This is a genomic window from Erythrobacter sp. MTPC3, assembly GCF_042854385.1.
Lineage (GTDB): Bacteria > Pseudomonadota > Alphaproteobacteria > Sphingomonadales > Sphingomonadaceae > Erythrobacter.
Genome location: NZ_BTGP01000003.1, coordinates 1 through 57,671 on the forward strand (window position 1 = coordinate 1; position 57,671 = coordinate 57,671).

Here is a 57,671-nt window from a genome sequence, read left to right on the forward strand (position 1 = left end):
ACGCAACGTCGTCGAGCGCATGTTCTGCCGCTTCAAGGACTGGCGCCGCGTCGCCACCCGCTTCGACCGCAACATCAAGACCTTCATGGCTACCATCGCCATCGCAGCCTTCGTCACGTGGTGGCTCTAATGAGTCCGGACCCTAAAAGAAAGGAAAAACTGATGCGTTTGTTACCCAAGGTCTTGATGTCGTTTTCGGCCCTCGCGCTGCTGCCCTCGGCCGCGGCGGCACAGGAAGCAAGACCGTTTGCCACGATCTTCAAGAACCCTCAGTGCGGTTGCTGTGAAAGCTACGGCGACTATCTCGAAGCCAGCGGATATGAGGTGAAGATGGTCGCGACCCACGACCTCGCCCTAATCAAGGAACGCCAGGGTGTGCCCGCCGGGCTCGAGGGATGCCATACGATGCTCATCGGCGGCTACTTCGTCGATGGACATGTGCCGGCCGACAGCGTTGACCGCCTGCTGGAGGAACGTCCGCGGATTTCAGGCATCACGCTTCCCGGCATGCCTGCAGGTTCGCCGGGCATGGGCGGTGCCAAGACAGGCACGTGGACGATTACGGGCATAAGAGCGGATGGTGCCACGAGCGTCTTTGCGCGATACTGAGCACCGTCCGAAGCCTAGCAAACGCGCTCGAAGCCAAACTTGTGACCAACGTCCTTGGGACGAGCCGGATTGGCATCGTCAGCGAGGTCCTTGAGGATGGGACAGTCGGGACGTTCGTCATTCGTACAATTCTCGAAAAGATGTTCGAGCGCGTCTATCATAGAATGGATTTCGGCAGCCTTCGACCGCAGGGCCGAAAGATGGCCATCCGCCACTCGGCGAACGTCCTTGCTCGCTCGGGTGTCGTTTTTCCATAAATCGAGCAGTTCGGAAATATCGTCGACCGAAAAGCCCAGATTGCGAGCGCGCCGCACAAACCGGAGCGTATGAATATCTGCCGGAGTGTAGAGGCGGTAACCGGCATCGGTCCGGTCCGCCGCCTCGATCAAACCGATCTTTTCATAATGTCGGATCATCTTGGCAGAAACCCCGCTCGTTGCAGCCGCCTCGCCAATCGTGTGTGAATGTTTCATGCGGGCGCTTTAACCTTCCAATGATTGGAATGCAAGGTGGCTGGCTGAAAGCCGAGAAAATCCCCACAAAGTGTCTTGACCTTCCAATGATGGGAAGCCCTACTTTATGTGCATTGGTTGATTCGATGAAGGATAAGACATGACTATTCCGTCGTCCCGAGCCTTGGTGCCGGTCACCGCCACTTCCGCGCGCTCCAATACCGATGCGGAAGGCCTCTGTTCTGCCGGTAAAGGCCGACAGCGCAAGTGGATGCTCGCCCTTGGTGTCGTTTTGGCATTGGCCGCGCTGGCGCTTGGCTCGATGTGGTTGGGCTTCGCAGCCATTCTTCCGTTTCTTTATGTACTGCCCTGCCTGGCAATGGTCGCCATGTGCATGCGCAAGAGCGGAACGTCGACCGAAACCTGAAAACCCGTGCCGAATTCGCTCGTGCGCCGAAGCATGAAGGACGGAGCGAAGCCAAAGGCATCAATAATTTGAAAGGAAAGATCATATGAACACTTTTAAGATGACCGCACTCGGCGCGCTCGCGACGGTTGGCCTCGCAACGACGGCCGTCGCGCAGCCCAAGGTCGATCACCGTCCCGACAGAGCCCAAAACACGCAGGAGCAGCAGCGCGCAGAAATGCGGGGCGGAATGCAAGGCGATATGAGCGAGAGGGAGATGTCCGGCATGATGGCCATGATGAACGATCCGGAGATGCGCGCCGAGATGATGGAAATGATGCGTAACTGCAATGAAATGATGAAAAAGAAGCGCGAGCAGATGGCGCAAGGCGAAGCAGGCTGAAGCCTGAGTTCCAATATGTCTGACGCTTCAACCAGTCCCCCACCTGCCCCGCATGAACCTGCGGGGCAGGACCCTTCTGTTATAAGGCCAATGCAAACGCTATGACGATAGTCCGCCAGGATAGAACGATGGGGCGCCGCGCGGTGGCGGCAAACCTGCGCTTGCCGGTGACGGCTCGTTTCCGTATTGTGGGATGATGCGGATGCTGCGCGCTCTCGGCCTTATCTTGGTTGGCGTTGGACTCTTTGTTCAAACGGCAGCTCATGCGTCGGCGCTTCCCCAGGAGCCGAGCATGGTCGAGCGCAATTGCAACGACATGGTCATGGACACCACCGACGACGAGGCTGAAAGATCGCCGTGCGCCGACCTGCGGCTCGATTGCCTGGTTGCCCTTGGCTGCATTCCGCCGCTTGTCATGACTCAAGACCTCGCGGTTGTGAGGGTGCCGCTGGCGGTCGCTAGCCAGTTTACCGATCTCGCTTTCTTCGAGTTGACTGGCACCGGCGCAGGGCCGGAACCGCCCCCTCCGCAAGCCTAGAAACCTGGAATTGATGCAGATATAGCTCTGCAGGCTATGGCTGGACATTTTGCGCGCGCGAAGGATGTGCGCGAACTGTCTCGAACGCGCGCTCGCCGCGCCCTTTAGCGGAATCCTACTGTCATGAAACGAATATGCTGGACCGCGCTTCCGGTCCTGCTGGCTATCGCGCCGGCGAGTCACGCCCAATCGGTGGGCTATGAAGAAACTCTAGAGGCTGCGGTCAGCGGCCAGCCCCAGGTTCGCACCAGCGAACTACGGCTCGACGCCCGGCGAGAGATCGCCGAGGCGGCTGACGAACTGCCCGATCCGCAATTGCGCGGCGGCATTCGTAACCTCCCGGTGACGGGGCCGGACATTCTCGATCCCACGATGATGACCATGGTCGAGATCGGGATCGAGCAGGACTTTCCCAACCTTGCCGAACGGCGTGCCCGTGCGGGCATCGCTTCTGCAGATATCGATTTTGCTTCGGCCCAACTGGCTCATGCGCGGCACATGGCACGACTGGGCGCTGGACGCGCGTGGATCTCGCTTGCCTATGCCCAGCGCGCGGATCTGGTCGTTGGCGAAGCACTAGACGAGATCGAACGCCTCGTACCCCTTGCGCGCAGTTCGGTTGCGGCGGGTACTGCACGGCCTGGCGAAAGTCTGGAGATCCGCCGAGCCGTCCTTGAAGTGGAAGACGCGCGGACGCGGATCGCGGCAGAGCGCGAAGCCGCGCAGGCTCGTCTCGCCCGATTTATTGGCGCTGAGAATGCGGTCGCTTCGGGCGAAATTCCACCGGTCGATATCCAAGCCGAGCGGCTGCGGGCTACGCTGGAATACAACCCGGAGATTATTCTGGCGGCAGCTCAAGTCCGTCAGGCTGACGCGGCAATCGACCTCGCGCGGTCGGACTTGCGCCCGGATTTCAGCGTCGGGGTCAGTTACGGCGTCAGGGAGCGCCAATATGGTGATTTGTTTTCGGTTATGGGGACGGTCACCTTGCCGCTGTTCAGCAAGAAAAGGCAGGAGCCACGCATTGCTGCGGCGCGGTCGGAAGCGGCTGCGGCACGTGAGGCGCAGCTCGACGAGCTGCGCGCGCTCGAGGCGCAATTCGAGGCTGATCTGGCCGCGTGGCGCAGCGCCTTCCGACAATGGCAGCGCGCGACGGAGGAGTTGCTTCCATTGGCCGAAAGCCGAGCCGAACTCGAACGAGCCAGCTTTGCGGCGGGCAGAGCGGAACTGCTCGACGTGATCGAAGCCATCAAGGCGCTGGCGCTGCTTCGCATCGATATTCTCGAACGCGAGGAAGCGACTGTCGAAGCTGCCGCCAACCTACGACTGGCATACAGGGAACACCATCTATGAGAGCCGCAATGGGAGCTGCGTGGGACAGATTGTCACCACGCCAGAAGTCTTGGACGATGGCAGCCACGGTTGCCCTCATCAGTGTTACCGCCGGATATGGCCTCTCGCAGCTTGGCCAAGATGGCGCAGGAACGGCCGAGAGCAGCGGAACGTCGGGCGCAGAATGCGAGGATGTCCTCTACTGGTACGACCCGATGGTCCCCGGACAGCACTTCGACGAACCGGGCAAATCGCCGTTCATGGACATGGAACTGGTGCCCAAATGTGCAGGCGAGGAGGCGACCGCTGGCGTTCAGATCGACGCGGGCTTGGTCCAGAATTTTGGCATTCGCACCGCCGAAGCAGAGTACGGTCTTCTCGAGCCCGAGATAACCGTCACTGGCGTGCTCGCTTATAATGAACGCGACGCCGCGATCGTCCAGCCCCGCGCCGGGGGCTATGTTCAAAGGACTTACGGTCGTGCGCCGGATGACGTGATTGGACGGGGCGCGCCGCTTGCGGATATCCTGGTTCCCGAATGGGGCGGAGCGCAGCAGGAATATCTGGCCGTCCTGAATAGCGGTGATGAAGAACTTGCGCAGGCGATGCGCGAGCGCATGCGCCTTCTGGGCATGTCTCCAGGCCTGATCTCGTCGGTGGGACGCAGCGGACGACCGCATTCGACGATCACTGTTACCGCGCCGATCGGCGGGGCGATCACATCGCTCGGCGTGCGTCCGGGAATGACGGTCATGGCCGGACAGACGCTCGCTGAGATCACCGGTTTCTCGCCGATCTGGCTGGAAGCCGCGGTGCCTGAAACGCAGGCTGCGAATGTACGGGTTGGCCAGCCTGTCAGCGCGAACCTGACCGCGTTTCCCGACGAACGGTTCGCGGGGCGCATTATCGCCATCCTGCCGAGTGCACAGGATGCGAGCCGGACGATCACCGTTCGTGCGCAGCTGCCCAACGCATCCGGACGCCTCAAACCGGGCATGTTCGCGCAGGTTTCGCTGACCCCGGACACACGCCGCACGCTGCTGGTACCGTCCGAAGCGGTTATCAGGACCGGACGTCGAACCATCGTAATGGTGAGGCAGGACGAGGGCAGTTTCATGCCCGCCGAGGTTCTGATCGGCCGCGAAGCGGGTGGAAGGACCGAAGTGCTGGCCGGACTTTCCGCCGGCGAACAGGTCGTGACATCGGGTCAGTTCCTGCTCGATTCCGAGGCAAGCCTGGCCGGGCTCGATGTCCGCCCGATTGAACAGGTCAGCCGCGAGCAGGCAGATGAAGACGAAGCAACGACTTTCAGTGCGATTGGAACAATCGAGAAAATCGCCGATGGCTCGGTAACGCTGCGCCACGGGCCCGTCCCGCGGCTCGACTGGCCAGCCATGACGATGACCTTCCGCACGAAGAGCGCGGCGCAGATGCGCGGGCTCGAGAAGGGAGACAGAGTCCGTTTCACCTTCATCCAGGAGGATGAGGGCCCCCGGATCGAGACCATCGGGAGGGCCGGACAATGATTGCTCGGATAATCGATGCCTCGATCGCCAACCGCTTGTTCATCGTTCTGGCGGCCATCGCGGTAACGCTAGGCGGTTTCTGGGCAGTGCGCACGACGCCGGTCGACGCGCTGCCCGATCTTTCCGACGTCCAAGTTGTGGTCCGGTCCAACTATCCGGGGCAAGCCCCCCGGATCGTCGAGGACCAGGTTACCTATCCGCTGGCAACGACCATGCTCTCGGTGCCGGGGGCGAAAACCGTCCGCGGTTACTCGATGTTTGGCGACAGCTATGTCTATATCATCTTCGAGGACGGAACCGACCTCTACTGGGCGCGCTCGCGCGTGCTCGAGTATCTCAACCAGGTGCAGAACCGCCTGCCCGATGGTGTGACGAGCACGCTGGGTCCAGATGCCACGGGGGTCGGCTGGATTTACGAGTACGCGCTGGTCGATCGCACCGGCGGTCATGACCTTGCCGGGCTACGCAGCCTGCAGGACTGGTTCCTGCGCTACGAGCTCAAGACGATCCCCGGCATTGCCGAAGTCGCGAGCGTCGGCGGTATGGTCAAGCAGTACCAGGTGGTGCTCGAACCTTACCGGATGGCCTCGCTCGGCGTGACCCACGCCGAGATCGTGAGCGCCATCCAGTCTGCCAACCAGGAAGCGGGCGGCTCGATCGTCGAGATGGGCGAAGCCGAATATATGGTTCGCGCCTCGGGCTATCTCGGCGACCTCAATGATTTTCGGCAAATCCCTTTACGTACCGCGAGCGGCGGCGTTCCGGTCACGCTTGGCGACGTAGCGACGATCCAGGTCGGCCCTGAACTGCGGCGTGGCATCGCCGAGCTCAATGGTGAAGGTGAGGTTGCCGGCGGCATCATCGTTCTGCGCCAGGGAGCGGATGCGCGAAGCGCGATCCAGGCCGTGGAGCAAAAACTCGACGAGTTGCAGGCGAGCCTGCCCGAAGGCGTCGAGATCGTCACGACCTACGACCGTTCACAGCTTATCGACGCCTCAGTGGAGAATCTGACCCACAAGCTGATCGAGGAATTCATCGTGGTTGCGCTCGTTTGCGGGCTGTTCCTCTGGCACGCGCGCTCCGCCCTGGTCGCCATCATCACCTTGCCGCTAGGTGTGCTGGCCGCTTTCATCGTGATGCGCTTTCAGGGAGTGAACGCCAATATCATGTCGCTGGGTGGCATCGCCATCGCGATCGGGGCGATGGTCGATGCCGCGGTGGTGATGATCGAGAACGCCCACAAGCATCTCGAACGATGGGAGCACGAAAACCCGGATACCGTGCTCGCGGTAAAGGAACGGTGGAGGATCATCGCCGATGCATCGAAGGAAGTGGGACCAGCGCTGTTCTTCAGCCTGCTGATCATTACGCTGTCATTCCTGCCGGTCTTCACCCTGCAGGCGCAGGAAGGTCGGTTGTTCGCGCCGCTCGCTTTTACCAAGACCTATGCCATGGCGGCCGCGGCCATTCTCTCGGTAACGCTGGTGCCGGTGATGATGGGTTGGCTGATCCGTGGGAAGATCCCTTCGGAAGATTCCAATTTTCTAAACCGCTGGCTGACGAAAATCTATCGTCCGGGGCTCGACTGGGTCATGCGGCGCCCCAAGGCAACGCTGGCGATCGCGGCGCTGATCTTTCTGACCACCGCGATCCCCTTCACCCGGCTTGGCGGCGAGTTCCTCCCGCCGCTCGATGAAGGCGATTTGCTTTATATGCCGAGTGCATTGCCCGGCCTTTCCCCCGGCGAGGCGTCGGCGCTGCTGCAGCGCACCGATCGCCTGATCAAGTCGGTCCCGGAAGTGGAAACGGTGTTCGGTAAAGCGGGGCGCGCCGATACGGCGACGGATCCGGCTCCCCTGACGATGTTCGAAACGACGATCCGCTTCAAGCCCCGCGAAGAATGGCGCGAGGGAATGACGCCCGATCTGCTGGTCGAGGAACTCGACCGGGTCGTCCAGGTGCCGGGCCTCGCCAATGTCTGGGTGCCGCCGATCCGCAACCGGATCGACATGCTCGCGACCGGAATCAAGAGCCCGATCGGGGTCAAGGTGTCAGGCGACGATCTCGATCAACTGGAACGCGTTGCACTCGATGTGGAGCGTATCGCCAAGACCGTGCCTGGCGTGAGTTCCGCGCTGGCCGAGCGGCTGTCGGGCGGTCGCTATGTCGATGTCGATATCGACCGGATGGCGGCCGCGCGATACGGACTCAACATTGCCGACATCCAGCAGATCGTCTCTGGTGCAATAGGCGGCGCCAATGTCGCACGGACCGTCGAGGGGCTGGCGCGCTATCCGATCAATGTGCGCTATCCCCGCGAAATCAGGGACAGCGTCGATGAACTCAGGGCCCTGCCGGTTCTGACGCCGTCCGGCCAACAGATTACGCTCGGCACTGTCGCCCGTATCGCCGTCAGCGACGGTCCGCCGATGCTCAAGAGCGAGCAGGGTCGTCTGACCAGCTACATCTATGTCGATGTCCGTGGCCGCGATCTTACCTCGGTGGTCGCCGATCTGCAGGAGGCCGTCGCCACGGGCGTCGATCTGCCTCCCGGCGTCAGCCTGTCCTATGCGGGCCAGTTCGAATATCTGACGCGCGCCTATGAGCGACTGAAGATCGTGGTTCCCGCGACGCTCGCGATCATCTTCCTGCTGCTCTATCTCATTTTCCGGCGCTGGGACGAAGCCTTGCTGATCATGGGCACGCTGCCCTTCGCGCTGACGGGCGGATACTGGTTGCTCTATCTGATGGGCTACAACCAGTCGGTGGCGACTGCGGTCGGCTTCATCGCGCTTGCCGGTGTCTCCGCCGAATTCGGCGTGGTGATGCTGATTTACCTGAAAGCCGCACTGGAGCGACGGCAAGCTGACCTGGGCGCCGAAGAAGTGGACGAGGCCATCCGGGAAGGCGCGCTCCTGCGCGTGCGGCCCAAGGCGATGACCGTCGCAGTCATCCTTGCGGGTCTCTTTCCGATCCTGATCGGCACCGGCGCGGGCTCGGAAGTCATGAGCCGCATCGCCGCGCCGATGGTCGGCGGCATGATCACCGCCCCGCTCCTGTCCATGTTCCTGCTTCCCGCCGCTTATCTGTTGTTGCGGCGTCCCCGTCCGGAAAAACCGGCGAACCCTCAAGGAGAAGAAGAATGCGTACCCCAACCTACATGATCCTGCTCGCGGCACCGCTGGCGCTTGCAGCCTGCGACGCTGCAGACGACAGCACCGGGACCATGATGTCAGACGACATGGCGAACTCGGACAGTATGCCCATGTCAGGCGAAATGCCGATGGCGGAGGAGACCGGCGGCGAGCAGAGCGCCAGCGCGGAGGGAACGGTTACAGCCATCGATTCCGAGGCGGGCACGGTGACCATCGAGCATGGTCCGGTCGAAAGTATCGGATGGCCCGCGATGACCATGACCTTCGAAGCCGACGCGCAAATCCTCGAACAGGTCAGTGTCGGTGAGGGAATAGCCTTTGAATTTCGTACTGGAACCGAAGGCAGCGTCGTTACCTCGGTAACGCCGCGATAGGACGGTGGGTGGGAGGCGCTCGGTTGCGCCGGTGCCTCCCACGCAAAAACAGGTGAATATGCCAGGTATCGACAGGCCCGACTTTAAGGATCGCCGCGACTTCATCAAGAGCGCCGGCCTCGCGGCGACGGGTTTCGCCGCGCTGCCGCTGCTGGGTTGCGGTACGCAAAGCAGGATGTCGCTCGATCAGGGAGGCGAAAGCAATCCTCTTGCCATACCTCGGCTACAGGCAGGAACGATCGAACGGGGCGAGCGTGTCTTTGGCCTGTCCCTGACACCGGGCGAGAAAGAATTCGTGCCCGGCACGGCGTCACCGACGATCGGTATCGACGCATCCTATCTCGGCCCGACCCTCGAAATGCGCCGCGGCGAACAGGTTCGCTTTCACATCGACAACAAGCTTGCCGAAGATGCGACCGTCCACTGGCATGGTTTCGAACTTCCCGCCACAGCGGATGGCGGGCCGCACCAGCTCATACGGCCCGGTGAGCGCTGGAGCCCGTCCTTCGAAATACGCCAGCGCGCTTCGCTATACTGGTATCATTCTCATACGCATCGCCGGGCCGGACCACAGGTCTATGCCGGACTTGCTGCCCCGATCTACGTGCGCGACGAGGAAGAGGATCGCCTCGATCTGCCGAGCCGGTACGGTGTAGATGATATCCCGCTCGTCGTGCAGGATCGCGTGATCGACAGCTCAGGCCGCCTCGTTTACCCGCTCAACATGCACTCGCGGATGATGGGGGTGATAGGTGAGCGCATCTATGTGAACGGAACGGCCAATGCCGTTTTCGACGCCGCCGCCGGTCCGCTGCGCCTGCGGCTTCTCAATGGATCGAATGCGCGGTTCTACACCTTCTCGCTCGAAGGTGATCGTCCGATGCAACTCATCGCAAGCGATGGCGGCCTGCTTGCCGCACCCCGCGAGATTCGCAGTCTTACCCTTGCCCCAGGCGAACGCGCACAAGTGATCGTCGACCTTTCCGAAGGGCGCCCGCTGCGCCTGAATGCCAGCAGTCCTGATAACGCCATGGGCATGATGGCCGGAGAAGGCGGGGGTATGATGGACGGCGGAATGATGGGAAACCGGACCGGTCGCGAGAGGCAGGGCCGCACCTTTTCGATCCTCGATATGCGTCCCTCCGGATCATCGACTCCAGTGATGCTCCCGCCCACCCTGGCCGCGCTAGCCGCGCCAGACCCCTCGCTCGCCGTTCGCAGCCGCCGTTTCGTACTCGATATGGGCATGATGGGTCGGGGCATGGCGATCAACGGCGAGACCATGGACATGGATGTCATCAATCAGCGCGTACCGGTGGGTCAGTGGGAAATATGGGAAATCGCTAACGCTTCGATGATGGCGCATCCCTTTCATATTCATAACGTGCAGTTCCGCTTGCTCGACCGGGACGGTCGGCCTCCGCGGGCGGAAGAGGCGGGCTTCAAGGACACCGTTATCGTCAACCCGCGTGAACAGGTCAGGCTGCTGTTGCGGTTCGAAGAGAATACCGATCCCGACAATCCCTACATGTATCACTGTCATATCCTCGAGCACGAGGACGCAGGCATGATGGGGCAGTTCGTGGTCACGGCCAATTAGGGGAGAACGACAGATGAGCGATGGGCACAATGCAATCGAGGGTATGGCGACCGACCCCGTTTGCGGAATGAGCGTGAAGATGGACGGCGCCCGCTTCGTCGATCGACACGAGGGTGGCGACCATTACTTCTGCTCCTCGCGCTGCCTCGACAAGTTCCGCGCGGATCCGGAGATGTATCTTTCGAAGGCGCACCTCGATGCTGTCGAGGATGTCCCGGAAGGTACGATATACACCTGTCCGATGCATCCGGAGATCCGGCAGCCGGGGCCGGGCTCCTGCCCGATATGCGGGATGGCCCTCGAACCCGAAACGGTCACCTTGAACGAGGGCCCCGATCCCGAACTCGTCGACATGCGGCGAAGGTTCTGGTGGAGCGCGCTCTTCACCCTGCCGCTCTTCGCCTATGCGATGGGCGACATGATCCCGTCGCGACCGTTCGATCAGGTCATCGAACCCGCTTTCGCGCAGTGGCTGCAGCTCCTGCTGGCCACTCCGGTGGTGCTTTGGGGCGGCTGGCCCTTCTTCACCCGGGCGCTGCAATCGGTCCGGACCATGAACCTCAACATGTTCACCCTGATCGGCTTCGGCGTCGCCATCGCCTATCTGTTCAGCCTTGTGGCAACCCTCGCCCCGGACATCTTTCCCGAGGCATTCCGCGATCATGCGGGCCGGGTCGGCGTCTATTACGAGGCCGCAGCGGTTATCACGACCCTCGTGCTGCTCGGGCAGGTGCTCGAGCTCAAGGCGCGCGGATCGACATCGAGCGCCTTGCGAGCGCTTCTCGAACTCGCACCCCCGACCGCGATGAAGATCTTCGGTCGCGGGGACGAGCGCGAAGTACCGCTCGATGAATTGACGTCGGGGGACCTGCTGCGCGTGCGTCCGGGCGACAAGGTCCCCGTCGATGGCACGCTCGAGGATGGAAGCAGTGCCATCGACGAATCCATGATCAGTGGCGAACCCATTCCCGTCAAGAAAAGCGCTGGCGATCCCGTGATCGGGGGCACTGTCAACCAGACCGGCAGCTTCACCATGCGCGCGACGCAGGTCGGCGCGGACACCATGCTCTCGAAGATCGTGCAGATGGTGGCGGAGGCGCAGCGCAGCCGGGCACCGATCCAGCGGCTCGCCGACCAGGTCACCGGATGGTTCGTACCCATCGTCGTCCTTGTCGCTATCGTGAGTTTTGTCGTCTGGGCCATCTGGGGACCGGCACCGGCCCTTGCCTACGCGCTCGTCAACGCGGTCGCCGTTCTGATCATCGCGTGTCCCTGCGCGCTCGGACTGGCGACGCCGATGTCGATCATGACCGGTACCGGCAAGGGCGCGCAGCACGGGATCCTGATCAAGAACGCCGAAGCGCTCGAAACGCTGGAAAAGATCGATACGCTGGTTGTCGACAAGACCGGCACACTGACCCGGGGCAAGCCCGATCTTGTCGACGTAAAACCGCAGTCAGATTTCGACGAGCAGGAGTTGCTGAGCCTTGTCGCTGCTGTTGAGAGAGGAAGCGAGCATCCGCTCGCCCACGCGATCGTCGAAGGGGCTCAAAGCAGGGGCGCTGCCATTCTCGACGCTTCCGATATCGAGTCCGTGACCGGCGAAGGCATCCAGGCAAATGTCGACAAGCGCCGGGTCGCGATCGGGAATGAAAAGATGATGGAGCGCATAGGGGCGCTCGAAGAAAGCTGGCGGTCCTCGGCCAATGAGGGTCGAAGCCTCGGACAGACGGTGATGTTCGTGGCCGTGGACGGGGCACCGGCAGGCCTTATCGCTGTCGCCGATCCGATCAAGGAAACCAGCCGCACCGCTATTACCGCGCTGCATGAGCGCGGCATCAAGATCGTGATGCTTACCGGCGACAGCGAAGCCACCGCGCGTGCGGTAGCAAGCCAGGTCGGTATCGACGAAGTCGAAGCGAATGTCTCGCCCGAGGACAAACATCGCAAGATCGAGCAGTTGAAGAGCGAGGGTCGCCGGGTCGCTATGGCCGGCGACGGCATAAACGACGCACCCGCGCTTGCCGCTTCGCATGTCGGCATCGCGATGGGAACGGGTACCGATGTCGCGATCGAAAGCGCGGGCGTGACATTGGTGCGCGGCGACCTCGTCGGCGTTGTTCAGGCGCTCGTCCTGTCTCGGGCCACTATGCGCAACATCAGGCAGAACCTGTTCTTTGCCTTCGCCTATAACGCGCTCGGCATTCCGGTCGCCGCAGGTGTTCTCTATCCGTGGACCGGGTTGCTTTTGAACCCGATGATCGCGGCCGCGGCGATGAGCCTGTCCTCGGTATCGGTGATCGGCAACGCCCTGCGCCTGCGCGGCCTCGCTCTTCCCAAATTCGATACCTGAGCGATGGGCACGGGAGGGAGATGGCAAGAGTGACGGATTAGACGATGCAGGATCAAAACCAAATCTCTGAGAAATCGCGCGAATGGCGCGGTGCGCATCCAGCGCTCTGGATCGCGATATTCGGAATTCTTATCGCATTCGCCTGGGAGATGCTTCAGCTTCCTTTCTACCAGTCGGGAGATCTGTCGCCTGCCGAGGCAGCACGTCGCTGCGGCCTGGCCTCGTTCGGCGATGCCGGGATCATGGTGGCCGCTTATCTCGGCGCCTCTGTCGGCAGTGGTAAAACGCCGTGGCTCGTAGACTGGCCGATCTCGCGTTTGGTCGTGTTCCTGGGAATCGGCCTGGCCATTACTGCCATGGTCGAAGTGCTGGCTGTCGGTGCCGACTGGGGGTGGTCCTATAGTGCAATCATGCCGCTTGTGCCCGGGACCAAAATCGGCCTGGTACCGATCGTGATGTGGGTCGCGGTTCCCACCGCCACCTTGTGGCTCGCGCGCCGTCTCGGCACCGGACCCCGCTGATCGCAAACCGGGATCTCCTATCCCTCGACAGCTGCCGGCTGCGGTCCCGATGGTGATCGACTTACCCGAAATCCGGCAATCAGGGCCAGCAGCGTGAGCAATTGCGCGCCGATCGTCTCGACAGTCGGGAAGAAGCCGAGTTCGGCGAGGCGCGGCAAGCCGGCGATGAAAGTGGCGGAAAGAACTCCGGCCTCCTGGAAAGCGCCCACGCCCTTGCCCGCGAGAATGACCGCAAGGATCGCAATCAGGATAGCACTGTAGCGGAAGAACTGGGTGATCGGCAGTTTGCGGCTGTAGCGCAGCATGGCCCAAGCAATGAGCGCCAGCAGCGCTACTGCCGACAAGGCACCTAACAGTATGATGCCGCTGCTCTGCGGGTTCCACAGGGCAGCGTAGAACAGGATAGTCTCGAAAGCTTCGCGGTAGACCACGACAAAGGCGAGCCCGAAGAGAAACCATGCCGATCCGCGCGAAAGCGCCTTGCCCATTTTTTCCTGGATATAGCGCCGCCACTCCTCGGCCTGGGATTTGCCGTGCATCCAAATCCCGACCGAGAGGAGAATGACAGCTGCAAGCAGCGCGCCGATCCCTTCGGTCATCTCGCGGCTCGCACCGCTGATGCTTACGAAGTAGGTTGCTACGACCCAGGTGGCGACACCTGCGAAAAGAGCAGCGATCCACCCACCATGGATATAGGGCAATACCTCGGAGCGCTGCGACTTTTTCACAAAGGCGATCATGGCGATCACAACCAGAAGTGCTTCGATCCCCTCGCGCAGCAGGATGGTGAACGCCCCGAGAAAGGTCGAGATTTCGCTGGCCGCCTCAGGAGCCAACGCTTCCTCGGCTCTTGCCAGCAGACTATCGATGCGAGCCCTTAGTTGCTGTAGTTCGGATGGATTCGCACCGGACTCTATTCCGGCCCGGAATTGCCCGAGCGCCTGTTCTACCTCCCGCATCAAACCGCCATCGCGCGTTGCCAGGAGGGCCTCCAGGGGTTCAAACCCGTCGAGATAGGCAGACAGGGCAAGCTGCCGCGCTTCCTCTCGGTTGCCAGCCCGATAAGCTGACAGGCTGCGATCGAGCGTATCGCGAACGAAGGCGAGCGAACCTGCGTCATTTGCCTGTCCCACCGCATCGGGATTGGCGCGAAGATAGGCCATGACGGCGAGCGCACGGTCCTCGCCGATCTGCTCGGCCAGACTTTCCGGTGTGAGCGCGGCGAGCGTCTCGAGATCGGGGACAAGCTGGCGTATGCCATCATCTTCCCGCCAAATACGCTCGCCCTTGGCCACATCTTCAAAAGCAATGCTGCCGGCATGGAATGCAAGCGCCCAGCGATCCTCGTCGGACAGCGATGCGAAGCTGGCCATGGACGTTCCTTCCAGCCCTTGCGTGATGACCTGGTAAAGCCCGAACGCACTGCGCTGCCGCGCCCGGTCGATATCGGTAAAGTCGATCGGCGGGGGATCAAGTGCCTGCATTGCGGCCGGTGGCGCACTTCCGGCGGCGCCGTGACACGAGGCGCAGTTCTGCGCGAAGAGAGTGCGGGCGCGGTCAAGGTCGGGCGCTTGCGAAGGGGCAAGCGGAACCGGGTAGGCTGTCAGCAACGAGGCTGCCAGCGCGCGCGCTAAGCGCCCAACTCGCTCGGCGGGTTCCTTATTGGCGATCAGAGCTCGCAGCTGGTCCGATCGGCGGATGAGTGCTTGATTGTCTTTAGTGTCCGGAAATGCAGCGACCTGCCGCGCCACGACATCGGAAAACTCCACCATTTCGCGATATTCGAATTCGTCGGCAACACGTCCCTCGGAAACCGCGGAGGCGTAGTCGACCGCGATATAATCGAGCAGACGCCAGGTGGTTCGCACATCGGGTTCTTCCGCGTTCGCGGTGACGGACAGACACAGCGCAAGCGCCAGCAGAATGAGCCGCAGTGCCGGATGGACGGTGGCGGAGACGATGCGATGCATGAGGGGTCTCTATATCTGTTGCAATTAATTCGCAATAGCAGAGTCTAGACGGAAACGTATTTCCCTCAATCCGCAATCGCGGGCATATTCTGGAGTTTAGGTAGAGCGCAGTTCGCCACGTGCCTGTTTGAAGACTTCGGCACTTCCCCACACCGCCAGTCCTGCCATGATGCTCGCCACAACCAGATCGGGCCACGCACGGCCGGTGCCGAAAACGCCAATCGCTGCCGCCAGCACGGCGATATTACCGATCGCGTCGTTGCGCGAACAGATCCACACCGAGCGCATGTTCGCATCGCCCGAGCGATACCGGAACAGCATCGCGGCGACGGCGAGATTTACCGCCAAAGCAAGAGAACCGATGGCGCCCATCGTTCCCGGGTCGGGCGACGCCCCGACAAAAAAACCCCAGATGGCCGAGCCGAGCACCCACAGGCCGAAAGCCAGCATGGTCGCCGCCTTTACGAGAGCCGCACGCGCGCGCCAGACGAGCGCCATGCCCGCTACGCCGAGACTGATAGCATAGTTTGCCGCATCACCGAGAAAGTCGAGCGCGTCGGCCTGCAAGGCGCGCGAATCCGCAGCAATGCCTGCCACGATCTCCACACCGAACATGATTGCATTAAGGCCCAGCGCGATCCACAGAATGCGCCGCCATGTCGGATCGTTGTTGTTTGCACCGCCCTCATCGGGACCGCAGCAGGTCTTTCCCATTTACTCGACTCCTTGCGTCGATCCGCCCTATGCACCTTGTAGTAACTACAAGGTCAAGCCGCAGGAGCCTTTGTCATGAGAATTGGTCAACTTGCCCGGATAACCGGCGTCAAATCCGAAACAATCCGCTTCTACGAGCGCGAAGGTATCCTCGCTGCCCCTCCGCGCACGAAGGCCAATTATCGCGACTATGGACCTGCAGAGGAAGCGCGCCTTAACTTCATACGGCGCGCGCGTGATCTCGGCTTCTCGATGGCACGCATCAGGGAATTGCTCGATCTCTCCGATGATGCCGACCGGTCCTGCGCGGGCATTGACGCTCTGGCCAGAAGCCATCTCGGCGAAGTCGAGCGCAAGATCGCCAGCCTGGAGGCGTTGCGGACGGAGCTTGGGCGCATGATCGCTGCCTGCGAGCAAGACACGGTAGGCGATTGTCGCATCATCGATGCACTTGCGGGTACCGCCGAGCCTTGATGTTCGCGCCTTGTGCGCCAGTTCGGTCAGGCTCGCCAACGCACGGCTTTTGTCGGCCGCCCATAAGAGACTTAACTTCGGGAAAGGCCGACGAGTGCGAAGCTGCCCGTGTCGCCATCCCGGGTCTGTCGAACGGGCTATGATGCTGCTGTCGGCCAGTTCCAGACGGCCATTTTTTCAATGCTCATATCCGCCATAGTGTAGGGGATCCCGCCGACGCCAAGCCCGGAACGGCGCAGCCCTGCAAAAGGCATCCAGTCGACGCGGAATGCCGTATGGTCGTTCACCATCACAGCCGATCCCGCCAGAGACTGTATGCAATGATTGGCGATTGACAGCCGATCGCTGAATACAGCGGCCTGAAAGGCGTAAGGCAGGGCATTGGCCTGCTCGATAGCCAGGTCGATATCGTCATAGCCATACACGCAGATCACGGGGCCGAAGATTTCTTCCTGGGATACCTTGGCACTATCCGGAGGATCGACAATGACGGTCGGGGAGAAAAGAGTGTCACTCAGACGGCTTCCCCCGCACACCAGGGTGCCTCCTGCTGCGATGGCTTCATCGACCCAGCGTTCGACGCGGTCGACTTCCTCCGTCCGGATCAAGGGGCCGCATTGGGTTTTAGCATCGGCGGGATCGCCCACGACCAGCTTTTCGGCAGCTCGCCCTAGGTCATTGGCGAAGTCTTTCAATTCTGCAGCAGGGACGAATACGCGCTGCACGGAAACGCAGACCTGACCCGAATGATAGAACCCGCCTTTTAGCAACGACGCGATCACTGCTGCGCGCTCCACGCCGCTGTCCACGATTACCGGCGCCGCACCGCCGTGCTCGAGAGCAATGCGGGTTCCCGGCGCCAGCTTCGAGCGAAGCATCCAGCCGATTTTCGCAGAACCGATGAATGAGAAGAACGCCGTGCGCGGATCGGTTACCATCCTTTCGGCAATATCGTTGCCGCAAGGCGCGAACCGGCACCAGGCCTCGGGCAAGCCGGCTTCATGGAGGATACCCACGAAGCTCTGGCATGACAGAGGCGTCTCCAGCGCAGGCTTGATGAGAACGGGGCACCCGGCTGCTATCGCCGGTCCAACCTGATGGACGATCAGGTTGAGCGGGTGATTGAATGCCGAGATCGCCACGACAGGACCGATCGGTTCGCGGAATGTATATGCCGTCCTTCCCGCACCCGCTTCTGTCAGGTCCATGGGGATCTTGTGACCGCCGCCATCGCTGAGCGCCTGAACGCACAAGTCGACGCTGTTGATTGCGCGACTGGCTTCCACGCGCGCATCGACCAGAGGTTTGCCGCCCTCCCTGACGATCTGGAGAGCCAGATCCTCGGCTCGTTCGCGCATGATATCCGCAGCCCGCCGGAGGATGGCGATACGCTCGTGCACGGCAAGCCAGCCATGGCGGTCGCGGTGGAGCAACTGCGCTTCATTCAGCCATTCATCGATTTGAGCCCAGTCGACAAGCGCTACTTCTGCAATCGGCGAGCGGTCGAAGGGATTGTGAACGATCGTTTTCATAGCTCGCACACCTTTGCGCCGAGTTCGTCGATCAGCACCTTCTTGTTTTCGGAATAATCGACGGGCAGGTCGACAAGGTGCACGCCGCCAGCCTCGAATGCGGCGTTCAGGACCGAAACCAGATCCGCGCTTCGCTCGACACGGTGGCCGGTCGCTCCATAGCTTTGTGCGTAGGTGACAAAGTCGGGATTGGAAAAGGTCAGGCCGTAGTCCGGAAAGCCAAGCTGGTCCTGCTTCCAGCGGATCATCCCGTATGCTGCATCATTCAGAACGAGAACGACAAGGTTCAGTCCAAGCCTGACGGCCGTTTCCAGTTCCTGCGAGTTCATCATGAACCCGCCATCGCCGCATACCGCGAGCACTCTGCGCCCCGGCGCCAGCATCGCCGCCATCATGGCCGATGGAAGGCCCGCGCCCATCGTCGCCAATGCATTGTCGAGCAGGATGGTGCCAGGCTCGTGGGCGATGTAGTTTCTGGCGAACCAGATCTTGTAGATGCCGTTGTCGAGCGCAACGATATCATCGCGCGCCATTACGCTGCGTACGTCGGCAACCACGCGCTGGGGGACCATCGGAAAACGTTCGTCGTCGCTGGTCTCGGAGATGTGCGAAGCAATCTCGTGATGCAGGGCGGTATAATAGCTGCGGTCGCACTGCAGCTTGCCATCGAGGCGGCTTCCCAGCCGCTCGACCGATCCGGCGATGTCGCCGATGACTTCGAGCTGCGGGAAGTAGACCTGATCGACTTCAGCCGCCTTGTAATTGATATGGATGACGGTCTGACCGTCCGGCTCCATGAAGAAGGGCGGCTTCTCCACCACGTCGTGACCGATATTGACGATCAGATCGGCCTTTTCGATCGCGCAGTGAACATAATCTCCCGACGATAGTGCTGCGGTGCCCAGATAGAGCTCGCTATCTTCATCGACCACGCCTTTGCCCATCTGGGTGTCAAAGAAGGGAAAGCCCGTATCGGATACGAATTTGCGCAACGCCTTCGAAGCGCGGCGGCGGTTCGCTCCGGCTCCGATCAGTAGCAGAGGTCTCTGTGCAGCGAGGATACGTCTCGCTGCCTCATCTAGAGCGGCGTCACCCGCTACGGCATAGCGCCTGTCATGCGGCGGTATGACAGGTTCGACCGTTTGCTCTTCAGCAATGTCTTCGGGCAGCTCGAGCAGCACAGCGCCCGGCCTTTCTTCCTGCGCCAGGCGAAATCCCTCGCGAACGAGCGACGGGATGCGGTTGCCGTTCACAATCTGGGTCGATGCCTTGCACAGCGGGGTGAACAGGGAAACGACGTCGACAATCTGGAACTGGGCCTGTTTCGAGGTCTTGATCGGTTTCTGCCCGGTAATGATCACGAGCGGGAAGGCTCCGAGCGCGGCATAGGCCGCCGGTGTGGTCAGGTTCGTGGCACCTGGCCCGAGTGTTGCCAGGCACACACCTGCCTTGCCGGTCAGGCGGCCATAAGTTGCCGCCATGAAGCCAGCGCCCTGTTCGTGACGGGCCAGAACCAGCGTGATGGTGGAAGTTCGCAGCGATTCCAGAAGATCCAGGTTTTCTTCGCCTGGAACGGCGAAAACATATTCGACGCCCTCGGCTTCGAGTGCGGCGACCATGAGATCGGATGCTTTCATTCGTTGGTCCTCATTTTACGAGTTGCAGGGCGGTTCATGTCGTGCGCTGCCAAGCTGCCTGCCCACAGCGACCGACCCGATCGCCGTGCTTAACAATGGTCGTGGTCATGGTCGTGATGATGGTTCTTCTCGACCTGATGGTCCGGGATCATGTCGGGATCACAGTCCGCAGCGAGACAGGCTTCGAACGTTGCATGGGCGATGGCGTGCTGCGTCTCGAGCATACCGCGAGCCCGCGCCTTCACATCCTCGAAAGCCTGCAACGAAGATTCGGCAGGAACGATATGCGCTTCGAGCGCGCGAGAATGCTCGCTGATGCTCCAGACATGGACGTGATGGACGTCGGCCACGCCTTCAGTGTCACGCAGGTCGCTCACAATGCGATCGAACTCGCTTTCGTCCGGCACCGCGCCCATCAAGAGCCGCACCGTGCGAGGCAACAAAGTGACGCCCTGCCAGATCACATAGGCAGCAATGACCACAGTGATGATCAGATCGGCAATATAAAGTTCGTATCGCAGAATGAGTACGCCAGCCACGATCACACCGACCGAAGCCAGCGCATCGGACACATTGTGCAGAAAGGCGGCTTTCATGTTGAGGGAGTTCTTCGAGCTGGCGTAAACCATCACCGCCGTAACCACGTCGATCACCAGCGCTATCCCGGCGACCCAGATTACGGTCCACCCCTCAACGGGTTGAGGGTCTGCGAAACGGTTGATCGCCTCGACGAGCAGATAGAAACCGATGATAAGCAAAGTCGTCAGATTGATGAGCGCCGCCACGACTTCCGCACGAGCATAGCCGAAGGTCATAAGCTTGTCGGCTGGCCGGCGCCCGATCCGCCTCGCAAACAGAGCCAGTCCAAGCGATGCCGCGTCGCTGAAATTGTGCAGCGCATCGGCGATCAGTGCGAGCGAACCCGACAATATCCCCCCGATGATCTGGGCGACAGTGAGCAGGACGTTGAGGGCGACGGCCAATACAAGGCGGCCGTCGCTCATGCTTTCTTCGCCGTGACTGTGCCCGGCATGACCGCCCGATTGTGCCACTACCTGCCTCCTTTTTCTGTTCTCTTGGTCGTCGTAACGGACTGCGCGGGGGAATGCTGGAACGTGCTGTTCGAGACATCGAGTTCGCGCGACAGTTCTCCAAGCGCCGAGATCGCGAGGCCGAGCAGCGCGAACCCTCCGACGAATGCCAGGAGCGTAATATGATTGGCGGCGACCGATCCGGTTCCCATGCGAAGCAGCGCGCGCGCCGATGCAACTATAAGAAAGCCCGGGATAATAGCCGCTAGCCAACCTCGCCCGTTGTCGGTGAATCCGTGCAGCGCCCAAAAGGTCAAGAGAGCGATACCGATGAAAAACAGGGAAAAGAGGACAAGTAGCGCAAGCTGGTCCATCCTGCTCACTTGGGCGGATCGGTATTCATCGATCGCCTGGCGTCCTATTTCCAGGTTCGCAAAAACAAGCGCTGCAGACACCGCCATTGCTGTCGTCGCGGATGCAGCAGCGGCAGCACCCAAGATAACGCTGTAAGGCAGGATATCGGACGCCATCGACACCGAGATGCGACGTACCAGGGTTGGCCTATCGGAGCATCGCTCAGGTCCGTCATCATCCGGTCTGAGTTTTGCGTATCGACCAAGCTCGTTGAAAATCAGAAGCAGCAGGCCGCCCGCCAGCATCAAACCAGTGAGTGTCCAGCGGGTGAGAGGAGATTGTCCCAGCGGAAGAGTTAGCAAGACGGCAAGGGCGGCAAAAGCACCCGAAACGCCGCCCGGCAGGAGCGGATGCAGGAAGCTCCAACTGCCTTTTGCCAATTTGCCGCCAATCATGACCCCGATGCCTGATAGCATCGCCAGGACAAGGACCCGCGAAAGGTCCTGCGCGGCAAACAAGGTATCGATTAGCGTCAATTCCTCTTCTCGCCGTGGACGGTTCCCGCCTCGTCGTGCACATCCATATGCGTATCGCGCAGGATCTGCACTCCGCCGTAAAGCGCTATGCAGGCGACCGCTATTCCGACCACTAGGTCGGGCCAGTTGGCACCGGTAATCAGCACAACGATGCCGGCGATGATGATCCCGCCATTGGAGATGAAGTCGTTGAAGCTGAAGGTTGTCGCCGCCCGCATATTGACGTCCTTGTTCTCCACCTTCTGCAACAGGCGCAGGCAATAGAGATTCACCAGTCCCGCGACGAACGCCATCGCCATCATCAGCATGCCGCCCGGATCGGAACCTTCCACGAACCGTCGGTAAGCATCGAAAATGACCCCAGCGGAGAAGACCAGCAGCATGATGCCGGAGAAACGCGCGGCCCCGCGTTTCCAGGTCCGCGAGCGGGTTAGCGCAAGCAGGCTGAGCGCATAAACGATTGCATCCGATGAATTGTCGAGGCCGTTTGCCAACAGCGCGTTGGAATCGGCAAAATATCCGACCGCGAAGAAGCCGATCGCGATGGCGACGTTAAGCCACAGGACAACCCACAGGGTCTTGCGCTTTTCAGGCGACCGGACATCGACCTCATGTCCGCCACTCATGCTGCGTCCTCCCCGGTTTGTACCCAGCTTTCCGCATGACTACGCTGTGATGGCCGGAAAAACTTCATTTCGGCGCGGAAGAGTGAGGATGACAATTTCCAGCCCCGCTCTTCCCATTTGCTGTCGCCGATCATGGCGATCCGGCTGAAACAATCCTTATGCCGGATGTCGAACTTGAGATCGCGCCAGAGACCTCCGAAGTCCCAACCCGAAAAGTCAGGCGCGAGCTCGATCACCATCGGGACGGTACCGGCCTCGCGCTCTGCGATATGTTCGAATTGGGGAACAAAGCGGTCATAGGCTTCATCCCCCAGCCTGCCTCCGGCGCGTATCCAGAGCAGTCCGTTCTCTTCCTTCAGTGCCAGCACCGTTTTTTCCTTTCCCGATCGGTCATGCGATGTCCTTCAGCTCGCGCTGCTCATCGCTTGTCACGTTGCGCCGCAGCCGGTCCCACCAGCGCTGTCGCCAGGTCTGGTCATCTTCTCTGGTCCCGAAAACCAGCTTCAAAATTGCGGGCAAGACGAAGAGGGTGAGCGCGGTGGCCGTGATCAATCCTCCGATGACGACTGTCGCCAAGGGACGCTGCACTTCCGCGCCGGTCCCGGTCGCAATGGCCATCGGCACGAAGCCGAGCGAAGCAACGAGCGCGGTCATGAGAACCGGCCTCAGGCGCGCCAATCCACCATCGACGATGGCGTCATCGAGCGCCATGCCCCTGTCGAGCCGCTGACGGATCGCAGTCACCATCACGAGGCCATTCAAGGTCGCCACGCCCGACAGGGCGATAAAGCCTACCGCCGCAGAAACGGAGAATGGCATCCCGCGCAGGGCCAAGGAGAATATTCCGCCTGCCAGGGCCAACGGGATCGCGCTGAATACGGCGAGCGCCGGCACCCAGCCCCCAACCGCCATGTAAAGCAGCAGGAGAATGACCGCGAAAGCGATAGGAATAACGATCTGAAGTCTTTCCTGAGCGGCTTGGAGGTTCTGGTATTGACCGCCCCACTCGATAAACGCGGCAGCGGGCAGTTCGACCTGCGCCGCAACCCTTTCCTGGGCCTCTTCTACAAAAGACCCGAGGTCGCGTTCTCGCACGTTGGACGAAACGATCACCAGTCTGCGTCCCTGTTCCCGGCGAACCTCCGCGAGACCATCCACCACACGGAACTCGGCAACCGAGCGTAGCGGTATGGTTGCCCCGTTCGGGAGCAGCACCGGCAAAGCACCCAACTGGTCGAAATCGTCGCGGGTCGCGTCCGACAACCGCACAACCACATCGAAGCGGCGATCGCCTTCGAAAACGAGGCCCGCAGGCCGACCGCCCAGTGCGATCGCCACCGATTGCGCAACGTCTTCGACCTTCAGCCCGTAACGGGCAATCGCTGGCCGATCGAAGGCAATATCGAGGGTGGGGAACCCGGACACTTGCTGGACCTTGACGTCCGCGGCGCCGTCGACATCGCGCAGCACGCCCGCAACCTCGTTCGCCGCCGAGGTCATGGCGCTGAGATCGTCTCCGTAGATCTTGACGGCAACATCTCCGCGAACGCCTGCGATCAATTCGTTGAACCGCAATTCGATCGGTTGGCTGAACTCGTAAAGGTTGCCGACGAGACTGCTGAGGGCGCTCTCCATTTGCGCGACCAACTCGTCCTTGGCGAGGTCGGGATCGGGCCATTCCTCACGGGGTTTGAGGATCACATACGCATCGGAAGCGTTCGGCGGCATCGGGTCACTGGCCACTTCCGCCGTGCCCGTCCGCGAAAAGACGAGCTCGACCTGCTCAAACTGCTCGAGCCGGTCCTCGACCCGCCTTTGCATCGCGAGCGAACGTTCGAGCGATGTCGAAGGAATACGCAGCGATTGCACGGCGATGTCGCGCTCGTCCAATTGCGGTGTGAACTCGCTCCCGAGGAAGCTGAACACGAAGGCCGCAAAGGCGAAGATGCCGACGCCCATGCCGATGACCGGCCAAGGGCGGGTGATCGCCCTGCGGACCAGCGGTCCGTATCGCTCCTTGGCGATCCGGATCGGCTTGACCTCCTTTTCCGTCAGCTTCTTGTTGAGCAGGATGGCGATCATTGCCGGGACGAAGGTCAGCGACAACACGAACGCCGAGGCGAGCGCGAGCATGACCGTGATCGCCATGGGCGAGAAGGTTTTGCCTTCGACCCCGGTAAAGGTCAGAAGCGGTGCGAAGACGAGAAGTATGATCGCCTGCCCGTACACAGTCGGCTTGATCATTTCCTGCGCGGCAAGCCGCGTTTCCGTCAACCTTTCGCCCAGTGTGAGAAGCCGGCCTTCGTGTTCCTGCCGGGCCGCGAGCCTCGCGACACTGTTCTCGACGATGATGACGGCACCATCGACGATCAGGCCGAAGTCCAGCGCACCCAGGCTCATGAGATTGCCCGACACGCCGAGCCGGTTCATTCCGATCGATGCCATCAGCATGGAAAAGGGAATGACCAGCGCCGCGATGATCGCTGCCCGGATGTTGCCCAGCAGCAAGAACAGGATCGCGATCACCAGAAGCGCGCCTTCAACGAGATTCTTCTCGACGGTCGCGATCGTCGCATCGACCAGCGAAGACCGGTTGTAGACGATCTCCGCGACAATTCCTTCCGGCAGGGAGCTGCGAACTTCCTCGAGCCGTTCGGCCGCCTGGGCCGACACGGTGCGGCTGTTCTCGCCCGCGCGCATGAGCACGGTGCCCACGACCGCTTCATCGCCGTTCAGCGACGCCGCGCCCGTTCGCAGGTCGCCACCGATGCTGACCGTGGCGACGTCTCCTACGCGAATGGGGACTCCTTCGCGTGTAGAAACGACCGCCTGCTCGATATCCTCGACACTGCCGAGGCGCGCATCAACTCGGGCGAGGAGGGCTTCGCCTGCCCGCTCGACGAAATTGGCCCCTTCGGCGAGATTGGCCGCTTCCAGCGCATCGATCACTTCGTCGAACGATAAACCGTACCCGGTCAATCGCGCGGGATCGGGTTGGACAAGGTATTGCTTTTCGAAGCCGCCGATCGAGTCGACACCCGCCACACCGTCGACCGACCGCATGAGGGGGGCAACCACCCAGTCCTGGATGGTTCGCAGATAGGCAGCCTTGGCAACATCGCTGTCGAGCCGGTCGCCACGTTCGGTCACAAAGCTCCCGTCGGACTGCCAACCGACCGCTCCGCCCAGCGGTGCTTCCTTGCCGTCAGGAAACTCGTACTCGATGGTATACATGAGCACTTCGCCCAAGCCGGTCGAGATGGGTCCCATCACCGGTTCGGCACCCTCGGGTAGGGAGGCACTTATGGGCGTCAGCCGTTCGTTGACCTGCTGACGCGCAAAATAGATGTCGGTCCCTTCCTCGAAAATCGCGGTCACCTGGCTGAACCCGTTGCGCGATATTGAGCGGGTCATCTCCAGACCCTCGATACCGGCAAGCCCGGTTTCAACGGGATAGGTGACCTGCGTTTCGACTTGCGAAGGCGACAGGGCTGGTGCCTCGGTGTTGATCTGCACCTGTACATTGGTGATATCGGGCACGGCATCGATGGGCAGGCGCAGCAAATTCACCACGCCATAGATTGCCACACCGAGCGTCAGTACGACCATCGCCCAGCGAAAGCGCACGGCGACGTCGAGGATCATGCCGATCAGGCCATGGCGGTGGGAGCGATCCGCGTCCTGCATGTGATCAGTGTCCATGCTCGGCCTCCTCCTTCTCGAGTTCAGCCTTCAGCAAAAAGGCATTGGCGGTGGCGATCCGCCACTGCGCTTCGAGACCGGACTCGATGACCACGCGTCCTCCCGAACGCGCACCGGTGACCACCGGACGGGCTTGAAACCCGCGGCGCGTGCGAACGAAGACCACTTCTGCGCCATCGATTGTCTGGACGGCACTTTCCGGCACCGACATGCGGCCTGTATCGACCTCACCCGAGGGGCGGATACGTGCCTGCAGGAAGGCCCCGGGTTGCAGACCGGGGATCGGTCTTGCCAGCGACAGGACCGCCGTAGCGCTGCGGCTTTCGGGATCGAGCGAGGGAGTGACAGACCGCACGCGCGCACCCACTTCCCGGTTGTCCGCGATTTCCAGCGTCGCCTCGTCGCCAGGCTGGATGCGGCTTGCTTCAGCCGACGGGAGGGCAACCTCGACCTGCATGCCGCTCGGATTCACGACCTGATAGAGTTCTTCCCCGGCATCGACGAAGGAGCCGAGAACGATAGGCGCCGAGGTCACTCGGCCTGCGAGCGGGCTCGTGACCGCAAGGGAGCGCCCGTCGCCGCTAACGCCCGCCGCGGAGACTGCCGCCTGGGCGCGCGCAAGTTCCGACTGGGCGACCTGCAGATTTGCTCGCGCGGCCTCGAGATCCTGCCGTGCGGTGACATTGGCCTCGAACAGGCGGCGCTCCCGATCGTAGGCAGCGGACAGTTCGTTGACCCTCGCGCGCGCTGCGCTCAACTGCGCTGCGAGAGCAGCCGCGTCGGCGCTCTCGATGCGGGCAATCGTCTCGCCCTGCCTCACGTAATCGCCCAGCGTTTTGCCGACACTGCGGACCACGCCCGCCGCGCGGGCATCGATGCGGGCACTTGCCGTCGGGCTTGCCGCGACGGTGGCCGGGAAGACCAGCTCGACCGCCGATCCCTGGCCGACGGTTTCGACCACTATCTGGGACGCTTCAATTTGTTCGGCGCCAAGCAGGACAAGGCCTTCGGGAAGCTCGACCTCCTCACTCGTCTCCTCGGCGATTTGGTCAGCTTCGTTATCGGGCCACAGCATGAGCGCCGCGACTACAAAGAGAATGGAAAGGCCGATCGCAACGGCCAGACGTTTACGGTTCATCGGAAAATACCTCATTGTGCACCGAGCCAGATCAGTGTCGCCGCCAGGCGACCACGATCTTCCTGAGCTTGAATCAAAGCTTCACGGATGGTGTCACGCGCTTCGGCCGCAGCCAGAACTTCGATCAGCGGAAACCTGCCGTTGCGGTAGCCAATCCGAACGAGGCGCAAGGCTTCTTCGGCTTGGGGCAAGGACGTCTCCGCGAGGGTCTCGACCCGCGCTTCGGCTGCCAGAAATTGTCCGCGGGCCTGCGTGACCTCGAGTTCGAAATCGGTGCGGGCAATTGCTTCCCGCGCCGTCGCGGCGCGAAGCCGCGCTTCGGCAGCGGCGATGTTTCCCTGGTTGCGATTACGCAATGGAAGCGGGATCGAAACCCCCACGAGAAACGCCTGGTCTCGACTTTCCTCGAACCGTCGGACTCCGGCGGATATTGCCGGATCCGGAATGCCGAGAGAGCGTTCCCGGGCGATCGCGGCATCCGCGGCCTCGCGTTCGGCACGGGCGACCTGAAGTCGTAAGGCCGAAGGTGACGCGAGCAGCGTCGCCGGAGGTTCGATCTCGGGGAACACCGAAGGCACGTCCGTAGCAGGTGTTGCCTCGCCCCAAAGCGCGGCGAGCGCGTTCCTCGCCGTACTGTCGGCAGCCAGGGCCGCTTCAAGCTCCGCGAGCGCCTCCGCAAGTGCCGCTTCGGCACGAAGCGATCGCAGAGGAGGCTCCCGCCCAACATCGACCAGTACGCCTGCGATCCTGGCAAGCTCGCGATTGCGCTCGACTATGTCCCGCGCGAGTTCCAATCGGGCTGCCGCAGCGACGGCTTCGACATAGCGTTCGCGCACCGATCGCCCGAGCTGAGCAACCGAGAGCGCTCCTGAAAGGGTCGCGACGCGCGCTTCCGCCTGGGCGGCGCGGACGCGCGCTCCCCGTTTGCCGCCCAATTCGAGCCGCTGGCTCAGGGACAAAGTATACTCGGTGGCCTGCAATCCCGAAAACGCGCCGCTCCCGGCAATGTTTTCGGCTTCGAAAGCAATTTCTGGGTTGGGCCGCAGCCGCGCCTGGTCGACTAGGGCCCGCGCCGCGTCGGCTTCGGCCCGCGGTCCGATCAGGCGCGGATTTTCTGGGGGCTCATCTGCGCTGTCGACGATGCCCGCACGAGCGAGCGCAGCTTCGAGCGTCAGAAGCTCACGCTCCTGCGCCGCCACGGTCGTGGCTTGAGCGGCGAGGAACAGCCCTCCAAGGAGGACCCCTCGCCAATGAATGGCTGACATTTTTCGAATATTCCTCTGCTGACGATCCGAACTGCGCTGCGGCATGCAGCGCGGTGACGGTCGTCAGGCGCGAGGGGGGCGCTTCAGTCGGTCGGCAATGTCGGAAGCGAGCGCTTCGGCGGGAGGCGCATCGGGAACCACAACCAAGTGAGGAACCGAATTCTTCTGCACGGTGCTGGCAAAGCTCGCCCCATGATGACAATGGCCGTGCCCACACACGCCGTGTTGCTCGGTCGGCGCATCCGGATCGCCCGGAACTTCGTCAGTAGCTGCGGATGACGCGGACGCGCTGTCGAGCGAAACCAGAACGGGCGTGCTTCCGGGCGCCACTTCGGCGCCGCAAGCAGCAGCATCCGCCGCCGTCACGAACACCATCGCGACCAGCATGAGCAGGACGACGAAAGGATGCAGGACAAGGCGACGATAGCTTGTGGTCATGGATTCCGACGGCTCCTAGCAAACCGGATCAAGATTGCAAGCTCCGTAACACGATGAAGTATAAGTCGTTTGTTACAGTATAACAGTCCTCGAATACTGTTTCGGTCTTTTAGAACGGCGCGATCAGGCCGCGCGAAGCTCGGGATGGGGATGCTCGCAGCGATGCACTTCGATCGTGACGTGCACATATTCCGCATGCTCTGAAAGTCGGCTCGCATAATGGTCGGGCGCGAGCGGATCACCGGCGATGAGCGAGGCGATGACCGCATACTTGCCAGGGCCGATACGCCAGATGTGCAGATCGCCGATCGCGGCGTCCCGGTCCTCTAGCGCCTCGCTCACTTCTGTGTATCGTTCAGAGTCCGCCTCGGCGTCGACAAGCACGGCTGCGGTATCGCGCAGCAGCGACCATGACCAGCGCCCGATCACGAATGCACCTACCAGACCCATTGCTGCGTCCATCCATGCCCAGCCGAGGTACATGCCGGCGAGAAGGGCCACGATAGCCAGGACCGAGGTCAGGGCATCGGCAAGCACGTGGAAATAGGCGGAGCGCAGATTGTTGTCGGCATGCGCATGGTCGTGGTGATGATGATGGTCGTGATCATGCCCATGGTGATGATCGGCACCAAGCAGCCAGGCACTCGCGAGGTTCACCACGAGGCCGAGCAGGGCGATCCAGATCGCCTCGGTATAGGCAATCGTGAGCGGACTGACGAACCTTTGAGCCGATTCAACCGCGATCCCGATTGCGAAGATGGCGAGGACAAGCGCGCTCGCGAAGCCGACGAGGTCGCCCACCTTGCCGGTACCGAATGTGAAACGCGGGTTGTTCGCATGGCGCCTGGCAAACCAGTAGGCAAAGGCCGCGACGCCCAGGGCACCTGCGTGGGTCGCCATGTGGATACCATCGGCGAGAAGCGCCATCGATCCGGTCCACAGGCCAGCGACGATTTCGACCACCATCATCGCGGCGGTCAAGGCAACGACATAACGCGTGCGCCGCTCATGGGCGTCGTGCGAGGCGCTCAGGAAGTTGTGATCATGGGCGAGCGGATTGGAGTCGGCGTGGTGCATGCGGGGCTGATAACCCGAGATGCCTTCCCAAGAAATCCCCTCTCCAACCGAAAAGGCAATCGATGACAATTGTCTGAGATGGTCGCCGCAGCCAACCGATGGTAGACATGCTGCAGCGACCAACAGACTATTATCCCTTAGTCTTGGATCCGGACGTCACGGTCCTGCGATCGACCACGGTGATCCGGCGCGTCTTGGCGTCGATCACTAGCCGTTCAGTCACGCCATTGCCCGGAAAGGCGACAACGTAACGCGGATTGAGCGAAAGCATCTGCTCGTTGCGCTTGAACCCGGCGCGGGCACCAAGCCGACGATCGAGCGAATACGTCAGCTGCTGGACTTCGCGGCGCTCGGCCCAGCTCGCTGCCAGACGATCGGCACCCTTGCCGTCGCCGCCATGGACCAGGAAGAGATCGGGAACCGCATCGCGAACCTTGTCCAGCGTCGCCCAGATATTGTCGGCATAGACACGCGCATCTTCTGCGTTTTCGAAGCTCTGGCGACCACCGGCGAAGACGATTGGAGTGCCTTCCGGGATCAGGGCGTGACGCCGGTTCTCAGCACGTGCGCGAAGGAAGTCGCGGGCATCGATCACAGTCGAGGTAAGGTTGCGCGAATGGCTCGTGCGCGAGCCGGAAACGGGCTTCCACGAGGAACCGGTCTCGTCGCGATAGAGTGCTGCCGCAGCCTCGCGCATCTGCTCGAAGGCAAGCATGCTGGCTTCGGCGGCCTGCGCGCGCTCTACCTGCTCTTCCAGATTGCTCGAATGCACTTCGGAGCCATCGGCCGATGCGAGCAGAACACGGATTTCATCGCTGGCCCGGTCGAGCTGAGCCGACTTGCGGCTGGCTGCGCGGTGAAAGAGATTGACCATGCCCCAGGCAATGTCCTCGGCATCGGCCTCCAGGGCCGTGTCCGAAAACATCGCGAAAAGATCGGACCAGACTGCAGCGAGGGTCTGCTCGATCGCATCCTCGCAGGGAAAGTCGGTCTCGTTGAAGGGGGCTGGCCTGATGCTTAGGCCCGAGAGATCGAGACCGTTCAATTGGTCGATGAAGCTGTCGTACATGGGGTGTCTCCTGATCGCGGGGACAAGGAGAGGAGGCACCATTGCCTCGGCCCTGTCCGCCGGAGCCCGATCAGGGCCGGGACAAGGGGCGTGACGCACCGCGTAGCGGGAAACCTGCGGCCCTAGGCTGGCGCGGGCAACACGGGCCGACGGGTCGCAGGTTGCGGCGCGCCCCGACCGGCCCAAGGGCCTCTCCCGGCGGACAGGGATGAGGCAGGATCAGGTCCCGATGTCGCAGGTGGATCGGGAGCGCTCGAAGATCGCTTCGCCATTCGAGAATCGCCCGACCAGGCGCAGATCCCCGAACAGGTCAATAAAGCGTCCCGACACCTGGGCGAGCCAGTGCCGTGCCCTTGCCGTTCGTGGGACGTAGAAATCCGCCTCCCAGTATCGGGCATCGTCACGCTCGACGAGCCAGATCGCGGCGAGACCGCAATAGGTCGATATGCCGCAATCAGCGAAGGCATTGCGAAGGAGGATACGATCTTCGCGGCCGCGCCATCCATTGAAGCGCTCGAACGAAGGAAAGGCCGCTTTCGCGGCATCGATGACCTCGTCGACGAGGCACTCATAGACCCAGTCGATATCTTCGTCTTCGCCGTCATCGAGCAAGCGAAAGGCCACTACGGAGCCGGTCGGGTAGCTGACGGAACGTCCCATCTCACTACTCCTTAGGCTGCATCGGCGAGATCGATGTCGGCCTCGCCTTCACGGGATTGATGGCCTCCAAGTTCGAGCAACAGGCTGGCAGCTTCTTCGGCCTTGGCCGCGGCGGTCAGGATCGCGCGCTCGTCCGATTTGAGGATCTTGAGCCAGGACGCGATGTAACTGGCGTGATGGTCGAGGTGGGTGACCGGAAGGCCCAATTCGGCTCCAAGGATTGCCGAGGACAGTTCTGCGATCAGTTCTTCTGCTGCGTAGGCGTCGCTGCCGAAGCGGTTCTTGAGATCGCGGTCGAGCCGCGAAGAATGCCCCGTCCAGTGCGACAACTCGTGTGCGAGCGTCGCGTAGTAGTGGTCGTAGGCTTCGAACAGTTCGGCTGGCGGCATGGTGACGCGGTCGCGCAGCGGCTCGTAGTAGGCCTGCGAGCCATGATGGCGCAGGTCTGCGCCAATATGGGCAAAGAAAGCATCGAGCCGGTCTTCGCGTCCTTCTGGCTCAAGCGCGGCAACCAGCGACTTGGGAAAGTAGAACTCGGGCAGGCCGTCGCACTGATCGGCGTTGAACACGGCATAGGCCTTGAGCACGCGCCGGTTCTCGGTGTCAGCTTCGCCTTCGGCGTTCTCGACCTCTTTGGTGTAGCTCTTGTAGAAGATCGCGAGGGTCGATTTTTCACCCTTGCGGACTTGTCCGCCGAGCGCCTGACACTGGCGATAGGTCATCCAGTAAGGCGAGGTATAGCCGCAGCCATCGGCCACCATCCACAACCAGAATGTGTTCATGCCGCGGTAGGGTGTCCCGCAGCTCCGCAAGGGCCGCGAGACCGGCACACCGCGCCATGGCTTGACCCAAGGCTTGGTGCCTTGCTCGAGCTTTTCGATGATAGCGGCGGTGATGCTCTGAGCCGGCGAAGTCGATGCAGCGCGACGGGACTTCTTCATGGGAGTTCTCCTGATCGCCGAGACCGAATTGTCCCGGTTCAGGAAGAGCAAAGCTTCCTCCCCTCTCATTAATGAATGCCGCTACGAGTCTTCGTTTCGGACCTGTTGCCGCGCGCGACGCTATCCCAATAGCGGACAGCCAAAAGGACATCTCGCAAAGAATGTGCCGCAACAATTAGACATAGAACTTGAAGGGCTGCTTCTCCTCTCCCTTTGCCGAGCCCATGGTGAGGACATCGCCGACCATACGGGCGAACCGCACAGTTACGGGCAGGCCGTCATTGAAGTTGCAGGAATTATAGTTGATCTTGGTCAGTCCCATGATGTCTTGTAGCACCGTCAGGATATTGGGTTTGGCGAATCGGCTTCGCAGCACAGTAATGTGAAGCGGATTGGGTGTTTCCGGACCTATATAGGTATCCAGCTGGGGCACGTAGCCTGACGACCAAAGGTAGGCGGTCTGGTCGTCAAGCAAAAGTGCCGTGCCGCGCAGGACCGGATAATCCCCATCGCGAAAAAGCTTTGTTTCACCGCCAGTTGATCGGATTCTAACCCCTACAAGGTTGGTTTCAGCCGGCACTGCCGCGACGAAGCCCTGCCACTCTTCGTCGTTGAATGTCGTTTGCCCGTGAATGAATAGTTCAGCTGGCGGGGCTCCATGTGTTTCGATGTAGGTCTCGAGGACGAGTTCCATGAGCTCTCGGGCGGCCCGCGGCTTGAGATGGAACTCGCGGTCGCCCGTCTTCCAAGGGCCATTGGCTCCGCGGAAGACGACGCCGTCACCTTCGTTGAGAAACATCTGTGCGGCGCAGCATGAATGACCGTCAGGATCGTTAGGCAGGCTTTTGTAGACCATCCCGATATAACAAACGCCTTGGCGCACTTCGGCTAGGCGCCAGGGTGGCTTTGGCTGGGTCTTGTAGTAGAGACCCGTTGCCAGATTCCAGGCAGTGGTCGCGGCATCCTGCGTATTGCGGATCGGGTAGCCTGCCTTGTTCAGGAATGCCCCTGGAGCGAGCGTCGTTTCGCGCACCAGCTGAGTGGGGGCGATCCTTAGGAACTCTGCCTTGATACGGCGGTGAAAGTCCGGGACATCTTCGAAGATCCGCTCGCCGCTCTGGTCGATGATTCCCGCCCCTGACAGGAGCGGCAGGTCTGCGCGAAACTTTTGCTTTTTGCCGAATTCTCCCTTGACCAAGGGCAAACCGGTGCGGCGAGATTCCGGACGGCAGCGCTCATAGACGATTTCGGGCAGGACCAGCACCCAGACATCGATCGCCTTCTCCTCGTTGCGCAGATACTTTTGCACGCGATCGATGTAGAGACTGGCCACCTGGTCGACCGCCTCATTGAGGTTGGTCACGCGCGTGGCCCTGTCGATATCCGCGAGCGGAATTGACAGCACGCTGCATTCGTCGGGATCGAAGGAAATGCCGAATGCCTCTTCGAGCCCGGGGAAATTTGCCAGATGCAACCGGTCCGCCTTTTCCCCTTTTCCCGGCGGCGGAACCTCAACCGAGCGGAGCAAAGAACGCGACCAGCTCCGGAAATGCGCGAGACCTTCGGGCGTGCCGACCACGCCGACCCTAATCTCCTTCGTTTTCTTGGCTTTGGCCAGCGGGCCGTAGAGAAACAGCCCGTCCTTTGGATGCGGACTCTGCTGGCCGAAAGCGAACTCAAGCTGCGGTTCAGCGAGGTGCTCAACCTTGAGTTGCGTCTCCGGGAACCTCATGCCGAATCCTCTTCCAGCGACAGCTCGGGTCTCCCGAGCGTACTGGCGTCAGTTTCCTCAGCGTCCGGATCCAGCAGGTCTGGAAGGACCGTGCTGACAGGCGAGGTAAACAGGATCGGAGAGGCATCGAGCATGAGCGAGCGCGTACCGCCAAGCTTGAGGCGGATATAGGCGGACTCACCCGAGAGCAGTTCGAGGAAGGCAAGCAATCGGCCATGCCATTGCTTATTGCGCCAGCCCTTGCAGATTGATCTGCGCAATCGATGCATCTTCTTCGCATCGTCGATCTGCAAGCCTTCGGGGGTGCCGTTGTCGTCCGCGAATAGAACGCGGGATTTGAGTCTTAGATGCCAGAAGGGCCACAAGACTGGCGTGGCGGTCACGCCGAACTGCCAGATATGACCCTTGGCAATGTTGCGGAGCATCGAAGCGCGTCGTTCGCCTTGCCGCCCCCAAGGGATCAGTTTTCCTATCGGCGCTAGCTCTGGCGACGCATGAAAACCGATTGAACTGGAGTAATTGTATTGCAGCAGGCCTCGCTCACGACAGTAGCTGATCCAAGCCTCGCCAAACATCTGCACCAGCATCTTTTGCGCGACCTGCCGCACGATCGCGAGTTCGGCCCAGCCATGCTCAGCAAATTCCTCAATCGGCAATTCAGCGGTGAGCTCGAAACGGCCGATTGACCCGAGCTCAGCCTCGATGTCGCCTAAGTCCGCCATGCTGACAATCCCGCCGCGATGGGCAATTGCCGGGTATGAAAGCGTCTTGGCGGCGATGGCACTCGTTTGTTCGGTCTGAGCACCCATTGCGGAAAAAAAGCGGATCGTGTCGGGCGCCTCGAGAACCCTGAGCCAGTTCAAGGTTAAGGGCTCGGGATCGGTCGACAATTCTATGCTGCGACGCCGCCGAAACAATTCCCAATTCAGGTTGATCGCAACGCCGTCGGCACGCTGAGGCACCTTCTGCCGGCGCAAAGTCTCCAGAAGGGTCTGCAGTCCTTCGCCCCATCCGCGCACGAAGTCGACCGGCCGAGCATCCCCGATCCCCTTGATGCGATTGGTCGCTTCAAGTCTCAATGGTATCATGAAGCGGCTGTCATCGATCGCTTGCGCCACTTCCAGAGCGAGATCGATATTGTCCTGAACGTTTGTGTCTGCGGTTGCCGCCGCCGAGACGCAGATCAAGGCCTTGGCTGCGCGATGTTGCAGGACCAAGCCTTCCTCGCGTCGCCATCTGTCTCCAGGCTCAAGTGAGAGGATATCAGCAAAGACAGTGTACCCTTCTGCCTCGAGCTTGGGAGCGAGCCAGAGCGCGAACTCGTCGTCTGCGGGATGGGTCTTAATCAGAAACAACACGTTGCGTTCGAAATTCGACGCCTTTTCTCCTTCGCCTTTCGCCGCATTTGATTGACCAAGCAGGTCGGAGAAGATTTCTGGGAGATCCTGCTTGGTACCCAGCGCCTCGACGACTGCGTCGGAGACGATGGACCGCAAGGCTGCGGTCGACCCCTGCCAAAGCGCCGGATGAGCCTTCTCGATGTCAGGAAATTTGCGCAGCAGGGCGTTTAGATCCGCAGGACCGAAAATATCACCGGGAGACTGGAGAGAGGGCCCGATCTTCTCGGCGAGCGTCTGTTTGCGAGCTGGCGTTAGGTCACATGAAGTTGCCAGAAGATAGCGGCTAGGCGCGAGCTGATCGATCTTGGCGCGCTCGCTCGCCATCGCCGAGTTCAGTTTGGAAAAGCCCGAGCGCAGATAGTGCTTTGCCTGCAAAATGACGCTGCGGTCGCTCTCGGCGTATCGGCCATCGATTCCCTGATCCGGTCCTTCTGCGAAACGTTCAAACCGAACCGCAAGCTCTGCCCCGATGAGCGCGTTTGCCAGTTCTTCGAACTCACTGTGCGACAAGGAAGCGAAATCGTAGGTCACCCAATTAGATGACGTTTCTGGGAGACGTGCGTCAAGTAATTGAGCAAGTTGCCCAAGGTTTTCGTGGGGATACATTGGCATTCGCCGATCTCCTGAAAGAAAACGGCTGCTTTCTCCTGCCTGCTCACCAAAACCCAACGGTCTGCAACCGCCCCGAAATTTGACACGGAAAAGGCGGCCCGTCCCGGAAGGGACGGACCGCCCGCCGAGTGACCTGGACCTGTCAGGAGGGGTCAGGCAGCCTGCTCGGCAATCTCGTCAGTTTCTACTGCGTTGACCGCTTCGTCTTCTTCGCGGTCGGACAATTCGCCTTCTTCGGAACCGGCGAAACGCATGATCGGCGGAACCCAAGCCTGCGCCCGCTCCTTGACCTCAGACTCGCCAATGAAGTTGCCGGAGAAGATGCGCTCGGCAGCGCTCGCCAATTCGGCCTTCTTCGATGCAGCGTAGCGACTGACCAGTTCGGGACCACCGGCAGCATCGAGTGCCTCGAGCGTGCGGGCCTTGGCCACGCGGTCGAAGTAGTTCGCCGCCGTGGGACGCCACCAATGCGCGGTCTCGATTTCCAGGAGCGAGCCCAGAGCCTCATGCATAGGCACCGAGCGCTCGCCTTCGCAGGCCAGGCTCGCGACAAGCGTGCGCGAGACGACATGACCAAGCCAGGCCGAGCGCCCCTCGTCGGATAGTGCCCGGAACCTGGCAAACCGCTCAACATCGCTTTCGCCAGAGCGCCAGCTTTCATCGAGCGACCCGGCAAACTCGGCCAAAGCAGCACTCGCGGGCGCATCCTTGGCCTCGAACCCGGTGACCGGGCCGGACGCGACAGAGCCGACAAGCGTCGACGCCTTCTTGGCGCGCCAGTCGTGCCCATCGGCATCGGCGAGCGTGAAGACCATGAAGTCGAGCGCCAGTGCCGGATCGTTGGCGAGATGGATTGCCAGGATGTCGCGGCGTTGCATCGCGAGCTCGTCGAGCAAGCGCTGGGACAGCGAGCTACCCTTGGGCTTCGCCGTTCCGCTGTCCTCGACTGCCTCGATAGGACCTTCCTCAGCGATGACTTCGGTCTTGGTATAGAACTGCGGGACCAAGGTCGGCTCGCCATTACGCGAAAGGACGAGGAAGGCACCAGCCTCGGATTTCAGCTCATCGGCGAGTACTGGCGGCCGATCATTGAGCGCGCGCATGGCGCGGTCGATCACCACGAGTTCCTCTTCGGCCTTGGCGACCTCGTCTTCGTCGCTGTCTTCGTCTTCGAGCACGGCGGCGACGCGGTCATAGTCAGCCTCGAGTTCGCCAAGCTCCTTCGCTTCCTGTTCCGTCATCGGCGCAGGTTCGCAAGGCAGACGGCTCAGACCTTCGACAAGGTCATGACTGACATAGGTGCCCAGCGTCGGGTGCACCCAGGCAAGGCCATATTCGAGCGCGATCCTTTCGGCGGCTTCTTCCATGGCCTTGTGCGCGAGGTCTTCGAGCAGCGCGACATCGATCCAGCTCTCGCTGGCATCATCGTCGAACAGTTCGCGCTCGATCCGGCCGCCTGCGGCGAGATAGGCATCTCGTAAGACGAGAACCGCGCGCGGATCGGAGCCATGAACAGTTGCATCGAGCACCATGCGGCGGATCGTGTCAGGCGTGATCTGGTACCAGGCGTCCTGCAGCTCGGCATAGACATGCGCCTGGCGCTCGACGTCGGAAATCGCGCCATAGGCTTTGGCCATGTCGAGCGTAATCGTGCCTTCGGCGAGCGCTTCGAAGACGCAGGGTGCGAGACTTGCTAAGCGCAGACGCCCTTCGACGAATCGGACGGTGAGGCCGAAGCGGCGCGCCACGTCTTCGGTGGTAGCGCCTGCCTCGATGATCGCCGCGAAAGCCTGCGCTTCGTCGGCCGGGTTCATCGCGAGACGCTGGAAGTTCTCGGCAAGGCTGGCCTCGCGCACTTCGCTTTCCTCGCCTTCGATGACGAGGCAGGTAACTTCGTGGTTTTTGGGCAAGGTACCCTCTTCTGCCAGCGCCTGCAGCGCGGCGAGGCGGCGACCACCGGCCTCGACCTCGAACTTGCCGCGCTTTCCTTTGCGCACGACGAGGTTCTGCAGCAGACCGCGCGCACCAATGTCTGCCCGCAGCTGGAGGTCAGCCAGCACATCGCTCGACTTGCGAACGTTGCGCGGGCTCGGGACGAGCTTCTTCAAGGGAATCGACTGGATCATGGGTGTTCTCCTGATGGAATGAAGGCGCAGGTGAGGATCACGAGGCCCACAAGCCCAACGGGCTCCCTCCACTCTCTTCAATGGCTGTGGCGACCATCTATGCTACCGGGATGGGGCGATCAGGGATCGGCTGAGATCCGTCCATGAGAGCAGTTGTTCTCGATGCGCGAACCCATTCGCAAGCCCGTCATCAGCGGGCACAGGCAGATCAGTCGCCCGGACTTGAGGAAGGACGTGATCAGGCTCCGGCGTACGCGACACGGGAGCTTATCGGTTCATTCAGACACACGGAGGGGAGGAGAGAAGGGGAAACCTAAGCGCAATCGGAGGCAGCGCTCAGCTTCATCCGGACCCTGACCTCTTCAGCGGAGCCTATGCCTATCCGCTGCTAAGCAAGCGCTCTTCGAGAAGCGTCCGAAAATCCCGACGCGCATCAGCGATTACGAACACGGTCACCTGACCGGGTGCCGGCTCGGGCTGATACCCGTAGATTATGCGGAACGGAAAGCGCGACAATTGCCGAAAGTCGGTGATCCCGAGAGCCTCAAGTTCCGGTGGAACCGGTCCTTTCTCAGGATTGTTCACAAGGGATTCGATAGACGCGACAAGGTCATCCAGCAGTGCGTCCGCACCATCGTCGCCATCCGGCCCGCGCTGCGTCAAGCGGCGCTGCCAGATACCCGCGAGATCGCGCTCCGCACCGGAGGTGATCTCGATCGCTACGGCGGCCGTCATCATTCAGTTTGACTTACCCCGTACGCGATCCGCAAGGCCTGCCACCGGGCGGGTCCGACCGGCGGCAACATCGGCCTGTCCGAGCGCCAGAAGTTTTAGCAGAGCGAGCGTTTCCTGTGCGCGCTCGTAGCTGGCGACATCCTGCAGAACTGCCTTGGCTTCGCCATTCTGCGTGATGACCATTGGCCCGGCGCCATCTCCAATCTCCCGGATAATTTCGGCGCTGTGGGCCTTCAGATAGCTGATCGGTTTGATGCGCTGGTCCAGCTTCATAGAACACCTTAGGACTGAATTTGGTCTCTATATAGACCAGTTTAGGGCAAATGAGAAGTTCAAGGCTCGATTGCGATGCTTTGGAGGATCTCGCTTGCTCTCGACACCGGTGCAAATAGCCGCGTGCGGTAACGGATGATCTCGGTGAAGCAGCCCTTGCCCTTGTACCACTCGAGGCGTTCCGGCGAGAATCCGGTCAGTTCAAGGCGCTGCTCGCCTCCCACCAGCGAGCGCTTTACGGTCAAGGCATCGTGGCTTGTGAGGCCCAGCGGTTTGCCGCTGACGAGGACGAGGTCGCCGATCTGCTCAGCCGATGGTCCGGTAACTCCGGAAAGGCCAAAGGTATCGGCGATCGCAGCGAGATCGATATCGAGCACTTCGCGGCCAATGATCGACTGGCCGTCCTCGGCAACGAGCCGGGTGACGCGGACATGATCGCCCGGCAGGCGCTTCCAGACAGGGAGCAGCAAACCAGTGGCGAGATGGACACGCTCGGTCACCGGTGAAGCGGCGGCCTCTTCTTCCTCGGCCCGCCAGGCGCTGGTGAATGCAGTGACGCCAATTTCCTCCCAGTGGCTCTCAGCGAGTGCGTCAAGCGTCCAGTTCGCGGACTTGAGCGGTCGCAGAAGGCGCCGACGTTCGATCACGGCCCCGTCGTCGGCGATGAGACGCCGGGCTGGAACCGACAGCGCAACCTTGCCCGACCGCGCATTGCGCATCGGGACCGCGTGCGGGCTGCCGATCTCGTGCATCCGCACCAGTCGCTGCAAGCGCAAAGGCCGAAGGTGCCTCGTCACTTCGAGCGAGACGAGGCGTGTTTCGGCTCCGGTCAAGGGATCGGTGCGCAGGAGTTCATCTGCCAGGACCGTAAAACGATCGACCCTCACGGTCTCCAGTCCCTGGTCGAGCGTCCCCGCCTCGCGAGCGGCCTCGATCCGCGCCTCTACCAGTCCGAGATATTCCTCGAAGATCGCGTTCTGGAGCGCGATCGGGAGCGCGAGGATGCGGTTGAGCCAACGCTGGATTGTGGGAAGATTGTCGGTCAGCCCACCATCGGGGTTTTCAAGCCGGAGGCCGGTACGCTCGACGAAATTGCCGAACGTGGTGGCTTCGAGCTTGCCGTCATAGAGCAGCTGAAACCAGCGGCTGAGCGCATCGCGCGCATAGTCGCTTTCAAGATTGTCTGCCGGATCGAACAGGTTCTGTCCGCCGGTCTGGCGCTGGCCACGCGTCAGCGCGCCCAATGCGTCGAGCCTTCGCGCAATGGTCGAGATGAACCGGCGCTCGCCCTTCACGTCGGTGGTTACCGGCCGGAACAACGGGGCCGAGGCCTGATTGGTGCGGTTGGTGCGGCCAAGACCCTGGATCGCATTGTCGGCCCGCCAGCCCGGCTCGAGCAGGAAATGAACCCTGCGCTGCTGGTTCTTCGCATGAAGGTCGGCGTGGTAGGATCGCCCCGTGCCGCCTGCATCCGAAAAGACGAGGATGCGCTTGGCCCCTTCCATGAAGCTTTGCGCTTCGGCGACATTAGCGCTCGGGCTTCGCCGTTCGAGGCGCTGCTGACCATCGCGGCCCAGGACCAGCCTGCGGGTCCGGCCCGTGACCTCTGCCACGGCCTCGGTGCCGAAGTGCTCGATGATCGCGTCGAGCGCAGTGGCGATGGGCGGCAGCGCACAAAGCTGCTCGATCAGCGCATCGCGCGCGGCAATGGCGCGCGGGCAGAAAACGGGATTGCCTTCCTCATCACTCATCGCCTCGGAGCGAAGATTTCCGTCCTCGTCGGCGAAGACCTGCATCAATCGCACCGGAAAGCTCTTCGCAAGATAGTCGATGACATATTCACGCGGTGAGAGATCGATATCGAGCGCTTCGCGTTCTTCCACGGTAAGGTCGGCAAGGCGCCGGTCGAGCATGGCCTCGGCGGTCGAGACCAGCTGCACGACAACCGAATACTCTTCGCCAAGCGCCGCGTTCATCGCGGGGATCAGACTTGGCAGTTTCATCGAAAGCAGGAGCTGGGCAAAGAAGCGTTGCTTGGTACCCTCGAAGATCGACAGCGCTGCCGCTTTGGCGTTGCGATTGAGCGTATCGCCGCTGTCCTCGTCGACCACGCGGGTTGCTTCGAGCGCGGCTTCGAGGTTGCGGTGAATGATCGCCCAGGCATCGGCATAGGCATCGTAAATCCGCACCTGCGCTTCGGTCAGGCAGTGCTCGAGGATTTCGTACTCGACCCCGGCGAAGGACAGCGCACGGGCAAGGTAGAGCCCCTGTGCCTTGAGATCGCGGGCGACGAGCTCCATCGCCGCGACGCCGCCGGCGCGGATCTCGGTCATGAACGCCTCGTGGGTCGGAAAGGCGGTCTCGGGTCCCCAGAGGCCAAGCCGGGAAGTGTAACCGAGGTTGGCGATTTCCGAGGCACCTGTGGCAGACGCGTAGAGCACGCGGGCGCGCGGGAGATGGTTCTGCAGCCTGAGGCCCACTATCCCCTGTTCGGAGCCCTTGACCTTGCCGCGGGTCGATGAGCCCCCGAGGGCATTGGCCATGGCGTGGGCTTCGTCGAAGGCGATCAGGCCGTCGTAATGCTTACCCGCCCAGGCAAGGATCTGGTCGAGCCGCGTATCCTCGACGCGTCCCGAGCGCAGCGTCGGGTAGGTGACGAAGAGAATGCCTTCGGACATCGATACAAGGTGGCCGAGTTTCCAGCGCGAGAGCGGCTGGACATCGAGCGGCAGCCCGCCAAGCGCTTCCCAGTCGCGGCGTGCATCTTCGAGCAGCGCCTCGTTCTTGGTGATCCAGACATGCCGGCGCTCGCCTGCGAGCCAGCGGTCCATGATGACCGCGGCGATCTGCCGTCCCTTGCCCGCTCCGGTTCCGTCGCCGAGGAAGAAGCCTTGGCGGTAGGAGTGTCCGTCCTCGGAGAGTTCCAGCGAGGTGCCTTCCTGGCTAACCTTGAACTGACCCGGAAGATCGCGCGCAAATGCCTGGGTAGCGTAGACCAGTGTCTCGCATTGCGCTTCGGACAAGAGGCCATTGGCCTGCCAGCCTGCGGGAAGGCGCGGGCGAACGTCCGGCTGGGGCGCCGCGACCGAGCCCATGGCGACCGATTCCACGAGCGGGGTGGGATGAACCGGCGCGCCTTCGAACGTGATGCGACTGGGCCGGTAAGGTAGGTAGATGCCGGTCTGTTCGGGTACCGGCGCGGGGTCGGCCAAGACCGAATAGGCAAGATTGGTCGCATTCGCTTTAGCTGCTGGTGTCGCGGCGAACGGCGCCAGCGGCCGGACCGGCGCGCGATGGGTCGACGTCTTGCCCACGAGGCGCACTGGCTTGCCGACTGGCAGGCGATGAGTCCTGGCGGATGTCTGCGCACGGGGCGGAAGCGCAGTGACAAGCTCGTGGAGCGCGATCAGGTCGGCAGTATCTCCGTTGATTGCGGGAGAAGACGCAACCGGCGTCTTGCCGAACACGACCAGGCGAACGGCAATCCCCGTCCCTGCGCGGCGAAACATCTGCTGCAGCCGGACATCGAGGAACAGCGACGCTTCATCCTGTACCTTGGCGAAGGTGGAAGCGTCGAAGCCTTCAGGCATGATGGCGACAATCCTCGCCCCATTGGCAACGGCCCGGATCGCGCTGCGTAGGTGGCGCTGCGCCGTCTCGCCATCCTTGCCGCGTTCCTGGCTGCGGGCGAACGGCGGGTTCATCAAGACGACCGACGGAACAGGGCCGCGATGCAGGTCGGCCATCAGTTCTCCGTCATGTGCACTAATTGTGGCCGTGGGGAAGATATGGCCCAGCCCGTCTCGTCTGGCCGGATCGATCTCGTTGAGGGCCAACGAGGCGTTCTGGACGCTGCCCCAGAGCGCAAGGGCGCCATTGCCTGCGGACGGTTCGAGCAGCGTGTCTTGCGAAGAAACAGCTGCGGCCTTCGCCATCAGCCAGGCCAGCATCGGCGGGGTCGAGAACTGCTGGAGCTCGACCTGTGCTTCGCTGCGAACGTGCCGCGGCGGCAATGCAGCTTCGAGCCAGTCAAAACGTGCTTCTGCTTCGTGCATGCTTGTCGCCAGATCGATGCGCGAAGACTCTCGCAGCCAGAGCAGTGCGCCGATCTCGACCGCGTTGTTGTAGTCGTCGATCGTCCATGCACCTCCCCAGTCCAGAACACCGGTCTCTTCGGCGAACAGCCCGGAAATGCCGGCACGGGTAAGATGACGACCCGAGGTGAGAAGCGCGGCAATCCGGGCACCGATGGCGAAGGCCAGGGGCACTGCCGGCATCTGCTCGCCGGCGGGAAACAGGTCTGATTGAAACATGGCAATTCGTCCTCCTGATGAGGGCATCGGGACACGCCCTCTGCCGGATCAGGAATTCGAGAAGCTCTCTCTCCTCTACCGCGCCGCTTTGCGGCGCAGCCATGCTTTAAGTTCATCGTTCCAGTCGGTGTCGCGTGAGGATGGTTTGCGAACGTGGATCGTCCGCCCTTCGCGGGCATAAGCGGCCAGGCCACGCGACGCGGCCAGCTCGCCGCCAGCATCGTGATCGACGAAGAGGTGGAGTTCGGTCACGCTCTCGGGCACGCTCACGAGACCGAAACGCTCATTGCCCAGGGTCGCCCAGGCGGGGATGCCGGTAAGAGCATAGGCGGACATCGCGCTCTCGATCCCCTCGGCAAGGCCGAGCTTGCCGGAGGCCGGAGCGAAGAGGCGGACAGCAGCTTCGCCGAGCGCGCCGAGCGCGCGCTTCGGTTTGTCGAAGTCGGCCTTGGAGTTGCCCGAAAGGAATGTGCGATGGATGGCGATCGGTCCCTCGTCGAGACTGACCGCCGCAATCATGGCCGGCAAAAAGCGGGTGCGACCCTTCGGGCCAAGCGGCGTTTGGGGATGAAAGCGGAGGGCCGGAGATGCGGCGAGGATGCCGCGGCTCTCAAGATATGCCTTTGCCGGACTGGCACGCAGTGGCTGTGCGTCGCGCCAGATCCTCAGCGCTGCCGCCGAGGGTTTGCTCGTTATGGTCGGCTCGGGACCGTTGATAGTCGCAGAACCTGAGAAGAGCGAGGTTGCGTCGACACCTTCACTCGCCAGAGCAGCCAGCACGCTCTGCTGATCACATCCCGCAAAACAATGGAAAAGGATCGCTTTTTGGCCGAGCGACACACCGAGTGACGGCGTACGGTCGTCATGCGCAGGGCAGCAGGCCATGCCCTTTGTGCCGGACCATTTGCCGCCCCGGTTTTCACAGATGCGGCGGGCGGCTTCTTCCAAAGAGCTTATCTTGGTGGAATATCGGTGGGACATGGCACATCGCGATCCTTTCGGCTCGCTCACAAAGGCCCTCCTCCCCTCCAGCCCTTCTGTGTTGTAAGAACAGGTCGGAGGGGATTCACGTCTGCACTGCGAGCCCGTCGATTTGAGCGTCACATCGACATCGCCGCTCACCCGCGAGGTCTACCGATTATTCGTAGTGACTTCTCACTAGCGCCATTGATCCTTATCGCTGCCCCACGACCTGGTCAGTTTAGATCATGCGACACGTTACCTAATCGAAAATTCCGGTCCGATCTTTCCTTTTGCAAATCGCGTCGTGCCTTCGGAAGGTAGTCCCGCCAAGTCCGTCGATGAGTGATATGGCTGATTTTGCCGGGCTTGCTCATTCCCGCCATCGCGGCAACCGGCATTCTGCCATGGCCGGGTTGATCATTTTCACGAGCGAATAATGTCTTCGCGCGTTCGATTTCCTCGTCTGAATAATGCATTCGATGCTCCATCGGGTTGGACCTGCGAGAGCGTTCGAACGAAATTCGGCGAACCCTCTGCAGGGTCCGCCGGTTAACCTCCAACTGGAGGACGGGACCTCGGAATTCTTCCGAAGCTGTCGGCTTGTGCCGACATGCGTGACGTTTGCGATATAGTCGCTGAGACAATTCGCGCAACTGCACAGCGACTTTTGAAGTACGATGGTCAAGCCGCGGCCTAGCGACCGCTCACCAGCGCCTCTCCACTCAGTCATGGTCATTGTAAGCCTCGTGCAGGAGGCGGTGAAGCATCTTCCTTCGGTAAATCTGCTTCAAGCGAAAGAGCACAAAAACATGACATATCATTTCTATTTGCGGAATTTCGCATGATATGTCATATATCGGGCCATGCCCCGTTCGTCTCGAGCTGCTAGCGGACTACCGCCCCAGAGCCAACGTGCGATTACACGGCTAGGTAAGGATATCGCCCTTGCTCGCCGCCGGAGAAAACTTCCCCAGCGTTTAATGGCCGAGCGCATGATCGTCTCGGTTCAAACGCTGCAACGCCTCGAAGCGGGAGATCCTACCGTGGGCCTCGCGGTTCTGGCGAGCGCCCTGCATGTCCTGGGGATGACACAGCGCCTTGCCGAGCTGGTAACCCCAGACAGTGACCGGGCTGGCATCAGCGAGGATTTGTCCCGCCTGCCCCAGAAGACCCACGCTGTCAGCGACGATGATCTGGATTTCTAGCAAGCCGTGACGACCATCCGCACCTATGTCTTCGTGCATCTTGAGGAGGGGCCTGTTCCGGCAGGCCTTCTCACGATGACCGACGAACCGCGCAACCAGTTTGCTACCTTCGCTTACGGGCGGCGTTATCTGGAACGCGCTGACCGTATTGCGGTCGATCCTGTAGCTCTGCCGTTGCACGAAGCTGGAACTTCTCGAACATTCAGGACGGAAGAAGGCTTTGCCGTGTTCGGTGGCATTCGGGATGCTGCTCCTGACGGCTGGGGCCAATACCTAATGTACAAGGCGATGGGCGATCGCTTGCCGAGCGGAATCGATCTCATTCTGGCCTCGGGCGAACATCGCGTGGGTGCGCTCGCCTTTGGGCCGACGTCCGCCCAGCCTGAGAGAATTACACCATGGGGGGACGGCCCTGCTCCGGGCGAAGAGTTCACGCTCGCAGAGTTAGCAGAAGCCGCCGAACGAGCGCAGCATGTCGACGAACTCGACGAGAACTTGAGGGCGTTGCTAGCCGCCGGGTCATCTCTGGGCGGCGCCCGGCCGAAGGCTGCTACAAAAATCGGCGACAAACCCTGGATCGCGAAATTTCAGAAGCGGGGAGACAGCTTCCCCGAATGCCGGGTCGAACTGGCGACAATGCGGCTTGCCAGCGAATGTGGTCTCGATGTGCCGCCACTCGACTTCCGCTGTGTCCTTGATCGTGACATTTATCTGATCGAGCGGTTCGATCGGATTCCTCACGGCAACTGGCTGGAACGCAGGCCCTTTGCTTCGGGGCTCACAATGCTCGGGGCGCATGAGAGCGAGGTCAGCAGCTTCAGCTATGCCGATCTCGCAGGAGCGATCCGGCAATTCGGAACCGAAGTACGCCAGGATCTGCACGAATTATTTCGTCGCATGCTGTTCAATATCCTCGTCACCAATGATGATGATCACCTACGTAATCATGGCTTCCTGTTCGATGGTGAGGGATGGCGGCTTTCGCCGCTTTACGATGTAGTGCCGAAGCCTCAGCTGGGACTGGAGCGCCGGCTCGTCCTCGGCGTCGGGCCGGAAGGCCGCGCTGCAACGATCGAGAACGCTCTCGCCGGTGCCGCGGTCTTCGACCTCAGCCATGATGACGCGAACGCAATCGCCGAAGACATGAGCAGAATCGTAGCGACACGGTGGGAACACCTATTCACAAAAGCAGGGATAAGCGCGGCTGATCGCAAGCGTTTCGCCACCTGCTTCCGGTTGGCAGCACCTGTGTCATGATCGCAAACGCAGAAATCCGTTCATGGGGGCGCGTGCTTGCCTAATTTGGCATGGTGATTACCCGGTGATTGCTAGCCGAGAAAATGGGGATCAAAAAATGCCGATTTGTGATTGTATATCAGTCTATTATGATAGTATGACCACTAAGGTTTGGTATTTCCGCTTCCGGCGGCTCTGATCATTGCAAGATAGCCGCGATCACGCCAGTCTGTGTTCCTGGAACCTGAAGGGCGGAAATAATGGCATCACGGCGGCAGTTTTTGGGCGGCTTGGCAGTCGCAGCGGGCACTTTGGCAGCGTGCCGCGAATTACCCGCCAAAGGAGCGACAGTAGGCGGCATTAGCGCCGGGGCCGAGCTGCTGGATGCAGACGCGCTCGAAGATGCGCTGGTCGGCAGTTCATATCTCGGCACTGGCGGCGGCGGCAGTTTGGCGGAGGCGCGCGAGCTTATCGCCAGTGATCTGGCTGCTGGATTGACGTTTTCCATGATCAGCGTCGATGCCCTGTCAGATACGGACCGTGTGGCCTGCCCCTATGGCCTCGCCAGTCTCGCTGACACCAGCAGCGCCATGCAGGAACGGCTCGACGCCATCGAAAACCCCGTCGATCTTCCGGTTCAAGCCGCATTCGAGGCGCTGGAGGAGCATCTCGATCAAAAATTTGCAGGCGTCATCATGGGCGAGATTGGCCCGCTCAGCCTGGCAGAGGGGCTGTCCACCGCCGCACGATTGGGCGTCCCGGCGCTGGATGCGGATACGGTCGGGCGCGCCGTGCCGGAAATCAACCAGCACTCGGTCAAGGTTGCAGGCATTCCCCTGACGCCGATTGGCGCTGCGACACCGTTCGGCGATACGATTATCGTGGAGCAATTGGGCGATCCGACGCGCGCCGAGGACATCTTGCGCAGCATCGCCGTAGTCAGCCGGGAATGCGGCGTCACCGACAGCCCGATCACCGGTGCGCAGGCCAAACAAAGCGGCACGCTGGTTACTGACAGCCTCACCCTAGCGCGGTCTATCGGCAAGGCCGTGCGCGATGCCAAAGCAGCCGGCAGCGACCCGATAGAGGCCGCGCGCCTCGCCGCCGACGGCTATCTGCTGTTCACCGGCACTGTCAGCGATTTCACTTGGGCGGACGAGGATGGATTTCTGGTCGGCACGGTCAAACTCGCGGGGTCGGGCGCTTTTGCAGGGCAAAGTTTCGTCACCGATGTGAAGAACGAACATCTGGTTGCGCGCCGCGACGGCGCTGTCATCGCGACATGCCCCGACCTTATCAGCATCATCGATGTCGAAACGGCAGACGGCGTCATCAACCCCGATTTCGAGCGCGGTCAGCGTGTCGCGGTGCTGGGCTTCCGGTGCGACCCGCTATGGCGAACCAAAGCCGGACTGGACGTGTTCAGCCCCCGCTATTTCGGATACGATCTGGATTACGTGCCGATAGAGCAGCTGGTGGCCTAACCAAATTCATTCAAATCTCGGCTCGTCGCAGCTGATGCAGTATTCAGCAGGCAACATACTAAAAAACAAAGGGTTTTTCGGAACAATAATGCTGCGTGACCATTGAATTGGTATAACTTGAACACGAACAAGGACATCCAATTAATGACCATTTCCACCCTGAAAGACCTTTACATCGACCAGCTGCAGGACCTTTACAGCGCCGACAAGCAATCGCTCGAGGCGACAAAAATGCTGCATGAAAAAGCAACCTCCGAAGACCTCCGTCGCGCGCTGAAAAACGGCGTAGAAGGCATTTCGCAGGGAATGGTGAAGGTCAAGAACCTGATCGAAGGCCACGATGCCGAGCCGACCGGTGAGTTTTGTAAGGGCATGGAAGGCCTCGTCAAAGAAGCCAAGGCCCACGCTATCAATGCCGATATCGATGACAAGGACGTGCTCGATGCGTCAATCATCACGCAGTATCAGCGCATGACCCACTATGGTATTGCCGGATACGGAACCGCAGTGGCATTTGCCAAGCGTCTCGGCCTTGAAAACGATGCGTCAGAGCTTCAGACCTGTCTTGACAACACCTATGGCGGTGACCGCGAGATGGCCGACATCGCAACCGGCAAGGTCAACAAGGAAGCGATGGCAGGGTAACGAACGCGCGACCTTCTAACAAATAACAAAACGCAAAAGGCCCGGCACAGCGTCCGGGCCTTTTTCGCGTCTGGATCAGCCGACAACACCCGCACTGGCGAGCACCGCCAGCGTCAGAACATCAGGAACCAGCGCCGTCATCGGCACGATCTGCACCGGCTTTTCCATGCCCAGCAACATCGGTCCGACGGTGGCATTGCTGCCCAGTTCGCGCAGCAGCTTTGCCGAAAGATTGGCCGATTGCAGGCCCGGCATGATCAGCACATTGGCAGGAGCCGACAGGCGGCTGAAAGGATAAAGCTCCATCACTTTCGGATTGAGCGCGGCATCGGGCGCCATCTCGCCTTCGTATTCGAAGCCGGGTTGCTCCTTATCCAGGATTGCCACTGCCTCACGGATGTTGCCAAGCCATTGCCCAGACGGATTGCCAAAGGTCGAGTACGACAGAAACGCGACGCGTGGTTCGTGGCCCATGCGCCGCGCGACTGCTGCGGTTTCCGTCGCAATGTGCGCCAGTTCTTCGGAGGAAGGACGCTCGTTCATCGTGGTGTCGGCCAGGAATGTCGTGTGGTTCTTGCCGATCATCATATGGATGCCGAACGGCAGAGCGCCGGGCTTTTTGTCCAGGACGAGGTTCACCTCGCGCACTGTCTGTGCAAAGGTTCGCGTCAGGCCCGAGATCATTCCGTGACCATGCCCCAGCGCCACGAGAAGCGCGGCGAAAACGTTGCGTTCCTGATTGACCATGCGGCGCACATCACGCTGGGTAAACCCGCGTCGTTGCAGGCGTTTGTACAGGTAATCGACCATCGCGGGCACATGCTCGCTATCAGCCGAATTCTGGATTTCAAAGCTGCTTGGATCGGACACTGATAGCTGGTGCAGTTTGTCGAGCACAGCCTTGGTCCGGCCGACGAGGATCGGCGTGCCATAGCCAAAATCGCGGAACTGGATCGCTGCGCGCAGCACCACTTCTTCTTCCGCCTCGGCAAATACCATCCGTTTCGGGTTGGACTTTGCCTCTTCATATACGCCGGTCAGCACCGAAGTTGTCGGATTCAAACGTGAACGCAGCTGCGTGCGATAGGCGTCGAAGTCCGCGATCTGCGTCTGGGCCACGCCGGAATCCATCGCCGCCTTGGCAACGGCAGAGGAGACAACCTCGATCAGACGCGGATCGAAGGGTGCAGGGATGATGTAATCGGTGCCGAATTTCTGGTTCTTGCCGTAAGCGCTGGCGACCTCTTCCGGCACGCGTTCGCGGGCGAGCCGCGCGATGGCATCCGCAGCGGCGACTTTCATCTCTTCATTGATTGTGGTCGCCTGCACGTCGAGCGCGCCGCGAAAGATGAACGGGAAGCCCAGCACATTGTTGACCTGGTTCGGAAAATCGCTGCGGCCGGTGGCGATGATCGCATCGGGACGCACGGCTTTCGCCTCGTCAGGCATGATTTCGGGAGTCGGGTTGGCCATCGCGAAAATGATCGGCTTGTCCGCCATTTTCTTCACCCATTCCGGTTTCAGCGCGCCCGCCGCCGACAGGCCGAGGAAAATGTCAGCGCCGTCGAGCGCCTGCTCCAGATCCCGCGCCTCTGTTTCGACCGCATGCGCGCTTTTCCATTGATCGACATTGTCGCGGCCCGGATAGATCGGACCGGACCGGTCGCACACGATCACGTTTTCGTGCGGCACGCCAACCGACTTGATCAGTGCGGTGCAGGCCAGCGCCGATGCGCCTGCGCCGTTCACCACCATCTTTACATCTTTCAGATCGCGCCCGGTCAGGTGGCAGGCGTTGATCAGGCCCGCAGCGGCGATGATCGCCGTGCCGTGCTGGTCATCATGCATGACCGGAATTTTCATGCGTTCGCGCAGGGCCGCTTCGATAATGAAGCATTCCGGCGCCTTGATATCCTCAAGATTGATGCCGCCAAATGTCGGTTCCATCAAAGCAACTGCATCGATGAATGCCTGCGGATCTTCTGTATCCAGTTCGATATCGATCGAATCCACATCGGCGAATCGTTTGAACAGCACCGCCTTGCCTTCCATCACCGGCTTCGATGCAAGCGCGCCAAGATTACCGAGCCCCAAAATGGCCGACCCGTTGGAAATGACTGCGACCAGATTGGCCTTTGCAGTGTAGCGCGCGGCGAGCGAGGGATCAGCGGCAATCGCTTCGACCGGGGCAGCAACGCCCGGCGAATAGGCAAGGCTGAGATCGCGCTGCGAGGTCATCGGTTTCGTCGCGACGACCTCCAGCTTACCCGGACGGATCGTCTCATGGTAAAACAGTGCCTCGCGGGTTGTGAAACCGCTTTTCCGCTCATCCGCCATTCGGGTACCTTTCTCTGCCCTGGTCAATCGCTTGATTGCGAACGCCCGGTGTCGCTTTGAGGGCCGTTTAGCGTCACGCAATCGCAAACGATAGGGGAAACCCTCCGCCAGGGCGTTCCGAATCATCGGGCGGGGGTTTAGGCCGGTTTCATGGCCGGAACCGCAACCCCGATGATGCAGCAATATCTCGCGCTAAAAGCGCAGGCCGAAGGATCGCTGCTGTTCTACCGGATGGGCGATTTTTTCGAGCTGTTTTTTGACGACGCCCGCACTGCGGCCAGCGTGCTCGACATTGCGCTTACTACGCGCGGCGAACATGCGGGCGAACCGGTGCCGATGTGCGGCGTGCCGGTGCATTCGGCAGAAGGATACCTCGCCCGCCTGATCAAATCGGGTCAGCGTGTCGCGATTGCCGAGCAGGTCGAAACCCCGGATGAGGCAAAGGCCCGCGCCAAACGCGAAGGCAAACCATCGTCAAAAGTGCTGGTCCAGCGCGACATCGTGCGTTTCGTCACATCAGGTACACTCACCGAAGAGGCGCTGCTCAATCCGCGCAAGGCGAACCTGCTGGTGGCCTTGGCAGAGGTGCGCGGGACAATCGGGCTGGCCAGCTGCGATATCTCTACCGGGACGATGATCCTCGAAGAATGCGAACCGGCCATGCTGCGGGCCGAGCTTGCCCGGATCGGCGCGACCGAAACCGTGGTCGCCGAAGACTGGCCGCACGATCTGGACAGCCCCACTTTCCATGCCCGCGCCGATTTTTCGAGCGATAGCGGCGCGGACCGACTTAAAGCGGTGCACGGCGTTGCCACCCTTGACGGGTTTGGTCATTTTTCCCGCGCCATGCTGGCCGCTGCGGGCGGGCTGATCGGTTATCTCGACTATGTCGGGCGCGGATCGCTGCCGCTGCTGCTGCCCCCTGTCGTCCGGGCGAGTGCATCGGGCATGGCGATGGACGAAGCGACACGCGCCAGCCTCGAAATACTAGAAACGCAGCAGGGAGGGCGCGCGGGAAGCCTGATCGGCACGCTGGACCGCTGTTCAACCGGCGCAGGATCGCGGCTGCTGGCTGAAGATTTGTCGGCGCCGTTGCTGGACCCTGCCGAAATCGGGCAGCGGCTTTCGCTGGTGCAGTTCTGGCAAACCCGCCCGATCGAGCGCGCTGATCTTCGCGACACCCTGCGCGCCATGCCCGACATCGGCCGCGCATTGGGGCGGATCGTGGCGGATCGCGGCAGTCCGAGGGATCTGGGCCAGATCAGGGACGGATTATCAGAGGCGCTGCGCATTCAACAGCGGCTAAACAGCGAAGGCGACCGCCCCGCCCTGCTGGACGCGCTGCTTCCGGCGCTGATCGGTCACGGCGCACTGATTGACCATCTGGCCCGCGCGCTGGTCGCCTCCCCGCCGACTGAGCGATCCAATGGCGGGTATATCGCCGATGGGTACGATGCGAGCCTTGACGAGCTGCGCGAAACATCAGGGAATGCAAGGCGCGCCATCGCCGCGATGGAGGCGCGTTACCGCGATGAAACCGGCATCTCTTCGCTCAAGATCAAGCATAACGGCGTGCTCGGTTATTTCATCGAGGTGCCCAGCCGCCACGGCGATGCGCTGATGCAGGTCGATAGCGGCTTCACGCACCGCCAGACGATGAAGGGCGCGGTCCGTTTCAATTCGCTTGGTCTGCACGAAGAGGCTTCGCGCATATCGGAGGCAGGCGGACGCGCGCTCGCCGCCGAAGAGGCGCACTTTGAAGAGCTGACCGAAGAAATCATCGCCGCAAGAGAGGCTATCGCCCGCACCGCCGCAGCCATTGCGCGTATTGATGTCGCCGCCGGGAATGCCGAACGCGCAGCCGAGGGCGACTGGGCCATGCCCGAGGTCACAGACGACGCAGGCCTGACGATTACAGGCGGGCGGCATCCGGTGGTCGAGGCTGCGCTGGCGAAATCGGGTGACCGGTTCGTGGCCAACCATTGCGCCCTCTATACAGGCGACAGGTTGTGGCTGATCGGCGGGCCGAACATGGGCGGTAAATCGACGTTCCTGCGGCAAAACGCACTGATAGTGCTGATGGCGCAGGCGGGCTGCTTTGTGCCCGCAGAGGCGGCGCGTATCGGGCTGGTTGACCGGCTGTTCAGCCGCGTCGGCGCGTCGGACAACCTTGCACGGGGCCGGTCAACTTTCATGGTGGAGATGGTCGAAACCGCCGCCATCCTGTCGCAGGCGACGCCGCGCAGCTTTGTCATTCTGGACGAGGTGGGGCGCGGCACGTCAACCTATGATGGCCTCGCGCTGGCATGGGCGGTGGTGGAGGCGGTGCATTCGCAGATTGCCTGCCGGTGCCTGTTCGCGACGCATTACCATGAACTCGCCCGCCTTGCCGACAGCTGCGAGGCGTTGTCGCTGCACCATGTGCGCGCCCGCGAATGGAAAGGCGATCTGGTCCTGCTGCATGAATTGGCAGAGGGACCAGCCGACCGTTCATACGGTCTCGCAGTGGCGAAACTGGCGGGCGTGCCGGATCAGGTAGTCGCCCGCGCCTCGCAAGTCCTCGCCAAGCTGGAAGAAGCGCGCACACAAACGGGCGGCATCGCTGCTGGTCTGGGGGAATTGCCGCTCTTCGCTGCGGCTGCGAAACTGGAGGAAGCGGCGAACACGCCGGAGCAGGATTTGGCGCAGCGGCTGGGCGAAACCGATCTCGATGCCATGTCACCCAGAGAGGCGCTGGATCTGCTCTATGATCTGAAACGCGGGATCACCGCTACTGAAAGTTAACGGATCGCGGGCTATACGCGCGTCGATGTTTGCCACTCTTTTCAAGAACCCCAAGGCTGCCCTTGCCTATGTCGGGATTACGCTGGGCAGCGTCGTTCTGTTCGTCGGCACCGAGGATGACCCCGGCAGCCTGCAACAGACAGTCGATACGCTTGGCGGCGAGGAAAGCGGCGCTGATCAGGCAGCGGAACGCGGATTTGGGGCATCGCAACGACGCGACAGGATCGGCGGGATCTCTGATACGCAGGATAGCGATGAGCCGGTTGAATTCGTACCTGACGAAGAGTTGATTGACGATCTAAGCGGTTTTGACCCGGCGCCCACTGACGTCATACGCGGATACAATCCCGATCCCAATTTTCAGACGCTTCTCAGCGAACAGGAAAAACTGAAAGAGCAAGATGATGGCGGCTGGGGGGCTTCGCCGGACGATTAATTACCGGCGCATATTGCCAGTGCCATCCAGCACAAACGGGGCGGACAGCCATTGCTGCCGCACCCCGTCAAATTACGAAATTATTTGGTTTTTTTACCGCCGTATTTCGCGGTGTTGTCGTCATGATTTGGCTCACCGGCAAACGCGCCGTTATCGATGCGTCCGCTGTCTTCCATGTCCTGCATCTGGTCGATCATGTCGGTTTCCGAACCGGCTACACCGTCAACGCCGGGCGATGCGACTTTGAGCCCTTCGGTCGGACTGCTGATGCCGTCCTTACCTTTTGCCTGCGCCGCGACCTCTTGGGCCTGACTGCGGTGATCGTCCTGCTCGTCATTATGCGTCTCAGGCGCGAGTTCGGACTGGCGTTCTTCCTGACTTTTCACAGGGATGTTTTTATCGGTCATGCAAAAATCTCCTTTGCCTGACCAACACCGGCGCGCGGGGTGTTGTTCCGAGAATTACCGGGTGGGAACGGGCGCTTCGCCGCTGTAATCGTAGAATCCCCGGCCGGTTTTGCGCCCCAGCCAGCCCGCTTCGACATATTTAACCAGCAGCGGAGCGGGCCGGTATTTGGTGTCGCGGGTGGTCCGGTAAAGGACGTTGATAATATCAAGACAGGTATCGAGACCAACGAAATCAGCCAATTGCAGCGGTCCCATCGGATGGTTCAGGCCTAGGCGGCAACCCTTGTCGATATCCTCGATCCCGGCGGTGGATTGGCCCAGCACGAACACCGCCTCGTTAATCATCGGCAGCAGGATGCGGTTGACGACAAAGCCCGGTTCATCCTGACTGAGCACGACCTGTTTGCCGAGCCCTTCGGCAAAGGCGGTCACGTGATCCGTCGTCTCTTTCGATGTGGCGAGGCCGGGAATGACTTCGATCAGCCCCATCACCGGGACCGGGTTAAAAAAGTGCAGTCCAATAAACCGTTCGGGATCGGGCGAATGGTTGGCCATGCGCGTGATCGGGATCGAACTGGTGTTTGACGCCATGATGGCAGAGGACGACAACACTTTGCCAGCCGCATCGAAAATTGCCTGTTTGATCTGCTCTTTTTCCGTCGCGGCCTCGATAATGATCTCGGCATCGGCCATCGGGGCATAATCCGCCACCGGCGTGATTTTGGCGAGGAGAGCATCGGCGTCGTCCGCTTCGATCTTGCCGCGCCCGACCAGCTTGGTCACTGCTTTTTCAACGGAGGTCTTGCCCGCCTCAGCGCGAGCGAGATCGACGTCGGATAGCAACACCTGCATCCCATGCTGTGCAATGGTCTGGGCGATGCCAGTGCCCATCTGTCCGGCTCCGATTACACCGATTGTCCGCATGGCCCTATTCCCTTCGCAAGTGCAGCATTATGCCTTTGCGCGCCTGTTAGACCCAGCCCGGCCGCTTGACCAGAAAAACCCTCAGCGATTTGCGCCGGGGACCCATTTGACGTCGGATGCGCCGTTATCATTGAGGACGCGGGCCAGCACGAACAACAGGTCTGACAGGCGATTGATATATGCGCTTGCCGCCGGGTTTACGGGCGTTTCGGTCGCCATGGCTGTCACGGCGCGCTCCGCATTGCGGGTGACCGCGCGGGCAACGTGCACGCGGGCTGCGGCCTCGCTTCCGCCGGGAAGGACGAAACTGGTCAGCGGCTCTAGGTTTTCGTTAAGCGCGTCGATCTGCTGCTCAATCCATTCCGCCTGCGACAGGACGACCCGCAGCACCATTTCCGATGGAGCGAAATCGCCATCTTCCGCCGGGGTCGCCAGATCGGCGCCCAGATCGAACAGATCGTTTTGCACCCGCGTCAATGCCGCGCGGTGCGTTTCATCCGTGATTGCAGCGATCGCATGGCCGATGGAGCTGTTCGCCTCATCCACGGTGCCAATCGCGGCGATGCGCGCGGAATGTTTGGGGCAGCGCGATCCATCGACGAGGCCGGTGGTGCCGTCGTCGCCGGTGCGGGTGTAAATCTTGTTGAGTTTGACCATTCCGGCGCCCTAGCGCGGCAAACCGCGTCCAGTCCAGCGGGAGATGTCTAGCGCGACACAGCCAGAATGATGGCGACCACGGCGATTGCCAGCGCCTGATACTTGATCCGCGCAAACATCGCCTTGTTCTGGAGCAGCTGCATGTCCGTCGCGGTTTCACCCTCGCCCGTTTCAAGGTCGATCTTGGTCGTTTGCAAGAACGCGATCACGCCGCGAACAAGGGAGACTATGACCATGATGCACAGGATCACGAGGGCGGCGACGAGAATATATGTCATAATACTAAAATGGTGCGCCTCTCGCTAAGTTCCAGACTGCATATGTTGCATCCGCAATTGCTCTGCAAGCGACAGACCGTCCTCGCCGCTTTCCCGGCGATCTTTCAACGAAGGCGATCCGCGCCGTTTTGCAAGTTTTTGACCGTCATCATCGAGCAGGACCGGATGGTGGTGCCAATGCGGCACGGGCAGCTCCAGCAGCTCCTGCAAAATCCGGTGCACATGGGTCGATGAAAACAGGTCGGTGCCGCGCGTTACCGTAGTGATCCCGTCGGCTGCATCGTCAATCGTCGCGGCGAGGTGATAGCTTGCGGGCAAATCTTTGCGCACCAGCACGACATCGCCCAGTTCGCGCGGATCGGCGATGACTGAACCTGCCTCTTCGTCGGTCCAGATCAACTCGCCAAGCGTCTCCATCGCCCTGTCAATGTCGAGCCGCAGGGCGGCGGGCCTGTCCGGGTCCAGCGGCAATCCGCGGCAGGAACCTGCATAGACCAGCCCATCTGCGCCGCGCCTGTCTTTCAATCCGGCGATTTCCGCGCGCGTGCAGGTGCAGGGATAGACCATGCCCATATCGACGAGCTGGCCCGCCATCGCCTCGTAACTGTCCAGCCGCTGCGATTGCGGGGCAACATCGCGCCATTCCAGTCCGAGCCATTCGAGATCGCGGCGAAATTCGTCAGCAAATTCC

The 57,671-nt window shown here is 61.3% G+C and carries 49 protein-coding genes and 1 pseudogene (1 of these 50 running past the window's edge); 19 read left to right on the top strand and 31 right to left on the bottom strand.

Annotation, left to right across the window (positions count from 1 at the left end; genetic code table 11):
* Together ACGHU1_RS04640 and ACGHU1_RS04645 are read left to right on the top strand one after the other, a co-directional pair.
* Positions 1-130 (top strand): annotated as a pseudogene (locus tag ACGHU1_RS04640) (IS5/IS1182 family transposase); the annotation flags it as partial.
* Positions 131-162: 32 nt separating this feature from the next.
* On the top strand, positions 163-609 hold the full coding sequence (locus ACGHU1_RS04645; RefSeq protein WP_390583953.1) for a DUF411 domain-containing protein: 447 nt from the start codon (positions 163-165) through the stop codon (positions 607-609).
* Between the two features lie 14 nt (positions 610-623).
* Here ACGHU1_RS04645 and ACGHU1_RS04650 read toward each other — a convergent pair whose 3' ends face one another.
* Complete coding sequence (locus ACGHU1_RS04650) at positions 624-1,082, bottom strand: Cu(I)-responsive transcriptional regulator (RefSeq protein WP_054527532.1); 459 nt, start codon at positions 1,080-1,082, stop codon at positions 624-626.
* Between the two features lie 139 nt (positions 1,083-1,221).
* Here ACGHU1_RS04650 and ACGHU1_RS04655 point away from each other — a divergent pair, with 139 nt between their 5' ends.
* From ACGHU1_RS04655 to ACGHU1_RS04700, 10 genes are all read left to right on the top strand, one after another.
* Positions 1,222-1,488, top strand: a complete 267-nt coding sequence (locus tag ACGHU1_RS04655; RefSeq protein WP_390478808.1) for a hypothetical protein — start codon at positions 1,222-1,224, stop codon at positions 1,486-1,488.
* 85 nt (positions 1,489-1,573) lie between these two features.
* Positions 1,574-1,870: a hypothetical protein gene (locus ACGHU1_RS04660; RefSeq protein WP_241554625.1), complete on the top strand. Its 297-nt coding sequence runs from the start codon at positions 1,574-1,576 to the stop codon at positions 1,868-1,870.
* A gap of 292 nt (positions 1,871-2,162) precedes the next feature.
* Positions 2,163-2,408, top strand: coding sequence for a hypothetical protein (locus ACGHU1_RS04665; protein WP_179407719.1), 246 nt, complete (start codon positions 2,163-2,165; stop codon positions 2,406-2,408).
* A gap of 123 nt (positions 2,409-2,531) precedes the next feature.
* Positions 2,532-3,761, top strand: coding sequence for a TolC family protein (locus ACGHU1_RS04670; protein WP_390583957.1), 1,230 nt, complete (start codon positions 2,532-2,534; stop codon positions 3,759-3,761).
* A gap of 8 nt (positions 3,762-3,769) precedes the next feature.
* Positions 3,770-5,266, top strand: a complete 1,497-nt coding sequence (locus tag ACGHU1_RS04675) for an efflux RND transporter periplasmic adaptor subunit (RefSeq protein WP_390584810.1) — start codon at positions 3,770-3,772, stop codon at positions 5,264-5,266.
* Entirely contained in the window at positions 5,263-8,430 is a 3,168-nt protein-coding gene (locus ACGHU1_RS04680) for an efflux RND transporter permease subunit (protein WP_390583959.1), read from the top strand. Before ACGHU1_RS04675 ends, ACGHU1_RS04680 begins: the two co-directional genes overlap by 4 nt.
* On the top strand, positions 8,409-8,795 hold the full coding sequence (locus tag ACGHU1_RS04685) for a copper-binding protein (RefSeq protein WP_390478817.1): 387 nt from the start codon (positions 8,409-8,411) through the stop codon (positions 8,793-8,795). Before ACGHU1_RS04680 ends, ACGHU1_RS04685 begins: the two co-directional genes overlap by 22 nt.
* Positions 8,796-8,853: 58 nt before the next feature.
* Entirely contained in the window at positions 8,854-10,395 is a 1,542-nt protein-coding gene (locus tag ACGHU1_RS04690) for a multicopper oxidase family protein (RefSeq protein ID WP_390583962.1), read from the top strand.
* Positions 10,396-10,408: 13 nt separating this feature from the next.
* Entirely contained in the window at positions 10,409-12,748 is a 2,340-nt protein-coding gene (locus ACGHU1_RS04695; RefSeq protein WP_390583965.1) for a heavy metal translocating P-type ATPase, read from the top strand.
* Between the two features lie 44 nt (positions 12,749-12,792).
* Positions 12,793-13,269, top strand: coding sequence for a hypothetical protein (locus tag ACGHU1_RS04700; protein ID WP_067696355.1), 477 nt, complete (start codon positions 12,793-12,795; stop codon positions 13,267-13,269).
* 17 nt (positions 13,270-13,286) lie between these two features.
* Here ACGHU1_RS04700 and ACGHU1_RS04705 read toward each other — a convergent pair whose 3' ends face one another.
* The gene (locus ACGHU1_RS04705; protein WP_390583968.1) at positions 13,287-15,239 is read right to left on the bottom strand and encodes an FTR1 family protein; all 1,953 of its coding nucleotides are present in this window, start codon (positions 15,237-15,239) and stop codon (positions 13,287-13,289) included.
* Positions 15,240-15,335: 96 nt separating this feature from the next.
* Positions 15,336-15,953, bottom strand: a complete 618-nt coding sequence (locus ACGHU1_RS04710) for a cation transporter (protein WP_008603825.1) — start codon at positions 15,951-15,953, stop codon at positions 15,336-15,338.
* A gap of 75 nt (positions 15,954-16,028) precedes the next feature.
* Here ACGHU1_RS04710 and ACGHU1_RS04715 point away from each other — a divergent pair, with 75 nt between their 5' ends.
* Positions 16,029-16,427 (top strand): helix-turn-helix domain-containing protein, encoded by a 399-nt coding sequence (locus ACGHU1_RS04715; RefSeq protein ID WP_390583971.1) that lies wholly within the window; start codon positions 16,029-16,031, stop codon positions 16,425-16,427.
* A 137-nt stretch (positions 16,428-16,564) separates the two neighbouring features.
* Here ACGHU1_RS04715 and ACGHU1_RS04720 read toward each other — a convergent pair whose 3' ends face one another.
* The 22 genes from ACGHU1_RS04720 to ACGHU1_RS04825 all read right to left on the bottom strand — a co-directional run bounded on the left by ACGHU1_RS04720 (position 16,565) and on the right by ACGHU1_RS04825 (position 45,063).
* Positions 16,565-17,959 carry an aldehyde dehydrogenase family protein gene (locus tag ACGHU1_RS04720; protein WP_390583973.1) on the bottom strand — a complete coding sequence of 465 codons (1,395 nt, stop codon included), beginning with the start codon at positions 17,957-17,959 and terminating at the stop codon, positions 16,565-16,567.
* Entirely contained in the window at positions 17,956-19,596 is a 1,641-nt protein-coding gene (locus ACGHU1_RS04725; RefSeq protein ID WP_390583975.1) for an acetolactate synthase large subunit, read from the bottom strand. Before ACGHU1_RS04725 ends, ACGHU1_RS04720 begins: the two co-directional genes overlap by 4 nt.
* A gap of 89 nt (positions 19,597-19,685) precedes the next feature.
* Positions 19,686-20,648, bottom strand: coding sequence for a cation diffusion facilitator family transporter (locus tag ACGHU1_RS04730; protein ID WP_390583978.1), 963 nt, complete (start codon positions 20,646-20,648; stop codon positions 19,686-19,688).
* Positions 20,648-21,517: a hypothetical protein gene (locus ACGHU1_RS04735; protein ID WP_054522853.1), complete on the bottom strand. Its 870-nt coding sequence runs from the start codon at positions 21,515-21,517 to the stop codon at positions 20,648-20,650. Before ACGHU1_RS04735 ends, ACGHU1_RS04730 begins: the two co-directional genes overlap by 1 nt.
* Positions 21,514-22,143, bottom strand: a complete 630-nt coding sequence (locus ACGHU1_RS04740) for a cation transporter (RefSeq protein ID WP_067679253.1) — start codon at positions 22,141-22,143, stop codon at positions 21,514-21,516. The genes ACGHU1_RS04735 and ACGHU1_RS04740 overlap by 4 nt, the downstream gene beginning before the upstream one ends.
* The gene (locus ACGHU1_RS04745; RefSeq protein ID WP_067679256.1) at positions 22,140-22,511 is read right to left on the bottom strand and encodes an STAS/SEC14 domain-containing protein; all 372 of its coding nucleotides are present in this window, start codon (positions 22,509-22,511) and stop codon (positions 22,140-22,142) included. Before ACGHU1_RS04745 ends, ACGHU1_RS04740 begins: the two co-directional genes overlap by 4 nt.
* A gap of 22 nt (positions 22,512-22,533) precedes the next feature.
* A complete protein-coding gene (locus ACGHU1_RS04750; protein ID WP_156501944.1) occupies positions 22,534-25,797 on the bottom strand; it encodes an efflux RND transporter permease subunit in 3,264 nt (1,087 codons plus the stop codon).
* Between the two features lie 37 nt (positions 25,798-25,834).
* Entirely contained in the window at positions 25,835-26,983 is a 1,149-nt protein-coding gene (locus ACGHU1_RS04755; RefSeq protein ID WP_067679325.1) for an efflux RND transporter periplasmic adaptor subunit, read from the bottom strand.
* Between the two features lie 11 nt (positions 26,984-26,994).
* Positions 26,995-28,293 (bottom strand): TolC family protein, encoded by a 1,299-nt coding sequence (locus ACGHU1_RS04760; RefSeq protein WP_240530001.1) that lies wholly within the window; start codon positions 28,291-28,293, stop codon positions 26,995-26,997.
* 18 nt (positions 28,294-28,311) lie between these two features.
* Positions 28,312-28,686 (bottom strand): hypothetical protein, encoded by a 375-nt coding sequence (locus ACGHU1_RS04765; RefSeq protein WP_054523295.1) that lies wholly within the window; start codon positions 28,684-28,686, stop codon positions 28,312-28,314.
* A gap of 123 nt (positions 28,687-28,809) precedes the next feature.
* Positions 28,810-29,763 carry a CDF family Co(II)/Ni(II) efflux transporter DmeF gene (gene dmeF, locus ACGHU1_RS04770; RefSeq protein WP_054523294.1) on the bottom strand — a complete coding sequence of 318 codons (954 nt, stop codon included), beginning with the start codon at positions 29,761-29,763 and terminating at the stop codon, positions 28,810-28,812.
* A 130-nt stretch (positions 29,764-29,893) separates the two neighbouring features.
* Positions 29,894-30,832: a DUF2493 domain-containing protein gene (locus ACGHU1_RS04775; RefSeq protein ID WP_054523293.1), complete on the bottom strand. Its 939-nt coding sequence runs from the start codon at positions 30,830-30,832 to the stop codon at positions 29,894-29,896.
* Between the two features lie 219 nt (positions 30,833-31,051).
* Positions 31,052-31,492: a hypothetical protein gene (locus ACGHU1_RS04780; RefSeq protein ID WP_054523292.1), complete on the bottom strand. Its 441-nt coding sequence runs from the start codon at positions 31,490-31,492 to the stop codon at positions 31,052-31,054.
* Positions 31,493-31,503: 11 nt separating this feature from the next.
* The gene (locus ACGHU1_RS04785) at positions 31,504-32,433 is read right to left on the bottom strand and encodes an ArdC family protein (RefSeq protein WP_054523291.1); all 930 of its coding nucleotides are present in this window, start codon (positions 32,431-32,433) and stop codon (positions 31,504-31,506) included.
* Between the two features lie 175 nt (positions 32,434-32,608).
* Positions 32,609-34,165 (bottom strand): hypothetical protein, encoded by a 1,557-nt coding sequence (locus ACGHU1_RS04790; protein ID WP_054523290.1) that lies wholly within the window; start codon positions 34,163-34,165, stop codon positions 32,609-32,611.
* Positions 34,162-36,177, bottom strand: coding sequence for a toll/interleukin-1 receptor domain-containing protein (locus tag ACGHU1_RS04795; RefSeq protein ID WP_390583984.1), 2,016 nt, complete (start codon positions 36,175-36,177; stop codon positions 34,162-34,164). Before ACGHU1_RS04795 ends, ACGHU1_RS04790 begins: the two co-directional genes overlap by 4 nt.
* 152 nt (positions 36,178-36,329) lie before the next feature.
* Positions 36,330-38,303 carry a ParB/RepB/Spo0J family partition protein gene (locus ACGHU1_RS04800; RefSeq protein WP_054523288.1) on the bottom strand — a complete coding sequence of 658 codons (1,974 nt, stop codon included), beginning with the start codon at positions 38,301-38,303 and terminating at the stop codon, positions 36,330-36,332.
* A 378-nt stretch (positions 38,304-38,681) separates the two neighbouring features.
* A complete protein-coding gene (locus ACGHU1_RS04805) occupies positions 38,682-39,041 on the bottom strand; it encodes a type II toxin-antitoxin system RelE/ParE family toxin (RefSeq protein WP_054523287.1) in 360 nt (119 codons plus the stop codon).
* The gene (locus ACGHU1_RS04810) at positions 39,042-39,311 is read right to left on the bottom strand and encodes a type II toxin-antitoxin system Phd/YefM family antitoxin (protein ID WP_010240558.1); all 270 of its coding nucleotides are present in this window, start codon (positions 39,309-39,311) and stop codon (positions 39,042-39,044) included.
* Positions 39,312-39,370: 59 nt separating this feature from the next.
* Positions 39,371-43,624: a strawberry notch family protein gene (locus tag ACGHU1_RS04815; protein ID WP_067679265.1), complete on the bottom strand. Its 4,254-nt coding sequence runs from the start codon at positions 43,622-43,624 to the stop codon at positions 39,371-39,373.
* 75 nt (positions 43,625-43,699) lie between these two features.
* A complete protein-coding gene (locus ACGHU1_RS04820) occupies positions 43,700-44,605 on the bottom strand; it encodes a toprim domain-containing protein (protein ID WP_156501945.1) in 906 nt (301 codons plus the stop codon).
* A 215-nt stretch (positions 44,606-44,820) separates the two neighbouring features.
* A complete protein-coding gene (locus ACGHU1_RS04825; protein WP_143712226.1) occupies positions 44,821-45,063 on the bottom strand; it encodes a hypothetical protein in 243 nt (80 codons plus the stop codon).
* A gap of 504 nt (positions 45,064-45,567) precedes the next feature.
* Here ACGHU1_RS04825 and ACGHU1_RS04830 point away from each other — a divergent pair.
* The 4 genes from ACGHU1_RS04830 (at position 45,568) to ACGHU1_RS04845 (ending at position 49,157) form a co-directional block, all read left to right on the top strand.
* Positions 45,568-45,792 (top strand): XRE family transcriptional regulator, encoded by a 225-nt coding sequence (locus ACGHU1_RS04830; RefSeq protein ID WP_008601437.1) that lies wholly within the window; start codon positions 45,568-45,570, stop codon positions 45,790-45,792.
* A 75-nt stretch (positions 45,793-45,867) separates the two neighbouring features.
* Positions 45,868-47,049, top strand: coding sequence for a type II toxin-antitoxin system HipA family toxin (locus tag ACGHU1_RS04835; RefSeq protein WP_390583989.1), 1,182 nt, complete (start codon positions 45,868-45,870; stop codon positions 47,047-47,049).
* Between the two features lie 239 nt (positions 47,050-47,288).
* Positions 47,289-48,512: a DUF917 domain-containing protein gene (locus ACGHU1_RS04840; RefSeq protein ID WP_390583992.1), complete on the top strand. Its 1,224-nt coding sequence runs from the start codon at positions 47,289-47,291 to the stop codon at positions 48,510-48,512.
* Between the two features lie 144 nt (positions 48,513-48,656).
* Positions 48,657-49,157 (top strand): ferritin-like domain-containing protein, encoded by a 501-nt coding sequence (locus tag ACGHU1_RS04845; protein ID WP_390583994.1) that lies wholly within the window; start codon positions 48,657-48,659, stop codon positions 49,155-49,157.
* Positions 49,158-49,232: 75 nt separating this feature from the next.
* Here ACGHU1_RS04845 and ACGHU1_RS04850 read toward each other — a convergent pair whose 3' ends face one another.
* Positions 49,233-51,494 carry an NADP-dependent malic enzyme gene (locus tag ACGHU1_RS04850; RefSeq protein WP_390583997.1) on the bottom strand — a complete coding sequence of 754 codons (2,262 nt, stop codon included), beginning with the start codon at positions 51,492-51,494 and terminating at the stop codon, positions 49,233-49,235.
* A 150-nt stretch (positions 51,495-51,644) separates the two neighbouring features.
* Here ACGHU1_RS04850 and mutS point away from each other — a divergent pair, with 150 nt between their 5' ends.
* On the top strand, positions 51,645-54,278 hold the full coding sequence (gene mutS / locus ACGHU1_RS04855; RefSeq protein WP_390584000.1) for a DNA mismatch repair protein MutS: 2,634 nt from the start codon (positions 51,645-51,647) through the stop codon (positions 54,276-54,278).
* Positions 54,279-54,303: 25 nt separating this feature from the next.
* Positions 54,304-54,714, top strand: coding sequence for a hypothetical protein (locus ACGHU1_RS04860; RefSeq protein WP_390584003.1), 411 nt, complete (start codon positions 54,304-54,306; stop codon positions 54,712-54,714).
* An 80-nt stretch (positions 54,715-54,794) separates the two neighbouring features.
* Here the strand turns inward: ACGHU1_RS04860 and ACGHU1_RS04865 are convergent, their stop codons facing one another.
* The 5 genes from ACGHU1_RS04865 to gluQRS all read right to left on the bottom strand — a co-directional run.
* Entirely contained in the window at positions 54,795-55,121 is a 327-nt protein-coding gene (locus ACGHU1_RS04865; RefSeq protein WP_390584006.1) for a hypothetical protein, read from the bottom strand.
* A gap of 54 nt (positions 55,122-55,175) precedes the next feature.
* Positions 55,176-56,045 carry a 3-hydroxyacyl-CoA dehydrogenase NAD-binding domain-containing protein gene (locus ACGHU1_RS04870; protein ID WP_390584009.1) on the bottom strand — a complete coding sequence of 290 codons (870 nt, stop codon included), beginning with the start codon at positions 56,043-56,045 and terminating at the stop codon, positions 55,176-55,178.
* 81 nt (positions 56,046-56,126) lie between these two features.
* On the bottom strand, positions 56,127-56,702 hold the full coding sequence (locus ACGHU1_RS04875) for a cob(I)yrinic acid a,c-diamide adenosyltransferase (protein ID WP_390584012.1): 576 nt from the start codon (positions 56,700-56,702) through the stop codon (positions 56,127-56,129).
* A gap of 47 nt (positions 56,703-56,749) precedes the next feature.
* Positions 56,750-56,980: a hypothetical protein gene (locus ACGHU1_RS04880; protein ID WP_390584015.1), complete on the bottom strand. Its 231-nt coding sequence runs from the start codon at positions 56,978-56,980 to the stop codon at positions 56,750-56,752.
* Positions 56,981-57,004: 24 nt separating this feature from the next.
* On the bottom strand, positions 57,005-57,671 hold the 3' portion of the coding sequence (gluQRS, locus tag ACGHU1_RS04885; RefSeq protein WP_390584018.1) for a tRNA glutamyl-Q(34) synthetase GluQRS. Its footprint extends 164 nt past the window's final position; 667 of the gene's 831 nt are visible here — the last part of the coding sequence; the start codon falls outside the window, past its right edge; the stop codon is at positions 57,005-57,007.

Excerpts from the sequence above, each read along its gene's own strand:
- ACGHU1_RS04645 (WP_390583953.1), top strand. The coding sequence starts at position 163 with ATGCGTTTGTTACCCAAGGTCTTGATGTCGTTTTCGGCCCTCGCGCTG.
- ACGHU1_RS04650 (WP_054527532.1), bottom strand. The coding sequence starts at position 1,082 with ATGAAACATTCACACACGATTGGCGAGGCGGCTGCAACGAGCGGGGTT.
- ACGHU1_RS04655 (WP_390478808.1), top strand. The coding sequence starts at position 1,222 with ATGACTATTCCGTCGTCCCGAGCCTTGGTGCCGGTCACCGCCACTTCC.
- ACGHU1_RS04660 (WP_241554625.1), top strand. The coding sequence starts at position 1,574 with ATGAACACTTTTAAGATGACCGCACTCGGCGCGCTCGCGACGGTTGGC.
- ACGHU1_RS04665 (WP_179407719.1), top strand. The coding sequence starts at position 2,163 with ATGGTCGAGCGCAATTGCAACGACATGGTCATGGACACCACCGACGAC.
- ACGHU1_RS04670 (WP_390583957.1), top strand. The coding sequence starts at position 2,532 with ATGAAACGAATATGCTGGACCGCGCTTCCGGTCCTGCTGGCTATCGCG.
- ACGHU1_RS04675 (WP_390584810.1), top strand. The coding sequence starts at position 3,770 with ATGGGAGCTGCGTGGGACAGATTGTCACCACGCCAGAAGTCTTGGACG.
- ACGHU1_RS04680 (WP_390583959.1), top strand. The coding sequence starts at position 5,263 with ATGATTGCTCGGATAATCGATGCCTCGATCGCCAACCGCTTGTTCATC.
- ACGHU1_RS04685 (WP_390478817.1), top strand. The coding sequence starts at position 8,409 with ATGCGTACCCCAACCTACATGATCCTGCTCGCGGCACCGCTGGCGCTT.
- ACGHU1_RS04690 (WP_390583962.1), top strand. The coding sequence starts at position 8,854 with ATGCCAGGTATCGACAGGCCCGACTTTAAGGATCGCCGCGACTTCATC.
- ACGHU1_RS04695 (WP_390583965.1), top strand. The coding sequence starts at position 10,409 with ATGAGCGATGGGCACAATGCAATCGAGGGTATGGCGACCGACCCCGTT.
- ACGHU1_RS04700 (WP_067696355.1), top strand. The coding sequence starts at position 12,793 with ATGCAGGATCAAAACCAAATCTCTGAGAAATCGCGCGAATGGCGCGGT.
- ACGHU1_RS04705 (WP_390583968.1), bottom strand. The coding sequence starts at position 15,239 with ATGCATCGCATCGTCTCCGCCACCGTCCATCCGGCACTGCGGCTCATT.
- ACGHU1_RS04710 (WP_008603825.1), bottom strand. The coding sequence starts at position 15,953 with ATGGGAAAGACCTGCTGCGGTCCCGATGAGGGCGGTGCAAACAACAAC.
- ACGHU1_RS04715 (WP_390583971.1), top strand. The coding sequence starts at position 16,029 with ATGAGAATTGGTCAACTTGCCCGGATAACCGGCGTCAAATCCGAAACA.
- ACGHU1_RS04720 (WP_390583973.1), bottom strand. The coding sequence starts at position 17,959 with ATGAAAACGATCGTTCACAATCCCTTCGACCGCTCGCCGATTGCAGAA.
- ACGHU1_RS04725 (WP_390583975.1), bottom strand. The coding sequence starts at position 19,596 with ATGAAAGCATCCGATCTCATGGTCGCCGCACTCGAAGCCGAGGGCGTC.
- ACGHU1_RS04740 (WP_067679253.1), bottom strand. The coding sequence starts at position 22,143 with ATGAGTGGCGGACATGAGGTCGATGTCCGGTCGCCTGAAAAGCGCAAG.
- ACGHU1_RS04755 (WP_067679325.1), bottom strand. The coding sequence starts at position 26,983 with ATGAACCGTAAACGTCTGGCCGTTGCGATCGGCCTTTCCATTCTCTTT.
- ACGHU1_RS04760 (WP_240530001.1), bottom strand. The coding sequence starts at position 28,293 with ATGCCGCAGCGCAGTTCGGATCGTCAGCAGAGGAATATTCGAAAAATG.
- ACGHU1_RS04765 (WP_054523295.1), bottom strand. The coding sequence starts at position 28,686 with ATGACCACAAGCTATCGTCGCCTTGTCCTGCATCCTTTCGTCGTCCTG.
- dmeF (WP_054523294.1), bottom strand. The coding sequence starts at position 29,763 with ATGCACCACGCCGACTCCAATCCGCTCGCCCATGATCACAACTTCCTG.
- ACGHU1_RS04775 (WP_054523293.1), bottom strand. The coding sequence starts at position 30,832 with ATGTACGACAGCTTCATCGACCAATTGAACGGTCTCGATCTCTCGGGC.
- ACGHU1_RS04780 (WP_054523292.1), bottom strand. The coding sequence starts at position 31,492 with ATGGGACGTTCCGTCAGCTACCCGACCGGCTCCGTAGTGGCCTTTCGC.
- ACGHU1_RS04785 (WP_054523291.1), bottom strand. The coding sequence starts at position 32,433 with ATGAAGAAGTCCCGTCGCGCTGCATCGACTTCGCCGGCTCAGAGCATC.
- ACGHU1_RS04790 (WP_054523290.1), bottom strand. The coding sequence starts at position 34,165 with ATGAGGTTCCCGGAGACGCAACTCAAGGTTGAGCACCTCGCTGAACCG.
- ACGHU1_RS04795 (WP_390583984.1), bottom strand. The coding sequence starts at position 36,177 with ATGCCAATGTATCCCCACGAAAACCTTGGGCAACTTGCTCAATTACTT.
- ACGHU1_RS04800 (WP_054523288.1), bottom strand. The coding sequence starts at position 38,303 with ATGATCCAGTCGATTCCCTTGAAGAAGCTCGTCCCGAGCCCGCGCAAC.
- ACGHU1_RS04805 (WP_054523287.1), bottom strand. The coding sequence starts at position 39,041 with ATGATGACGGCCGCCGTAGCGATCGAGATCACCTCCGGTGCGGAGCGC.
- ACGHU1_RS04810 (WP_010240558.1), bottom strand. The coding sequence starts at position 39,311 with ATGAAGCTGGACCAGCGCATCAAACCGATCAGCTATCTGAAGGCCCAC.
- ACGHU1_RS04815 (WP_067679265.1), bottom strand. The coding sequence starts at position 43,624 with ATGTTTCAATCAGACCTGTTTCCCGCCGGCGAGCAGATGCCGGCAGTG.
- ACGHU1_RS04820 (WP_156501945.1), bottom strand. The coding sequence starts at position 44,605 with ATGTCCCACCGATATTCCACCAAGATAAGCTCTTTGGAAGAAGCCGCC.
- ACGHU1_RS04825 (WP_143712226.1), bottom strand. The coding sequence starts at position 45,063 with ATGCATTATTCAGACGAGGAAATCGAACGCGCGAAGACATTATTCGCT.
- ACGHU1_RS04830 (WP_008601437.1), top strand. The coding sequence starts at position 45,568 with ATGGCCGAGCGCATGATCGTCTCGGTTCAAACGCTGCAACGCCTCGAA.
- ACGHU1_RS04835 (WP_390583989.1), top strand. The coding sequence starts at position 45,868 with ATGACCGACGAACCGCGCAACCAGTTTGCTACCTTCGCTTACGGGCGG.
- ACGHU1_RS04840 (WP_390583992.1), top strand. The coding sequence starts at position 47,289 with ATGGCATCACGGCGGCAGTTTTTGGGCGGCTTGGCAGTCGCAGCGGGC.
- ACGHU1_RS04845 (WP_390583994.1), top strand. The coding sequence starts at position 48,657 with ATGACCATTTCCACCCTGAAAGACCTTTACATCGACCAGCTGCAGGAC.
- ACGHU1_RS04850 (WP_390583997.1), bottom strand. The coding sequence starts at position 51,494 with ATGGCGGATGAGCGGAAAAGCGGTTTCACAACCCGCGAGGCACTGTTT.
- mutS (WP_390584000.1), top strand. The coding sequence starts at position 51,645 with ATGGCCGGAACCGCAACCCCGATGATGCAGCAATATCTCGCGCTAAAA.
- ACGHU1_RS04860 (WP_390584003.1), top strand. The coding sequence starts at position 54,304 with ATGTTTGCCACTCTTTTCAAGAACCCCAAGGCTGCCCTTGCCTATGTC.
- ACGHU1_RS04865 (WP_390584006.1), bottom strand. The coding sequence starts at position 55,121 with ATGACCGATAAAAACATCCCTGTGAAAAGTCAGGAAGAACGCCAGTCC.
- ACGHU1_RS04870 (WP_390584009.1), bottom strand. The coding sequence starts at position 56,045 with ATGCGGACAATCGGTGTAATCGGAGCCGGACAGATGGGCACTGGCATC.
- ACGHU1_RS04875 (WP_390584012.1), bottom strand. The coding sequence starts at position 56,702 with ATGGTCAAACTCAACAAGATTTACACCCGCACCGGCGACGACGGCACC.
- ACGHU1_RS04880 (WP_390584015.1), bottom strand. The coding sequence starts at position 56,980 with ATGACATATATTCTCGTCGCCGCCCTCGTGATCCTGTGCATCATGGTC.